Origin of the sequence: Streptosporangium vulgare, from assembly GCF_042428775.1 — a bacterium.
Taxonomy (GTDB): Bacteria; Actinomycetota; Actinomycetes; order Streptosporangiales; family Streptosporangiaceae; genus Streptosporangium; species Streptosporangium vulgare.
Genome location: NZ_JBHMBS010000018.1, coordinates 1 through 57,671, shown reverse-complemented (window position 1 = coordinate 57,671; position 57,671 = coordinate 1). Strand labels below are relative to the sequence as shown.

The window sequence follows — 57,671 nt, the reverse complement described above, 5'->3', positions numbered from 1 at the left end:
GGAGCCCGGCCCCGCCGCCGCGGCCTCGCCGGACGGGCGGGCCGCGGCGGGTGCGGGCCCCTAGCGGAGCTCGCGCTTGAGAATCTTCCCGGTCGCGGTCATCGGCAGCGCGTCACGGAACTCGACGATCCGCGGATACTTGTACCCCGCCATGTTCTCCCTGCCCCAGGCGATGAGCTCCTCCTCGGTGACCGTCGCGCCGGGGGTGCGGATGACGTACGCCTTGACCTCCTCGCCGTGCGAGTCGTGGGCGACCCCGACCACCGCCGCGAGGGAGACCTCGGGGTGGGTGATCAGGACCTCTTCGAGCTCGCGCGGGTAGACGTTGAAGCCACCCCGGATGATCATGTCCTTCGCCCGGTCGATGATGGAGTAGTAGCCGTCGGCGTCACGGGTGGCGATGTCGCCGGTACGGAACCAGCCGTCCCGCATGACCTCGGCGGTCGCCTCGGGCCGGTTGTAGTAGCCCTTCATCACGTTGTGGCCGCGGATCGCGATCTCGCCGGGCCCCTCACCCTCGATCGTCTTCCAGTCGCCGTCGACCAGCTTCATCTCCACCCCCCAGACCGGCGTGCCGATCGTGCCGGGCTTGGTGGGCCTGCCCAGCTGGTTGAAGCTGGCCACCGGGGAGGTCTCCGACAGGCCGTACCCCTCCAGGATCCCGGTCCCGAAGGTCTTCTCGAAGTCCTTGAGCACCTCGACGGGGGAGGAGGCACCGCCGGCGACCGCGATCCTGAGCGAGGTGGGCACCTCGTCGCCGTCGGAGTGGATCTTCGTCAGCATCGCCCAGTACATGGTCGGCACGCCCGCGAACAGCGTGATGTTCTCGGCGCGCATCAGCTCCAGGGCGGGCCCCGGCTCGAAGCGCGGCATGAGCACGACGGTCGCCTGGCGCCGGAACCCGGCGTTCATGACGACGGTCTGCCCGAAGGAGTGGAACAGCGGCAGCACCGCGAGGTAGGCGTCGCCGCCCTCGGTGCGCGGGAACATCTCGTCGGAGACCATGGCGTTGAGCAGCATGTTCTGGTGGCTGAGCTCGGCGCCCTTGGGCTGGCCGGTGGTGCCGCTGGTGTACAGGATCACCGCGGTGTCGTCGGGCGAGGTCTGCACGGTCTCGAACTCGCCGGACACACCGTCCAGCGCCGCCCACAGCGTCTCCCCGTACTCGGACTCGGTGGCGAACGCGGTGGCGGGAAGCACGAAGAAGTGTTCGGCGGAGGCGCCCTCGAAGCCGGCCCTGCCCCGCTCGCCCAGCGGCAGCTCGGGGGTGCCCTCGAAGCAGAACAGCGCCTTGGCCTGGGAGTCGTCCAGGTGGTAGGCGATCTCCCTGGACTGCAGCAACACGTTGAGCGGTACGACCGTGGCGCCGGCCTTGAGGATCCCGTAGTAGACGAACGGGAAGTAGGGCAGGTTGGGGCAGGCCAGCGCCACCTTGTCACCCTTGCCGATCCCGCGGGAGACCAGCAGGTTGGCAACCTGGTTCGCGACGGTGTTGACCAGCGAGTACGGCAGCCGCAGGTCACCGAAGACCAGTGCGGTGCGGTCGGGGGCCACCCGGGCGCTGTCCTCCAGTGCGATCGACAGGTTGAGCATCGTACGTCCTCCTCCGAGCAAGCTCTGACCCGCTCATACTGGCAGCCCGAGATACCGACCGGTAGGTAACGCGAAGACAAATTGACGGGCAAACCATGGGGGAGTAAGCAGATAAGAGCGCGCTTACGGGGAGGCGAGCTGGCCGACTGTGCGATGAAAGGTCAGTGAGCGTGGACTACGACTACGTCATCGTGGGTGCGGGGTCGGCGGGATGTGTGCTGGCCAACCGTCTTTCCGCCGACCCCGGCACGAGGGTCGCCCTCATCGAGGCGGGCGGCTCCGACCGGAAGCTGGAGGTCCGGATGCCCGCCGGCTTCTCCAAGCTGTTCAAGACCGAGCGCGACTGGGACTTCACCACCGTCAGGCAGCCCGAGCTGTCGGGCAGGGAACTCTACTGGCCACGCGGCCGGATGCTCGGCGGATCCTCCTCGATGAACGCCCAGATGTGGGTGCGCGGGCACCGCGCCGACTACGACGGATGGAACGTGCCGGGCTGGTCCTACGAGGAGGTCCTCCCGTACTTCCGCAGGGTCGAGCGCCGCGCCGGCTCCAACCGCGGTGGCGTGTACGGCACGGAGGGGCCGATCCACATCTCGGAGCTGCGCTCCCCGAACCCCGCCACCGCGCTCTTCCTGCGGGCCTGCGAGGAACTGGGCATCGCCCGCCTGGAGGAGCTGAACGGCCCCTCCAACGAGGGCTGCTCGCAGACGCCCGTCACCCAGCGCAGGGGCCGTCGCTGGAGCTCCGCCGACGCCTACCTCACCCCCGCCGCCAGGCGGCCCAACCTCACCGTGCTCACCTCCTCCCGCGTACGCCGGGTGCTCGTCGAGGACGGACGCGCGACCGGGGTGGAGTACGGCGGCGACGGCGATGGCGTCAGCGGCACCGCGGTGGCGCGGGCGCGCGGGGAGGTCATCCTGTCGGCCGGGGCGATCGGCTCACCGCACCTGCTGATGCTGTCGGGCATCGGCCCGGCCGACGAGCTGCGGTCCGCCGGTGTCGAGCCGGTCCACGAGCTGCCCGGGGTCGGCGCGAACCTCCAGGACCATCTCGCGTCGGGCGTCTTCCTGCACTGCCTCAGGCCGATCACCCTCGCCCGCGCCGAGTCGACCGGCAACCTGCTGCGCTTCCTGGCCGGGGGCCGGGGCATGCTCACCTCCAACATCGGCGAGGCCGTCGCGTTCATCCGCACCTCCGAGGAGGAGCCCGCCCCCGACATCGAGCTGATCTTCGCTCCCGGCTCCTTCGTCAACCACGGCCTCACCCCGCCGCCCGGCCACGGCCTGACCATCGCCTCGATCCTGCTCCGGCCGGAGAGCCGCGGCCGCCTCTCGCTGGACGGCCGGGACGTCGTGATCGACCCCGGCTACCTGACGGCGCAGGCCGACGTCCGGCGGCAGGTCGCCGGACTGCGGAAGGCCAGGGAGCTGTTCACCACCGAGGCGCTCCGGCCGCTCGCGGGGCCGCCGATGGACCCGTACTGGGACCCGAGGACCGAGGAGGAGCTCGTCCGCTGGATCCGCGAGCGCAGCGAGACCCTCTACCATCCGGTCGGCACCTGCCGGATGGGCGACGATCCCGGGTCGGTGGTGGACCCCGCCCTGCGGGTCCGGGGGGTCGCCGGCCTGCGGGTGGCCGACGCCTCGGTCATGCCGCTCATCACCCGGGGACACACCCACGCGCCCACCGTCATGATCGCCGAAAGGGCCGCCGACCTCATCGCCGGCGACCGCTGAGCGGCGGGGCCCGTCTCCACCGAGCCGCCGACGGTTGACCGCCGGTCCGCCAAGCGTCGGTCTGCCGAGCGCAGGATCGCTGACCGTCGGGTCCCGGGCGCCGGGTCATTGGTCGCCGGGGCGCTGAGCGTGTGGTCCCCAGGCCGCCGGGGGTCGGTCGCCGGAACCGCCTTCCGGAACGCCTTTCAGGCGCGGACCGCGTGCGCGGACCAGCTTGGCCAGGCGGTGGCCTTCCTTTCGCCGGGTTCCAGGGTGGAGCATGTTCCCAGGCCGGGCGCTTCCCGTATCGGGAGCGCTCCGGGAAGGCCGGCAACCCCGTCCTGGGCTGGTTGCGCCGAGTGTCCTGTGGCAGGATCCGTAAAATAGAATGCGGTTCTAGTGGAGGCTGGCATGACGGTTTCACTCGCGGACATCGATCTGTCGGACATCTCCTTCTGGGAGCGCCCGATGGCCGAGCGGGAGGCCGCCTTCGCGGTGCTCCGCGCGCAGCCCGGCCCCATCCTGTTCGCCGAGCCCGAGATCCCCTTCGCCCCGCCAGGCCCCGGCTACTACGCCCTGGTGCGGCACGCGGACATCATCGAGGCCAGCCGCCATCCCGACATCTTCTCCTCGGGCCGGGGGGCGACGTCCATCCAGGACCTCGGCCCCGAGTTCGGTGAGTACTTCGGTTCGATGATCAATATGGACGATCCCCGGCACGCGAGGCTGCGCAGGATCGTGTCCCGGGCGTTCACGCCGAAGATGATCAAGCAGTTCGAGGCCGACGTCGACGCGGCGGCCGTGCGGATCGTGGACGACCTGATCGCGAAGGGGCCGGGCTGCGACTTCGTGACCGAGGTGGCCGCCAAGCTGCCCCTGAAGATCATCTGCGACATGATGGGCATCGGTCCCGAGCACTACCAGGCGGTCTTCGACGCCACGAGCATCATCCTGTCGGGCGGCGACCCCGAGTTCATCGCCGACGTCAGCCGCGCCGCCGAACTGCTCCTCGGTGCGGGGCAGGGGCTCCAGGACCTCGTCATCTCCCTGGCCGCCGAGGGCGGAGACAACCTCATCACCGCTCTGACCAGTGCCAACATCGACGGCGAGAAGCTGACGATGCAGGAGCTCGGCTCGTTCTTCATCCTGCTGGTGGTGGCGGGCAACGAGACCACCCGCAACGCCATCTCCCACGGGCTGCACCTGTTCACCGAGCATCCCGACCAGCGGGAGCTGCTGCTCCAGGACCTCGACGGGCGCCTGCCCGGTGCGGTCGAGGAGATCGTCCGGCTCGCCTCGCCCGTCGCCTGGATGCGCCGCAGCCTCACCCGTGACCACGAGATGAACGGCCACCTCTACCGCGCGGGCGAGAAGGTCCTGCTGTACTACTGGGCCGCCAACCGCGACGAGAGCGTCTTCACCGACCCGTACCGCTTCGACATCCGGCGTACGGAGGGACCGCACGTCGGCTTCGGCGGCCCGGGGCCGCACTTCTGCCTGGGCGCCCACCTCGCCCGCCGCGAGATCACCGTGATGTTCCGCGAGCTGTTCACCCGCCTGCCCGGAATCCGTTCCGCGGGGGAGCCCGACCGCCTGCGTTCCAGCTTCATCAACGGCATCAAGCATCTCGACTGCGACTTCTGAGGGCGGCGTCGGGTTGTCTCGGCCGCGGTGTCCGAGCGCGGCGTCGAGTATCCCGGCCGCGACTTCCGGGGACGGCGTCGAGCGCCTCGGCCGCGGCTTCCGGGCGCCGCCCGGGGACGTCGCATTGACTCAAGCGTTTGCTTTCCCAAATGATGGGCGCCATGAGCGTGACGCCAGCCGAGCGGAAGCCGATCGTCTCCGCCGACGACTTCGACCTGTCGGACGCCGGCTTCTGGGCCAGGCCCATGCCGGACCGGGAGCACGCCTTCCGGCTCCTGAGGGAGCTGGAGCGTCCGGCCTTCTACCAGGAGATGGAGAACCCGCTGGTCCCGCCAGGGCCCGGCTACCACGCGCTGGTCAAGCACGCCGACATCCTGGAGGCGAGCCGTAACCCCGAGGTGTTCTGCTCGGGGGACGGCGGGGCCACCAACATCCTCGACATGCCCGCCGAGTTCGCCGAGTACTTCGGTTCGATGATCAATATGGACGACCCCCGGCACGCGAGGCTGCGCAGGATCGTGTCCCGGGCGTTCACGCCGAAGATGATCAAGCAGTTCGAGGCCGACGTCGAGACCGCGGCCGTGCGGATCGTGGACGACCTGGTCGCGAAGGGGCCGGGCTGCGACTTCGTGACCGAGGTGGCCGCCAGGCTGCCCCTGAAGATCATCTGCGACATGATGGGGATACCGGAGAAGGACTACCGCACGGTCTTCGACAGGTCCAACGTCATCCTCGGAGGCTTCGACCCCGAGTACGTCGGCCTCGACATGAACACCGTCGCGGAGCGGCTGCTGACCGCGGGGATGGAGCTCCAGCAGCTCGTCCAGGACCTCGCCGCGCACCGGGCGGAACACCCCACGACCGACCTCACCTCATCGCTGGTCAACGCCAACATCGACGGTGAGAAGCTGACGATGCAGGAGCTCGGCTCGTTCTTCATCCTGCTGGTGGTGGCGGGCAACGAGACCACCCGCAACGCCATCTCCCACGGCCTGCGCCTGTTCACCGAGCATCCCGACCAGCGGGAGCTGCTGCTCCAGGACCTCGACGGGCGCCTGCCCGGTGCCGTCGAGGAGATCGTCCGCCTCGCCTCACCGGTCAACTACATGCGCCGCAAGGTCACCCGCGACCACGAGATGAACGGCCACCTCTACCGCGCGGGGGAGAAGGTGGTGTTCTACTACTGGGCCGCCAACCGCGACGAGAGCGTCTTCGCCGACCCGCTCCGCTTCGACATCACCCGCAGCCCCAACCCCCACATCGGCTTCGGCGGCCCGGGGCCGCACTTCTGCCTGGGCGCCCACCTCGCCCGCCGCGAGATCACCGTGATGTTCCGCGAGCTGCTCCGTCGCGTCCCGCGGATCGAGGGCGGCGTCCCCGAGCGGCTCCACTCCAGCTTCATCAACGGGATCAAGCGGATGGAGTGCGCCTTCTAGGTTCTCCGGCGGTTTCCGGGAACCCCTACGGGACGGTCACCGCCGGGATGATCACTGTCCCGCCGCGCGGATCGACTTGAAGACGGTGTTGATGTCGGGGAGCAGCTCCTTCTTGCTGTCCGGCACCGACATGTAGACGATCGAGGGAAGGTCGGCGCCGGTGCTCACCGCCGCCACGACCATGGTCGTCTTCGAGTCGCCCGAGGTGATCTCGTACGCCGCGAGCTGACCGGGCAGGCCGTTCACCGACAGGGTCTGCTGGGCGGTCTTGCGGGCGGTGTTGCCCTCGGGGAAGAACTTGTTGCGCCCGTTGGAGGCCACCGCGTTGATCACCGGTGCGAGGTTCTCCGGCGAGGTGTACTTGCTCTTCAGGCGCGGGGAGAGCGGGCCCGACATCAGCTGCGCGAACTGGGTCTTGCCCGTGGAGTCCGTACCCGCGGGGAGATACTGGCGGGTCGTGAAGCCGTAGGAGGCGGGCATGCCGGGGCGCTGGTCCTGCCGCCAGGGGGCGCCGAGCCGCGCCAGGGTGATCCCCGCCTGCTGGTCGGTGAGCGTGCCGGCCACCGGCGACGCGTCGCCGGTGAAGCGCGGCAGGCGGCCGATGGCGGCGGGCTTGGCCGGCTTCTTGGTGGCCGCCGCCGAGGGCTTGGGATCGGAGGGGATCTCCTCGCCGCCGGCCAGCGGCCCGGCGAGGAACGCCCAGAGCACCGCGCCGAGCAGCGCGATGGCCGCGGACCCGGCCAGCGCGAAGATCCAGACCGGTCGTCCCCGCTCCCCGAGCTCGTCCTCGTCCTCGATGGCCTGGTAGTTGTCGCCGAAGACCGTGTTCCACAGCTCCTGCTGGCGCTCGGGCGGAGGTGTCTTCGGGCCGCTGATCTGGCCCGCGGTGACGAACGGCTTGTTCGGGTCGGAGGGGTCGCGGCTCAGGTGGTGGCCGGGCTGGCCCGGATGCGCGGGCTGGCCGGGGTGACCCGGGTGTCCGGGCTGGCCGGGGTGAGTGGGCTGTCCGGGCTGGCCAGGGTGTCCGGGCCGGCCTGGCTGGGCCTGGGACGGCGGGAGGCCTGCTCCGGGGTGAACGGGGGCTCCCGGGGGTGCGGGCGCGTTGGAGGCCGCCGCGTTCGCCGCGAGGGCCCACATGGCGGGGGTGTCCGGCACGCCGTAGCTGCGCCGCGCGTTTTCGGTGCCGTCACCGTTCGGGGCGCCGTTCGGAGCGCTGTTCGGGGGGCCGCCGTCAGGTGACCCGCCCGGGAAGGGGGGAGTGCCGGGGGCGACACCGGAAGGGGTGCCCTGAGCGTTTCCCTGGGCGGCGCCGGGGTGGGCGCCCCCGAAGGGGGCGGCCGGAGCGTCGCCGCTCGCCCAAGAGGGGGAGAACGCCGAGGTCTGCGCCTCGGCGGGGCCCGCGTTCCCCGAGGAGGGGGCCGGAGGCCAGGCGCCACCGCCCGCCGGGGCCGCGGGCGGCCAGGGGGCGTTCTCCGCCGGGGGCGAGGGCGGCCACCCGCCGTTCTCCGTGGTCTGTGCCGGAGGCCAGGCGGGGGCGTCGTGCCCCGGCGCGGAGGACTGCCACGCCTCGCCCGCCGCCGCACCGGAACCCTGCCGGCGCGCGTCACCCTGCGGGCTGGAGGCCTGTGCCCATCCGTTGTCCTGCGGGCTCTGCGTACGGCCGTCGTTGGAGGGGGTGGTGTCGGGCCAGCCGCCGCCGGACGGCGCGGTGGCCTGTGCCCAGCCGTTGGAGGAGCCGGTCTGGGGGGTGGACGTGTGCTGAGCGTCGCCGTCCTGCGACGGGGTGGACTGCGGCCATCCGTTGTTCGGGGAGGACGGGTGGCCGCCCTCGGCCTGCGGGCCCGAGGCCTGTGCCCAGCCGTCCTGGGAGGGGGTGGGTTGCGGCCATCCGTTGCCGGGGGAGGTCTGGTGCGAACCGCCGGTGTCCTGCGGTCCGGACGCCTGCGCCCAGCCGTCACCCTGCGAGCCTGGTCCCTGCGAGCCGGATGTCTGTGCCCAGCCGTCGTTCTGCGGGCCGGATGGCTGCGTACCGCCTGAGCCTTGCGGGCCGGACGCCTGTGCCCAGCCGTCACCCTGGGGGTTGGAGGCCTGCGCCCAGCCGTCGTTGCGCGGGTTGGACGCCTGTGCCCAGCCGTCGGCCTGGGGGCTCCGCGTGCGACCGTCGTCCGGGGGCGTGGTGCTGGGCCGGCCGTCGTTGGACGGTGTACCGGCCTGTGCCCAGCCGTCCTGGGAGGGGGTGGGTTGCGGCCATCCGTTGCCGGGGGAGGTCTGGTGTGAGTTGTCGGCATCCTGCGAGCCGGACGCCTGTGCCCAGCCATCGCCCTGCGACCCTGCGCCCTGCGGCCCGGACGCCTGCGCCCAGCCGTCTCCCTGCGCCCTTGAGCCCTGCGGCCCGGATGTCTGCGTACCGCCCGAGCCTTGCGGGCCGGACGCCTGTGCCCAGCCGTCACCCTGGGGGGTGGACGCCTGCGCCCAGCCGTCGTTGCGCGGGCTGAAAGCCTCCGACCAGCTGTCGGTCCGGGGGGTCGACGCCTGTGCCCATCCGTTGTTCTGCGGGCTGGTCGCCTGTGCCCAGCCGTCGGCCTGCGGGCTCTGCGTATGACCGTCGCCGTGGGGCGGGGGACTCTGGGGCCGGCCACCGGGGGAGTCCGCCGGGGAGGCGGAGGGGTGCTGCCCCGCACCGGGTGAGGTCTGCCACGAGGAGCCGTTGCCGCTTCGCGGCTCGTCCTGCGGGCGGGGAAGCCGGGGGCCGGTGCCGAGGGGGTCGTTCGTCCACGAGGGCGACGGCTCGGCAGCCTCCGGCCATGCCGAAGGCAGGTGGGACTGGCTGGACTGCTCCGAGGCCATGCTTTCCTTACCTCCCGCGCGGGTGCCCGAATTAGGCGTATTGGGCATGGTCTCACGTGAGACGGGGTGGCTCGCAGGGAAACCGGAGAACGCCCCCCTGAACTGGAGTCCGGTGGGGTCGGTCGGTGGATCCTGCATGGGCAGGCCGACCTCCATCGGATCCGGGCCCTGCCCCGGCTCTGCTGAATATGCCACGGTTAAAAGAGTAAACGTGAGAGACATACGAGGTCACAACAGGCGCATGGCCGTCGAGTCTCGTTGCCCCGCGAGTACGAGAACCCCATTCTGCCGACCTGGCCGGATCCTGTCCCCCGCTTGCCGCGATCGGCCCCGTTTCAGCTGGCCACGAATACGCCTTGCGGGCTGCGATAGTCTTGGTCTATGCGTGCCGCGACCCTGCTTATCGGGCCGCATCGGCCTTCCCGTCCCTGAGCGCCCTGCCGATGCGGCTGCCCTCCGCGTGAGCGGGGGGTTTTTGCATTGGGCCTGACGGGTCAGACCATCCACGCAGACACACCCCGAGGAAACCGACGTGAGCGAGCGAGCCGACATGCAGAGCGACGAGCAGCACTATGACCCGCAGACGCTGCAGGTCAAGTGGCAGCGCAGGTGGGAGGAACTGGACCCCTTCCGGGCCTCCGACGACCCCGCCGACCCGCGTGAGCGGCGCTACATGCTCGACATGTTCTCCTACCCCTCGGGCGACCTGCACATGGGGCACGCCGAGGCGTTCGCCCTGGGCGACGTCATCTCCCGCTACTGGGTCCAGCGCGGCTACAACGTGCTGCACCCCGTCGGCTGGGACTCCTTCGGCCTGCCCGCCGAGAACGCCGCGATCAAGCGCAACGCGCACCCGGCGGAGTGGACCTACGCCAACATCGAGACCCAGGCCGGCTCCTACAAGCGCTACGGGATCTCCTTCGACTGGTCCCGCCGCCTGCACACCAGCGACACCTCGTACTACAAGTGGACCCAGTGGCTGTTCAACCGCTTCTTCGAGCGCGGCCTGGCCTATCGCAAGGGCGGCCTGGTCAACTGGTGCCCGAACGACCAGACCGTGCTGGCCAACGAGCAGGTCAAGGACGGCAGGTGCGAGCGCTGCGGGACCGAGGTCGTCCGCCGGGAGCTGACGCAGTGGTATTTCAAGATCACTGAATACGCCGACCGGCTGCTGAACGACATGGCCCAGCTGGAGGGCAACTGGCCAGAGCGCGTGCTGGCCATGCAGCGCAACTGGATCGGCCGCTCGGAGGGCGCCGACGTCGACTTCGTGATCGAGGGCCGCGACGAGCCGGTCACCGTCTACACCACCCGTCCCGACACCCTGTACGGCGCCACCTTCTTCGTGGTCGCTCCGGACGCGGCGCTGGCCGAGGAGATCGTCACCGACGACCGGCGCGAGGCCTTCGAGGCGTACCGGACCAGCGTGTCGAAGTTGTCGGACATCGACCGGCTGTCCACCGAGAAGGAGAAGACCGGCGTCTTCCTGGGCCGGTACGCCGTCAACCCGGTCAGCGGCGAGCGCATGCCGGTCTGGGCGGCCGACTACGTGCTGTCCGACTACGGCCACGGCGCCATCATGGCCGTGCCCGCGCACGACCAGCGCGACCTGGACTTCGCCCGTGCCTTCGACCTGCCGGTACGGGTGGTCGTGCACACCGGCCTGGCCGATCCGGGCGAGACCGGTGTCGCCACCTCCGGCGACGGCGCGATGGTCAACTCCGGCCCGCTGGACGGCCTGGCCAAGACCGAGGCGATCCGGAAGATCATCGAGGTGCTGAGCGAGCGGGGCACCGGACGGTTCACGGTCAACTTCCGGCTGCGCGACTGGCTGCTGTCGCGCCAGCGCTTCTGGGGCTGCCCGATCCCGATCATCCACTGCGGCGACTGCGGCGAGGTCCCCGTCCCCGACGACCAGCTGCCCGTCACCCTGCCCGACATGCGCGGCGAGGCCCTGGCACCCAAGGGCGTCTCCCCGCTGGCCTCGGCCGAGGACTGGGTCAACGTCTCCTGTCCCAAGTGCGGCGGCCCGGCCAAGCGCGACACCGACACGATGGACACCTTCGTCGACTCCTCGTGGTACTTCCTGCGCTACGTCGACCCGGCGTACGAGAACGGCCCGTTCGACGTCGAGCGCGTCCGCAGGTGGGGCCCGATCGACCAGTACGTCGGCGGCGTGGAGCACGCCGTGCTCCACCTGCTGTACGCCAGGTTCTTCACCAAGGTCCTGCACGACATGGGGATGATCGACTTTGTCGAGCCCTTCACCCGCCTGCTGAACCAGGGGCAGGTCATCAACCAGGGCAAGGCGATGTCCAAGTCGCTGGGCAACGGTGTCGACCTGGGCCAGCAGATCGACGCCTACGGTGTCGACGCGGTCAGGCTGACCGTCGTCTTCGCCGGACCGCCCGAGGACGACATCGACTGGGCCGACGTCTCCCCGGCGGCGTCGCAGAAGTTCCTGGCCCGCGCGTTCCGGGTGATGACCGAGGCCGGCGCGGCCTCGGCACCCGGGGTGGACGTCACCGCCGGAGACCTGAACCTGCGCAAGGTCGTCCACCACACCGTCGACGAGGTCACCAAGCTGGTCGACTCCCACCGCTTCAACGTCGCGGTGGCGCGCATGATGGAGCTGACGAGCGCGGCCCGCAAGGCCATCGACTCCGGGCCCGGCGCGGCCGACCCGGCGGTCAGGGAGGCCGCCGAGACCCTGGCGGTCATGCTGTCCCTGGTCGCGCCGTACGCGGCGGAGGAGGGCTGGGAGCGGCTGGGACACTCCGCCTCGGTCGCCACCGCGGGCTGGCCGGTGGCCGACCCGGCGCTGCTGGTCCAGGAGTCGGTCACCTGTGTCGTCCAGGTCGCGGGCAAGGTGCGCGACCGGCTGGAGGTCTCCCCGGAGATCTCCGAGGCCGACCTGGAGGCGCTGGCCCTGGGATCGGAGAAGGTCAGGTCCTTCCTGTCCGGCACGCCGCGCAAGGTGATCGTCCGCGCGCCCAAGCTGGTCAACATCGTCCCCTAGGGGGCCGGGAGCAGGCGGCCGGGAAGGTCGCCGCGCGGCCGGTGAGGCCGTCGGGCGTGGTCTCGACGGCCGCTGCCGGAACGTGAGCCGGAGGTGCCCGGGAGCCGCCCATCCGATGGGCGGCCCCCCGGCACCCGCGAAAACGCCGGAGGGGCGGGGTCCCGATATCGGGACCCCGCCCCTCCGGCGTGTCGCGCGTCCTCCGGCGTGTCACGGAGGCCGAAGGCGCGTGGTGTGGAACTCGCCGCGGAACGGCGCGTTCCGGCGCTCGCCCGGCGGCCGCGGGGAACGGTGGGGAGCGGTCAGCAGACCGCCGGGAACGCTCCCGTCAGAGCTTGCGGAGGACCGCGACGACCTTGCCGAGCACGGTGGCCTCGTCACCCGGGATCGGGTCGTAGTTGGGGTTGTGCGGGACCAGCCAGACATGGCCGTCTCTGCGCTTGAAGGTCTTGACCGTGGCCTCACCGTCGATCATCGCCGCGACCACGTCGCCGTTGTCGGCGACCGGCTGCTGGCGTACGACCACCCAGTCGCCGTTGGCGATGGCGGCCTCGATCATCGAGTCACCGGTCACCTGGAGGAGGAAGAGCGTGCCCTCGCCGACAAGCTGCTTGGGCAGGGCGAAGACGTCCTCGATGCTCTCCTCGGCGAGGATGGGGCCACCGGCGGCGATCCGGCCGACCAGGGGGACGTAGGCGGCGGTCGGGCGGCTGACCGGAGCCTCGTCATCACCGGAGTCGGGATCCACCCACAGCACGGGCTCGCCGGGAAGGCGGACCTCCAGGGCGCGGGGGCGGTGCGGATCACGCCGCAGGTAGCCCTTGCGCTGCAAAGCCGTCAGCTGGTGCGACACGCTGGAGGTGCTGGTGAGCTGCACCGCCTCACCGATCTCCCGCATGGACGGCGGGTATCCGCGCTGCTGCACGGAATCGCGGATCACCTCAAGGATCTTCCGCTGCCTGGGGGTGAGGCCAAGGGAGTCACGCCTTCGCACCGCCAGGTCGCTGGCGGCCGAACCGTTCTCGTTGTGCTGGCTCATACGAACTCCTCGCCTCCCGGTCTGTATCTGACACGTCGCACACAGCGACCATACCTCGGCCGAAGATCATACTCAAACAATTGTTCGAATGTCCTCGAAATCGGCGACGCCGTGGTGTACAACATCGTACGGGAGTTCGATCGACATCGTGTTCGATTCGCCGATCTTTCTTCGACATGTGTTCGGCCAGGTCGAGGGGATGGGGGTCACCATGAAACCGACCACGACGACACCGCGATCCAGGACCGCGCCGGCATCCCGGACCGCGCGGCGATCACCGGAGGCGCCGCGCCTGCGGCTCGTGCCGCCCCCGCGCCCGGAGCCGGAGCCAGGTCTCGCGCAGCAGGCCGCGCCGAGGCCCGAGGGGTTCGGGGGGAGGGCCGAGGCGGAGCGGGGGGCCGGGCCGGTGCCGGGTCCAGGGTGGGGGCGGGTGCCGGAGCCGCGGTCCGGCAGGGGGGCAGGGCAAAGATCCGGGCAGAGGTCCGGGCGGGCATCCGGGCGGGGGTCCGAGCGGATGCCCGGTCGCGAGTCCGGGCAGGGGTCCGGTCGCGAGCCGGGGCGGCCGTCCGGGCGTGAGCGGAGACAGTGGCCCGGTCGCGAGGCCGACAGGGGGGCCGGGCCCGGATCCGAGTCGAAGGCGGGGCGCGGGTCCGGGCCGAGGGGCGGGCGGGGATCCGGGCGCGGCTCCGGGCAGAGGCGGGTGCCGGGATCGGCGGTGGCGCCCGTGGCGCGGGCCCGCCGCTCCGGCGTCGCCCGTCCCGCGCCCGTCCGGCGGCCGCTCCGGCTCACCAGACGTGGAAGGATCGTGGCGGTGGCGGTGCTCGCGCTGTTCACCCTGGGGGTGCTCTGGATCGGCGGGCGCATCGACATGGCCTCGGCGGGCGGGCGGCCGGATCTTGAGGGTCTTCCCCGGATCACGGTGCACGCGGGCGACACGCTGTGGGAGATCGCGGACGCGTTGACGGAGGAGGCCGACGCCGGTCCGACGGTCCGTCGTGTCATGGACCTCAACGGGCTGTCCGGCCCCGAGGTCCGGCCGGGGACCCGGCTCTACCTCCCCGAGGGCCTCGTCCGCTGAGACCCGAGGGGCTCACTCCCCCGGGTGGGGGGATGGCGGCGTACGCGGGGGAGGGGCCCGAAAGGGCGGTCGGCGGGCGTGGGGGAGGGGCGCGGGGTCTTTCGCCTGACAGATCGCCTGGGACGGATGTGAGGGAAGGGGCGCCCGGGGTGAGAGGGGTCTCGCCCGGGTGGCGACACGCCGGGATGTGACGGCTGATCAGCGACTTCGTCCGGCAAGGTCGTTTCAACTTGCGTTCATGGTCGCGCACTTCTACGGTTGGACCACAACATCTAGTGGCTGCATCGCAACCCTTCACCACAGATTGTGGTTCCATTACCGCATCTCGACTATTCGAAGATGTGTGCGCGAGCGTCTGTGCGTGCGCGACATGGGTAGGTGAGGTGGGTCGGCCGCTTCGTTAGTCAAGGAGGCGACACGCGTGCATTGTCCGTTCTGTCGCCATCTGGACACACGAGTCATCGACAGCCGGGCCACCGAGGACGGCGGGGCCATCCGCCGCAGGCGTACGTGCTCGGAATGCGGGCGCAGGTTCACCACGCAGGAGACCGTCCTGCTCATGGTGAGCAAGCGCAGCGGTGTGACGGAACCGTTCTTCAGGGAGAAGGTGATCGCCGGAGTCCGGCGGGCCTGCCAGGGGCGGTCCGTCAGCGAGGACTCACTGGCGCAGCTGGGCCAGCGGGTCGAGGAGAGCATCCGGGCCACCGGATGCGCCGAGATCGCGGCCCACGAGGTCGGGCTGGCCATCCTGGGCCCGCTCCGCGAGCTGGACGAGGTGGCGTACCTGCGCTTCGCCTCCGTGTACCGGGGATTCGAGACCCTGGCCGACTTCGAGGCGGAGATCGAGCGGCTCCGGGCGGAGCGCTCCACCGAGCAGGACTGATGCAGACCCCGGGCGCCGGGGGTGAGGCGGCGCGTTGGTTTGGTCCGATTCGAGGGTTCTACGGAGCCCCAGGAGGGGGAAGTCATGACGGAGACTGTCGGCGCGGTGACACGTGGGAGCAAGAGGCCGCGCAAGGGCCTGAAGATGAAGCGCATCTTCACCACGCCAGGTGTCCATCCCTATGACGAGCTGACCTGGGAGCGCCGTGACGTCGTCATGACCAACTGGCGCGACGGCTCGATCAACTTCGAGCAGCGCGGCGTGGAGTTCCCCCAGTCGTGGTCGGTCAACGCCGCCAACATCGTGACCACCAAGTACTTCCGCGGCGCGGTCGGCACCCCGCAGCGGGAGTGGAGCCTCAAGCAGCTGGTCGACCGCGTGGTGGGCGTCTACACGCGCACGGCGGTCGAGCACGGCTACTTCGCCACCGACGAGGACGCCGAGATCTTCGACCACGAGCTCAAGCACGCCCTGGTCAACCAGGTCTTCAGCTTCAACTCGCCCGTCTGGTTCAACGTCGGCACCGCGTCGCCACAGCAGGTCAGCGCCTGCTTCATCCTGGCCGTCGACGACCAGATGGAGTCGATCCTCGACTGGTACAAGGAAGAGGGCGTGATCTTCAAGGGAGGTTCGGGCTCCGGCGTGAACCTCTCCCGGATCCGTTCCTCCAAGGAGCTGCTCTCCAGCGGCGGCACCGCGAGCGGCCCGGTCTCCTTCATGCGCGGCGCCGACGCCTCGGCCGGGACGATCAAGTCCGGGGGCGCCACCCGCCGCGCCGCCAAGATGGTCGTCCTCGACGTCGACCACCCCGACATCGAGGAGTTCGTCGAGACCAAGGCGCGTGAGGAGGACAAGATCCGCGCCCTCCGCGACGCCGGGTTCGACATGGACCTGGGCGGCAAGGACATCGTCTCCGTCCAGTACCAGAACGCCAACAACTCCGTGCGCGTCTCCGACGAGTTCATGCGCGCGGTGGAGAACGGCGAGGAGTTCGGCCTGCGCGCCCGCCTCACCGGCGAGGTCATCGAGAAGGTCGACGCCAGAGAGCTGTTCCGCAAGATGGGCAAGGCCGCGTGGGAGTGCGCCGACCCCGGCGTCCAGTACGACGACACGATCAACGACTGGCACACCAGCCCGGAGACGGGCCGCATCACCGCGAGCAACCCCTGCTCCGAATACCTGCACCTGGACAACTCCTCGTGCAACCTGGCGAGCATCAACCTGCTGAAGTTCCTGAAGGACGACGACACCTTCGACATCGCGAACTTCGTGAAGATCACCGAGCTGGTCATCACCGCGATGGACGTCTCCATCACCTTCGCCGACTTCCCGACCGAGAAGATCGACCAGACCACCCGCGCCTACCGCCAGCTGGGCATCGGCTACGCCAACCTCGGCGCGCTGCTCATGGCCACCGGCCACGCCTACGACTCCGACGGCGGCCGGGCGGTCGCCGGGGCCATCACCTCGCTGATGACCGGCGTCTCCTACCGCCGCAGCGCCGAGCTGGCCGCGGTCGTGGGCCCGTACGACGGCTACGCCCGCAACGCCGACGCGCACAAGCGGGTCATGCGCAAGCACAACGACGCGAACGACTCCCTGCGCACGGTCGACGAGATCGACGGGGCCATCCACCGCGAGGCCTCCAGGCAGTGGGCCGAGTGCCTGCGGCTCGGCGACCGGAACGGCTACCGCAACGCCCAGGCCTCGCTCCTCGCCCCGACCGGCACCATCGGCCTGATGATGGACTGCGACACCACCGGCATCGAGCCCGACCTCGCCCTGGTCAAGTTCAAGAAGCTCGTCGGCGGCGGCTCCATGCAGATCGTCAACCAGACGATCCCCCGCGCGCTGCGGCGACTGGGCTACCAGGAGGAGCAGGTCGAGGCGATCGTCGAGTTCATCGCCGAGCACGGCCACGTCGTCGACGCCCCCGGCCTGCGGCGCGAGCACTACGAGGTGTTCGACTGCGCCATGGGCGAGCGCGCGATCGCCCCGATGGGCCACGTCCGGATGATGGCCGCGGCCCAGCCGTTCCTGTCCGGAGCGATCTCCAAGACGGTCAACCTTCCCGAGTCCGCGACGATCGAGGACATCGAGCAGGTCTACATGGAGGGCTGGAAGCTCGGCCTGAAGGCCCTGGCCGTCTACCGCGACAACTGCAAGGTCGGCCAGCCCCTCTCGGCCTCGGGCAAGAAGACCGAGGAGAAGGAGAAGCCCGCCGAGCCGGAGATCCAGGTCGTGGAGATCAGCCGCCCGACCCGGCGCCGGATGCCGAACCAGCGCCCCAGCACCACCACCCGCTTCACCGTGGGAGGCGCCAAGGGCTACATGACCGCCTCGTCCTACCCCGACGACGGCCTCGGTGAGGTCTTCCTGAAGATGTCCAAGCAGGGCTCGACCCTCGCGGGCGTCATGGACGCGTTCTCGGTGGCCATCTCCATCGGCCTGCAGTACGGGGTGCCGCTGGAGACGTACGTCGGCAAGTTCGTCAACATGCGCTTCGACCCGGCGGGCATGACCGACGACCCGGACGTCCGCATCGCCGCCTCGGTGATGGACTACATCTTCCGCCGCCTGGCCCTGGACCACCTGCCCTACGACGACCGTGCCGCGCTCGGGATCTTCTCCGCCTCCGAGCGCGCCGCGCAGCAGCGCGGTGAGGACCCGGCCCCGATCCACACGGACGAGGTCATCGCCGAACTCGCCACCTCGGCACCCATCGAGTCGGCGGCCCCCGTCGAGGAGCCGAAGTCCCGCCCCGAGGCGGTGGCCGTGGAGACCTCGCGCCGCACCGGCTCCCTGGAGTCCCACCAGGGCCGCACCGCCGACGCGCCGCTCTGCATGACCTGCGGCACCAAGATGCGCCCGGCCGGCAGCTGCTACGTCTGCGAGGGCTGCGGCTCCACCAGCGGCTGCAGCTGATTCCGGGCAGAGGAGCAGTGCCGGGAACGGCGGCCGGATCCGCGTAGTGCCCGGTGACGAAAAAGGGGGGACGGAGTCGACTCCGGCCCCCCTTCCGTCGTTCGCGGAAGGTCACGACGGCGAAGTGAACCGCGGTCAGAATGTGGCGATCGGGTTGACCGGGCTGCCGGACGTACCGGCGAAGCGGACCGGCGCGACCGCGAGCTGGAAGTCCCACTGGCCGAGCTCGGCGGCCGTCGTCGCGCACGCCTCCAGGTCGCAGTTGTCGAGCATCCACAGACCCATCGCGACGAGGCTCACGGCGTGAACCGGCATCAACACGTCTTCGTACCCCGATGGCTGAACGTCCTGGGGGGTGTCGGCGCCGATCAGCGCGACCTCCCGTTCGTGCAGCCACGGCAGGCAGGACGCGTGCCAGCCGGCCTGCGTGAAACCGCTGACCGCGCCGCTCTCGTGCCGGGCGCGGCCATGGCCGGTCCGCAGGAGTACCGCATCGCCGGATCGCACCCGCACCCCCTGGCGACGCTCGGCCTCCTCCAGATCGTCGGGAAACACCCCCTGCCCCGGTTCCAGCCACGGCACGTCCCGCACGCTCGCGATGTCCAGCAGGACACCGCGCGTGACGATCCCGTTCGCCGCCGCCGTGACGGACGCCCACGCCGATCCCGTCGCGGCGTCGACCAGCGAGTGCGACCGCCCGTTGTACATCGTGCCGTCCCAGAAGATGTGGCACGGCGAGTCGACGTGGGTGAGGGTGTTGCCGTGGAAGGTGACGCCGAGCCGCTCGGACGAGAAGCCCCAGCGCCGGTCGTTACGGAATCCGGGCGCCGGCATGTTCTCGGCCCCCGGCATGTCGGCGGCGCACGGGCACGTCGTCGTCGACCGATCCATGTCCTCCGGTACGGCAACCTCCCATGCGCACGACACGCTCCTGCCGTGGCGCACGGCCCGCGCCGCCGCCAGCCGGACGTCGTCGGTGATGTGGTTCAGGGTGCCGAGCTCGTCGTCGTCGCCCCACCGCCCCCAGTTCGACAGCGTGCTGAAATACCCGAGCACGTCGTCCTGTGTGGGCATCGGCCGCCCTGCCGTCATCTCAGCATCGACTCCTCCGGTCACGTGGTTCGAGGCACCGCAGGCAGGGTATCCCGCCCTCTCTTTTGACATGACCTCGCCGGGACCGGCCGGACGGCACCCTGACCCACACCGGCAGAACTCCACCCCGGGCCTGTACCGGTCGGGCTGTTCCGACGTCCCCGGCGAAGAGGCAGGGGGGCGCGGAAACCGGATCCGTACGGTGCCGGGGTCAGGGCCGGTCTCGTCCCGAAAGCCGCCCCGGCGGCGTCCGGGGCAGGCCCTCACAGGCCGTAGACCCGGCGGGCGGTGGCGGCGAAGACGTTCTGGACGACCTGGGGGGACCGGCTGGCGAGGACCTCCTGCCAGGTGGAGACGAGAGTGGGAAGGTCGGTCCAGATCTTCTCGATCGGGAAGTTGCTTCCCCACATGCAGCGGTGCGAGCCGAAGACCTCCAGGCAGGTGTCCGCGACCGTCTCGATCAGTGCGCGGTCCACGCGGTGCACGAACGTTCCCTGGCCGGTGAGCTTCACCACGACATTGGGCCGCTCGGCCAGCAGTCTCAGGCCGCGTTTCCACTCCGCCACCCGGGACGTCTCGAAGTCGTCGAGCATCCCCGCGTGGACCAGGACGAACGTGACGTCGGGGAAGTCGTCGACGAAGCTCGCGGCGTCGGCCATCTGGTCGGAGAACACCTGGAGTTCGAACAGCCAGCCGAGGTCGGCGAGCGAGGCGATGTTGCGGCGGAAGACGGGATCCTTCATGCGGTCGGGGCCGGAGGCGAAACGGAACTCCGGCCGCTCGTGCCAGTGCAACTGCAACCGGGTGCCCCGCATGAGCGGGGTGAGCGCGGCCTGGCGGCGCATCACGTCGGCCGCGCCCTCGTCGAAGAGGTCCGCGGAGCCGATCACGGCCGTCGGCCAGCCGGTCTCGGCGTGCGTCTCGCGCAGCCAGCGGACCTCGTCCAGGGAACGGTCGAGCGGCCAGTTGGCCTGCACGTAGACCGCGGAGGTGATGCCGCAGGCGGTGGCCTCCTCGACGTACTCCGACACCGGGTAGTCGCGGCGGATCGGTTCGTAGGGGCCGAAGATGCGCGGGATCATCTCGCCCTGGAGCCAGGGCAGGTCGGCGGCGCGCCAGATGTGGTGGTGCGCGTCGACGATCCCGGTGGGAGCCGGACGGGCGGCGGTGTCGTTCATCGTGTACCTCCGGCGTGGAGACCCCCGGCCTCGGCCCCGCGGAGGGGCCGGTCCGTGGGGGATGTCATGAGCGGGCTCCCGCGGGGCGTGAAGCGGGCTGTTGAGCGGGGCGTGGGGCAGGGCGTGGAACGGGACGTGGAGGCGGCCACCGCCTGGCCGCCGCGCGCCGGGGGCCGGACAGGACCGCCGGGAGGCGGCGGACCTCCGCGAGGGCGGTGGGCAGGTCGCGTACGCCGCCGAGGTGGTCCAGGTGGGGGAGCTGGGCGGCCATGGCGCGCGTGACCGGGCTGTAGCCGGGGGAGCACGCCAGCGGCGACCACCAGACGAGCCGGTGGCTCAGCCGGGACAGGCGGGCGGTCGCGCGGACCATGGGGACGTGGTCGCCGCGTTCGAGCCCGTCGGACAGCACGATCACGAGCGCGCCCCTCGCGAGCGCCACGAACCGCGGGACGCCCAGGAACTCCTGCAGCGCCGCCCCGATCGCGGTGCCGCCGTCGGCGTCCGTCACCCGCTCGGACACCGCTCGCAACGCCCGGCCCGTGTGGGGGTACGACAGCGCGGAGGTGACCCTGGTGAGCCGGGTGCCGAAGGTGAAGACCTCGGTGCGGGCCGGTGCCGCGCGCAGTGCCGTGTGCGCCAGGCGGAGCAGGTCGGGGGTGTGCCGCCGCAGCGAGCCCGAGACGTCGACCAGGATGAGCAGGCGGCGCGGGCGCGGGGGGCGGGCGCGCCGGCGCAGCTCGATGATCTCCCCGTCGTGGCGGTGCGCCCGCCGCCAGGCGTGCCGCACGTCCAGCCGGTCGCCGGTCCGCGCCGGGCGCCGCCGCCTCGACGGGGTGGAGGGCAGCACGGCGGGCCAGGCGGCCTCCAGCGCCCGGACGACCGGGCGCCACCGGTCGCCGGCCGCGTCGAAGTCCCGCCTGCCGTACGTGCTGAGCGTGCTGGCCTCGACGCCGTCACCGGGCAGCACCTCTCGCGGGGCGGGGTCGTCCTCGCCCGGCCCCTGGGGGGAGGGGACGTCGCTCTCCCCGGCGGGGGGCGGCGGTACGGCGTCCGGAAGGCCGCCCTGCCGGAACCACGCGGTGAAGACCCGGTCGAACGCGGGGAGCTCCTCGATGTCGTGCAGCAGGGTGATCCGGGCGTACCAGTACAGGGCGGTCAGGTCGCGCGGCGGCGACTCGCCGACGACCCGCAGCAGGTCGGCCTGTTTCGGCAGCGCGGTGGTCACGCCCGCGGCACGCAGCGAGGACAGGAACCCCCACACGTGACCGGCCGCGAGGGCGACGGGCCCGGCGTCGCCGGACGACCCTCCCGGGAGGGCCGTGGGTCCGGCATCGTGGGACGGCTCTCCCAGGAGGGCCGTCGGTCCGGCGTCGCGGGACGGCTCCCCCGGGAGGGCCGTGGGCCCGGCATCGTGGGACGGCTCCTCCGCGGGGGCGGCGGGTTCGGCGGTGCCGGACGGCTCCCCGGCGAGGGGGGTGGGCTCAGGTGCCGCCGGACCGCTTCCCCGTGAGGGCGGTGGGGGACCTCGGTGACCGGCGGGTTCAGGCATCGCCGAACAGCTCCTCCGCGTGCCCGGCGAGCAACCGGGTGTCCTCCTCGTCCTTGATGAGCAGGCCGAGGGCGCGGCGCAGCGCCACGGGCCAGGGGCTGCCGCCCTCGGCCAGGGCCACCGCGCCCCTGGCCCACTCCACGGACTCGGCGATGCCGGGCCGCTTGAGCAGCGGCAACCCGCGTACCCGCTGGACGGCGCGCACCAGCCCCTCAGCGGCCCGCTCCTCCAGGCCGGGTACGGCCGCGCGCAGGATCGCCCGCTCGCGGTCGACCTCGGGGAAGGCGATCCAGTGGTAGAGGCATCGCCGCTTGAGCGCGTCGTGCAGCTCGCGGGTCCGGTTGGAGGTGAGCACCACGACCGGTGGCGTGCGCGCCCTGATGGTGCCCAGCTCCGGGACGGTGATCTGGAAGTCGCCCAGGAACTCCAGCAGGAACGCCTCGAACTCGCTGTCGGCGCGGTCGATCTCGTCGATCAGCAGGACCGCGCCGCGATCGGCCTCCAGGGCGCGCAGCAGCGGCCGCCGCAGCAGGAACTCCTCGCGGTAGAGGTCACCGACCTCCTGGCCGCGGCTCTCGGCCACCCGGACCTGCAGGAGCTGCTTGGGATAGTCCCACTCGTACAGCGCCTGTCCGGAGTCCAGTCCCTCGAAGCACTGGAGCCGGATGAGCTCCCGGCCGACGACGCGCGAGAGCACCGTGGCGATCTCGGTCTTCCCGACGCCGGGTTCCCCCTCGAGCAGCAGCGGGCGGCCCAGCCGCAGCGCCAGGTGGACGGCGGTGCAGAGTCCCTCGTCGGCGAAGTACCCCTCCCGTTCGAGCGCCGCGGCGAGCGCGCGCTCGTCCAGGAGACGGCCCACCGAGGAGCCCCCACCGGCCCCCGGGGAGCCCCCACCCGCCCTCGGGGACCCTCCACCGGCCCCCGGGGAGCCTCCGTCGCTCACCGAGGAGGTCCCGCCGGACGCCGAGGAGGCCCGGCCGGACGCCGAGGAGTCGCCGGGCACCGAGAAGGATCCGCCGGGCGCCGGGAGGACCTCGCCGGGCACCGGGGAATCCCCGACAGGCGTCACAGTTGCGCGTGCTCGGTCGTGAGCAGGTGGATCCGCTGGGTGGTGTGCGCGGCGGCGTCGGCCGCGGCGGCCTTGCCGTGCTCGGAGCCGAACGCGGCGGCGCGGGCGTCCTCGTCGTCGAAGTAGAGCTCGTTCACCGAGTCGAACGGGGCGTCCTCGCCGTTGCTGACGCTCACCGTGTACTTGCGCAGGCCGGGAAGCTTCCTGGCGAACTCGACGTGGTCCTCCACGACCCACTTCGCGAACTCCTCGTGGGACAGGTTCTCCGCGCGCTTGAGCAGTGAGACGACTTTCAGCATGATTATCGGTTCCTCCGGATCAGGTGGATGTGCGGGTTCTCAGGTGTTCCCGTGCGAGGACATCTCGCGCGGGGCGTCCCGCGCGAGGGCGTCCAGCCCGCGCAGGACACGTTCGGGGGTGAAGGGCATCGCCGTGATGCGCACGCCGCAGGCGTCGTAGATGGCGTTGGCGATGGCCGGGATCGGCGCGTTGGCGGTCATCTCGCCGATGCCCTTGGCGCCGTAGGGGCCGTTGCCCGCCGGGCGTTCCAGGAACAGGCTGTGCTGTACGGGGATGTCGGCCGGTCCCGGCATGAGGTAGTCGGCGAAGTCGCCCGGCCCGTGGTCGCGCCGCGGGTAGTAGGGCTCGGTGGTCTCGAACAGGGCGTGCGACATGCCCATCCAGGCCCCGCCCTCGACCTGCTGGGTCGCCATCGCCGGGTTGAGCGCCCGGCCGATCTCGTAGGCGTTGTACAGCTCCAGCACCTCGACCACCCCGGTCTCGTCGTCCACCTCGACGACGGCGACCGTGCACGCGTGCGCCTGGCACGAGTCGGGGTCCATCTCTCCCGTCTCGGGCACCGGCGTGCTCGGCTCCTTGAGGAAGATGCCGCGCCCGGAGATCGTCCGGCCGTGCTTGAAGTGCGCGGCGAGGGCGAGGTCGGTGATGTGGATGCTCGGCTGGTCCGAGCCCTTGAGCTTGATGACGCCGGTGCCGTCGGTCTCCAGGTCCCCGGCGTCGACCTCCAGCTCCTCGGCGGCGACCTCCAGCATCACGCCGCGCGCCTCGGCCGCCGCCATGATGACGGCGTTGCCGACCCGGTGGGTGCCCCGGCTGGCGAAGGTCCCCATGCAGTGCGGGCCGGTGTCGGTGTCGGCGGTGTTGACCAGGACGTTCTCGATCGGCAGGCCGAGCGTCTCGGCGGCGCACTGCGCGGCGATCGTCTTGATGCCCTGGCCGAGGTCCACCGAGGACAGTGTGATCACGAACGTGCCCGTGGTCGTGGCGTGGATCAGCGCCTGTGACGGGTCGCCGCCGAGGTTCATGCCGGTCGGGTAGTTCACCGACGCGTATCCGCGCCCGCGCAGCCTGGCCATGGCCTACAGCCCCTCTCGTGTCGTCGACGACATCCGGCGGTACGCCTCGGGCAGCTCGTGCCCGGACATCTCCGCGGCCTTCTGGATCACTTCGACCAGGGCGGTGCCCTCGGCGACCTTGCGATGGGCCTTGAGGTCCCCGTCGCGGTAGGCGTTGATGAGACGCAGCTGCAGCGGGTCCATGGACAGGGCCCTCGCGATCCGGTCCATCTGCGACTCCAGCGCGAAGTCGCCGATGGTCACGCCGAACCCGCGCATCGCGCTGGACGGCGTGCGGTTGGTGAACACGCAGTGGCAGTCGGCCCACACGTTCGGGATCGAGTACGGCCCCGGCAGGTGGGCGGCGGCCTTGGTGGTGCCGTACGGGGTGTGCCGGGCGTAGGCGCCGGAGTCGACGTACAGCGTGACCTTGCGGCCGATGATCCGGCCGTCGTCCATCACGGCGTCCTTGATGTAGATGCGCTCGGCCGCGCGCGGCGAGGAGACCTGCATCTCCTCGTACCTGCTGTAGACGAACTTGACCGGGCGGTCGGTCACCATGGCGGCCACGCACGCGACCGGCTCGACGACGACGTCGACCTTGCCGCCGAAGCCCCCGCCGACCGTCCCGCCGACGACGCGCAGCTTGTTGAACGGGGTCTCCAGGATCAGCGCGGTGTTGTCGAGGGTGAAGAAGCACGCCTGGGTGTCGGAGTGGATGCGCAGCCGGCCGTCGGCCTGCGGGACCACCACGCATCCGGTGGTCTCGGTGGGGGCCTGCTCGATGGGCGCGGACTCGTAGCGCCACTCGAAGACGTGGTCGGCCTGCCCGAACGCCTTCTCCACGTCGCCGAACCGGATCCTCCGGCAGTGGTGTCCCTCGTAGGTGAAGAAGTTGCGGCCGTGGTACTCGTTGACCAGCGGTGCCCCCTCCGCCAGGGCCTCCTCGACGTCGAAGACCGCGGGCAGGTCCTCGTACTCGACCCTGATCCTGGCCGCGCCCTCCAGTGCCGCCGCCTCGGACTCGGCGACCACCGCGCAGATCGGCTCGCCGAGGTAGCGGACCTTGTCCACGGCGAGGATCGGCTCGTCGTCCGGCCCGACGCCGATCAGCTTGAGCGGGGTGTAGATGTTGTTCGGGATGTCGGCGTGGGTGAGGACCCGCGTGACGCCCGGCACCTCCAGGGCGCCGGTCAGGTCGACGCTCCTGATCCTGGCGTGGTGGCGGGCCGAGCGGTGCATCTTCAGGTGCAGCATCCCCCGGGGGGCGACGTCCTCGAAGAACTCGGTCCTGCCGGTGACGTGCCCCAGCGCGTCGGAGCGCTGGACGACCGAGCCGATGACGGTGAAGTCGTCCTCGCGCTCGGCGGCGAAGGAGCCCTTGTCGATGGGGGCGAGCCGGTAGGTCATCGCGACACGGTCCCTTCCACCGGCTGTCCCTGTTCGGTGCTCTCCCCGCGCCTGCGTCTGGCCGCGTCCAGGATGGCGATCATGATGGGCTGGTAGCCGGTGCACCGGCAGACGTTGCCCGAGATCGCCTCGGCCACGTCCTCCTTGGTCGGGTCGGGGTTGCGGTCCAGCAGGGCCTCGGCGACCATGATCATGCCCGCCGTGCAGAACCCGCACTGGGTGGCGAAGTTGTCGACGAAGGCGCTCTGCACCTCGTCGAGGTCCCCACCGGCGGCGACCCCCTCGAGGGTGCGGACCGAGCAGCCCGAGACCGTTTCCACGGCGACCAGGCACGCCGTCACGGGCCGGTCGTCGACCAGGACGGTGCAGGTGCCGCAGCTGCCCTGCGCGCAGCCGCGCTTGGCCGCCGTGAGCCCCAGCGAGTCGCGCAGGGTCGCCAGGAGAGTGGTCCCCGGTCTGGCGATGAACTCCCGGGGCTCGCCGTTGACGACGAGCGAGACGATCTGTGACGACATTGTCCGGCCCTTTCTGGGGGTGGGCACGTGGTGGAGAGGCGGGCGAGGGACGGTCAGGGGGTGAAGGCCCGGCGCAGGTGCACGGGCAGGACGCGCGCCCGGTACCACGCGCTGGCGTAGGCGTCGTCGAAGGGCGCCGCGTCGGAACGGGCGGCCTCCCCGGCCTCGGTCAGGACCTCGGGGCTCAGCGGGCGGCCCACCAGCAGCCGCTCGGCCGACACCGCGCGCACCGGGCGCGGGGCGACGCCGCCGAGGGCGATCCTGGTCGAGGTCACCACGCCGTCCTCGACGCGCGTCACGGAGGCGACGGTCACGATGGACGCCGAGTTCAGCCTGCGGCGCATGGCCTTGTGGTAGTACCAGGTCCCCGGTTCCGGCAGGGCCGCCACCACCGCCGTGACGAACTCGCCCGCCGCGACCCCCGAGGCGAGCACCTCGGCCACCGGGGCGTCGCGCCGTCCGCCGGGCCCGGCGATCTCGCACACCGCGTCGAGGGCGAGCAGGCAGACCGCCAGGTCGCCGTACGGCTGCGCGACGAACAGGTTGCCGCCCACGGTCGCCAGGTTGCGGATCGGGGGGGAGGCGATGGTGCGCACCGCCGGGCGCAGGAAGCCGAGTCCGGGGTGCTCCTCGACGGAGGACAGCGGGGCCGCCGCGCCGATCCTGGCGACGCCGTCGCGGACCTCGATCCCGGCGAGCCCGGCCCTTCGCAGGCTGATCAGCTCGCTCCCGGTCGCGGTCCCGCCGCTGACCAGCGGCATCACGACGGTGCCGCCGCCCATGATCTGGCCGCCCCTCGCCGAGTGGACCGCCACGGCCTCGGCGGACTCTGGCACATGGACCGCCTGGATCATCATGTCCGGACCCCCTGCGTTACAAGTGGGTTAACTATCGATAATTGATTATCGGAACCGTAGGCTGAGACCTGTCCTGGAGTCAAGGGCAGGTCAAGAGGAGATCGATGAACGAGAATCGACACTCGGTAGGATGCGCTCCATGACCGAGGAGATGACCGGGGAGCCCTCCATGCTGCCGCGGCTGACGCTGTCGCGGCAGATCCGCGACTCGCTGGTCAGCCGGATCGTCTCCGGCCAGTTCAGGCCCGGTGAGCGACTGGTGGAGACACGTCTCGCGGCGACGTACGGCACGAGCCAGGCACCCGTCCGCGAGGCGCTGCGCGAGCTGGAGGTGATGCGGCTGGTGGAGACCCAGCCGCGCAGGGGCACCTTCGTGCGCCCCTTCGTCCACGAGACGCTCAGGGAGAGCTACGTCGTGCGGGCCGCGCTGGAGGAGACGGCCATCCGGCTGGCCCTCCTCGCCGGGACCGTCCCGCTGGAGGCGCTCGGATCGGACGTGGCGGCGATGCGGGCCGCGGCCGTCGAGGGCGACGGCGAGGCGTCCATGCGGGCGAGCGTGTCCTTCCACCGGCGCATCGTCGAGGCCGCTCGCAACGAGCTGCTCAGGCTCTCCTGGGAGGGGCTGCAGATCGAGGCGCGCACGTCGGTCACGATGCTCGCGACCGGCGTGGACCTCCACGACATCGCCCGCGACCACGCCGAGCTGCTGGCGGTGATCGAGCGCGGCGACCTGGAGACGGCCTGCAAGCACGCCCGCGACCACCAGTGGCACTACGCCGACCTGCCGCACGACGCCCACGGCAGGAGCCGCGACACCGCCGTCGGCTGATTCCCCGTCGAATCACCCCGTATCCGGAGGATTCACGCTTGGAACCCGGCGACCGGGGTAGCCGGGCCGGGCTGTCGTCATCACCGGCCGGAACGGCGGGTGCCCGATCCTTGTGAGGGGCCGGCGCCCGCCGCGGCACGGACGGCGAGATCGCACGCGGCGCGTGAGCCCGCACGACCTCACCGCCGGGGCCGGGAGGCGAGGGACGCGGATACGGTTCGAGGAAAGGTGAGATCGTGACGAGCAACTCCGGACAGACCGGTTCCGAGGCGGCGACGGCCGCGGCCAAGACGCTGGCCGACCCCGACGCGACCGAGGAGGAGAAGTCCGCCGCCGCCAGCGCGCTGTCGCAGGCCCCGGAGAGTCAGGGGGAGACCGGTTCGGAGGCGGCCTCGGCCTCGTCCAGGACGCTGTCGGACCCGGATCAGGGTGACACGGAGAAGTCCGCGGCGGCGAGCGCGCTGTCGCAGACGCCGGAGAACACCGGCGAGAAGTGACGATCGGGACTGCCCGGAGGCCGCCTCCGGGCAGTCCGTCGTTCAGGCCGTCACAACCCGCCAGCGATCCCCCGTCGTGACCGTCGTTCGTCTCGATCGTCATGGTCCGATCCCGCTGGAAGGGGCGTCCCCTCGCGATCGGCCGTCGCGAGCGCACCGCCCTTCCCGTGACGCACGTGCGGCCTGTCCGCGCCCTTCTGGCACCCTGGTCAGGTGATCGAGAGATTCGAGGCGGAGCGGTCGAGGATGTTCGGCCTGGCGTACCGGATGCTCGGGTCGGCCGCGGAGGCCGAGGACGTCGTCCAGGACGCCTACCTGCGCTGGAGCGGTGCCGAGCGTGAGGGCATCGGCTCGCCGGGAGCCTGGCTGGCCAAGGTGGTCACCAACCTCTGCCTCAACCGGCTCACCGCCGCCCGCGCCACCCGCGAGCGCTACGTCGGCTTCTGGCTCCCCGAGCCCGCGCCGACCGGCGCGCTCGGCCCGCTGGAGAGCGCCGAGCGTCGCGACGCGGTGTCCATGGCCTTCATGCTCCTGCTGGAGCGGCTCACCCCGGCCGAACGGGCCGTGTTCGTGCTGCGCGAGGCGTTCTCGTACGGGTACCGCGAGATCGCCGACGTGCTCGACCTGTCCGAGGCCAACTGCCGCCAGCTGTACGGCAGGGCCCGGCGCAGGGTCGGCGAGGCTCCGAGGTTCGACGCCCCCGGCGAGCAGCGGCGAAGGATCGTGGAACGCTTCCTGACGGCCGCCGACAGCGGCGACCTGGCCGGGCTGGAGCGGTTGCTCGCCGACGACGTGGTCGCCTGGGCCGACGGCGGCGGCAAGGTGAACGCCGCGCTGCGGCCGGTCGCGGGCCGGGAGCGGGTCGTCCGCTACCTCGCCGGGCTCGCCGCGAAGTCCGGGCAGGGCGTGGAGTTCGGCCACGCCGACCTCAACGGCCAGGAGGCGGTTCTCGCCAGGCGCGGGGGAGAGCTCGTCGCGGTCTTCGTGTTCGAGGTCTCCGGCGGGATGATCGGCGGGGTACGCACCGTCCTCAACCCGGAAAAACTGTCACATCTGCGGGAGCTCGCCGGTTCTTAGGGACATGAGGGAAAACATCCTTGTAACCGGCGGTACGGGCGCTCTCGGCCGCCACGTCGTGGACCGGCTCGCCGCGGCCGGTCACCCCGCCCGCGTGCTGAGCCGCACGCGCGGGCCCCACATCGGAGACCTGAGGACGGGGGCCGGGCTCGGCCCCGCCCTCGACGGGGCCGGCACGGTCGTCCACCTCGCCAGCGACCCGCGCGACTCCTCGGCGGACGTCGAGGGCACCCGGCGGCTGGTCACCGCGGCGCCCGCGGGCACCTACCTGGTCTACGTCTCCATCGTCGGTGTCGACCGGCACCCCTTACCGTACTACCGGCGCAAGTACGAGGCCGAGAGGATCGTCGAGGACTCGGGGCTGCCGTACACCATCCTGCGCGCGACGCAGTTCCACAACCTGGTCCTGCTCGCGCTGGAGACGCTGGCGAAGGCGCCGGTCCTGTTCGTTCCCGCCGGGACGAGCCTCCAGCCGGTGGAGATCGAGGAGGTCGCGGAGCGGCTGGTGGAGCTGGCGCTGGGCGATCCAGCCGGGAGGGTGCCGGACCTGGGCGGTCCCGAGATCGTGAGCTTCGCCGGGCTCGCCCGGACCTACCTGCGCCTCACCGGCAGGCGCAGGCCCGTCGTGCCGCTTCTCCTGCCGGGCCGGGTGGCCGCCGCCTTCCGGCGGGGCGCGCACCTCGCGCCGGACCACCCCGACGGGCGCGGGACGTTCGCGGACTTCGTGGCGGCCACCTCGGGCCGGAGCGGGGACGGGACACGGGCGCGGTGATCCGGATGGTCTCCGTCGCGTGGGTGATGCCGCGCGGGGCCGCGACCCGTTCCCGTTTCGTGTGGGCCGGCCCCGATCGTCACGCGGGAGATCCCCCGGGCGGGTGACCCCGGGGCCGCTCCGCGCGTCCAGGGATCAGGTGGCCCGGGTGCCCGTCCGGGTGGTGATGTGATCGGGCGGGGCGATTCCGGCCGGAAGCAGGGGGTCGGGGACCGGGTCGAGCCAGGTGGTGGCCAGGGGCAGCCGGCCCGCCCAGATCCCCAGCTCCGCGTCGGGCCCGTCGCCGTCGTCGGGCGGTCCGGCGCTCACCTTGACCGACGCCTCGGCCAGGGAGATCGCGAGGATCGTCGTCGCGGCGAGCTCCTTTCGGCTGGGCTGCCTGGCGTACTCCCACTGGCCGGGGGCGGCCTGCTCGGTCAGGATCCGCAGCGCGGCCAGTTTCTCCTCGCCCTCCAGGGCCCTCGGTACGCCGTAGATCATGGCGGAGCGGTAGTTGACGCCGTGTTCGAACACCGACCTGGCCAGGATGAGGCCGTCCACGTGGGTGACCGTCACACAGACCGTTCCCAGGGCCGTGCCCGCTGTGCCCGTCGCGGCCCCCGATCCGTCCGTGCCCGCACCCGTGTCGGCATCGGTGCCCGTGTCCTCGGGTCCGGACCCGGGTCCGGCGGGCCGCCGCGCGGGCTCCCGGCCGGTGAGGCTCCTGCTGGCCACCGAGCCGTGCACGTAGAGGTGCTCGGTGTCGAAGCCGTAGACCGTGGGGACCACCATGGGCACACCGTCCGAGATCACTCCCAGGTGGCAGACGAATCCGGCGCCCAGCACCTCGTACAGGGCGGCGCGATCGGTGCGGCCCTTCTCTCGCAGGCGCCGGTGCCGGGTGCGCTCGGTCGCGGACAATTCGCTCATGGGGCGATATTCAATCAGGTGACCTCGGGATTCGCGTGTCCCATGGGCCGGGGATCTCATGCTTCGAGATCCCGTGGTTCGGGGGGTTTGTGGTTTGTGTGTCTGTGGGCGCGTTCGTCCCGGGATGCGGGCCGCGCTCCGTCCCGGAGTTCGTCCCGTGGTTCGGGTCGCGGTTCGCCCCCGGAGTTCGCCCCCGGAGTTCGTCCCGGAGTTCGGATCGTGGTTCGGGCCGCGGGGGGATCCGCGACGAGTCCGTGGCCGGAACGGTGACGCCACGGTGGCCCGAACGGAGAAAGACCCGCCGTGGCGGGTCTTTCGCGAGGAGGCCGGAGGGGGATCAGGCGGCGGAGGTGGGGCCGCTCGTCCGTGGAAAGCGGAGGACGTTGCGGCCCCTGTAGGCACTGAGATCGACGACCTTGGTGTCACCTGTCACCCTACGGCGTGTCGCGGAACGAATGTCCCTGATCTTGAGCCGTGCGACATATGGTGGCACGACCACAAGTCTCTTCATTGAGCCCCCCGGCGTGATGGTTCCGTTATAAGAAGTGTCTACAGATCGCCGCATAAGACTGTCGTAAAGGCCAGGTCAACACAGACCGGGTCAACAGGCATCGAGCCAACACGGACCGGGTCAAAAGGGACCGGGTCAGTAGGGGAGCGGGCGCCCCGAGGGGGAGCGCAGATCCAGGCCCGAGGCGTGGCCGGGGCGGCGCGGACTCCGCCGCCGGATGATCTGGGTGCGTCGCCGCATGATCTTCCTCTTTTCCGGGCTCGCCGTGCTCCGCGTCCTGTGACACCGGTTCGCCGGGCGCTCGCGCGTCCGGCTCGCACGGTTGCCCGTGCGAGCCAAACCTAGTCCGCCCGCCCCCTCTCGATCAACCGTTTTGGCTACGCAGGGTTCCCGGAACCTTGCGGGTGGTGACGGCGATCCGGTTCCACGCGTTGATCGTCGAGATTGTCACGACCAGCGCGGCCAGCACCTCCGGCTCGTAGTGCCTGGCGGCCTCGTCCCACACCGCGTCCGGCACCGTCTCGCCGCGGTCGCTGAGCCGGGTGGCCTCCTCGGCCAGGGCGAGCGCCGCCCGCTCGGCGTCACTGAAGAAGGGCGTCTCCCGCCAGGCCGCCACCGCGAACAGCCGCTCGTCGCTCTCCCCGGACGCCTTCGCGTCGTGGGCGTGCATGTCGACGCAGAAGCCGCAGCCGTTGATCTGGCTGACCCGCAGCTTGACGAGTTCCCTCGTGGCGTGCGGAAGGCCGCTCTCCGCCTGGTACCTCTCCAGCTGCCGCATGGCCCGGTAGGCCTCAGGGGCGAGCTCGCCGATGTCCATCCGCTCTTTCATCGAACACTCCTCAGTTTCTCCGGGTTCCTCACGATGTCGATCTCGGTGATCCGGCCCTCGCAGACGGTCAGCCCGTAGACGGAGAGCCCGTCGTTCCGTGCCCACAGCAGCCCGGCCCGGCCGTTGACCGTGGTCACCGTCAACCTCCCGGTGCCGCCGTACTTCCTGGCGACCCCGAGCATGAAGCGGCCCACCCGGTCGGAGCCGTGGACCGGCCTGCGGGCCGCGCCGACCACCCCGCCGCCGTCGCTGCGCACCACCACGTCCGGATCGAGCAGCGTCATCAGCGCGCCGAGGTCGCCGTCGCCGTTCCCGCCTCGGATGATCCGCGCGAAGGCCTCGACGACCCTGCGGTGCTCGGCCTCGTCGACCTCGAAGCGGGGAGCCCGTGCCGCGACGTGCCCGCGGGCGCGGGCCGCGAGCTGCCGGCACGCGGCGGCGGAGCGCCCGACCGCGCGCGCCACCTCCTCGAACGGCAGCCCGAACACGTCGTGCAGGACGAAGGAGGTGCGCTCGGCGGGGCTGAGCGACTCCAGGACCACCAGCATCGCCAGGCTCATCGACTCGTCCAGGGTCACCCTGTCGGCGGGGTCGCCCTCGCCGACCACCGGCTCCGGCAGCCACGGCCCGATGTATTCCTCGCGCCGTACGCGCGCCGAACGCAGTACGTCCAGCGCGAGTCTCGATACTGTGACCACCAGCCAGCCGGTGACGTCCCCGATCTCCGAACGCTCCGCCCTGCCCAGCCTGAACCAGGCATCCTGGACGACGTCCTCGGCCTCGTCGACGCTGCCGAGCAGGCCGTAGGCCACGCCGACCAGGCGCGGCCGGATGGCCCCGAACTCCGCCGCGAGAGCTTCGTCACCGTTCACGTAAGGAGGACGAGACATGTCCCGAGTCTGTGACATCGCCCGAACCTCACCGTCCTCCGGGGCGTCCAATCCACCGGTGAACGGAGTGTGAGTTGAGTACGACACTTATCGACGGTGATCCGCAGAGGCTGGGCGGCTACTGGCTGGCCGGGCGGCTGGGCGCGGGCGGCCAGGGCGTGGTCTACGAGGCGTACGACGCCGAGGGCACGCGCGTCGCGGTGAAGGTCCTGCACGGCGACGCCGGGACCGACCCCGAGCTGCGCGACCGGTTCGGCCGCGAGGCCGCCGCCGCCCGCCGGGTGGCCTCGTTCTGCACGGCGGGGGTGCTGGACGCCGACCTCGACGGGCCCAGGCCGTACATCGTCAGCGAGTACGTGGAGGGTCCCAGCCTGCGCAAAGCCGTCGCGGAGGGGCGCCGCTTCACCGGGGGCGACCTGCACCGCCTCGCGACCGCGATCGCCACCGCGCTGACCGCCGTCCACGAGGCCGGGGTGATCCACCGCGACCTCAAACCGGACAACGTGCTGCTGGGTCCGGACGGCCCGCGGGTGATCGACTTCGGGGTCGCCCGCACGGAGGACATGTCGCTGACCGCGACCGGCATGGTCGCCGGCACCCCGACCTACATGGCCCCGGAGATCTTCATGGGCCAGCGCGCGACCGCGGCCGTCGACGTCTTCGCCTGGGGCGGGATCATGGTCTTCGCCGCGACGGGCGCCGACCCGTTCCGCGCCGAGAGCCTGGGCGGGATCATGCACCGCGTGCTGTCGGTGCAACCCCAGCTGGACATGCTCCCCGAGCACCTGCGGCCCTTCGTCGCCGCCTCGCTCGCCAAGGACCCCAGGTCCAGGCCCACCGCGAGGGATCTGCTGCTCGCCCTGGTCAGCGGTGACAGGAGCATCGACACGCCGAGGCTGCTCGCGGCGGGCAGCGACGCCGGGGCCCAGGTCCGCGCGACCTCGGCCGACCCCGCGCTAGGCACCCTCGCCGAGGACGCCTACGTCGCGCTCGGTCCCGCCGAGCGGGAGCTCGCCCCCGAGATCTTCCTGCGGCTGGTCACCGTGAGCGACGAAGACCAGCTCGTCGTACGCCAGGCGCAGTGGGCCGAGCTCCTCGACGGGCGCCAGGAGGGCGAGGCCGCCGCGGTACGGCGCCTGGTGGAGGTCTTCGCGTACCTGCTCACCCACGACGACCGGGAGGTCTGGCTGTCGCGGCCCGCGCTGCCGCAGGCCTGGCCCAGGCTGCGCGCGTGGATCCAGGCCAACCGGGACGGCCTGGCCGTGCACCGGGGCATCCTCACCGCCGCGCGGCGCTGGCAGCTCCAGGGGCGCAGGGACGGTGACCTGTTCCAGGGCGGCAGCCTGGAGAGCGCGATGCGCTGGGCGGCCACCGGGCGCCGCAACATCACGCTCAGCCCGGTCGAGCGTGACTTCCTGGAGGCGGGAGCCGCCCTCACCCGGCGGCGTGCCCGCAGGGGCAGGGTGCTCTCGGGCACGCTGGCCGTGCTGCTGGTCGCCGCGCTGGCCGCCGGGGCGTTCGCCGTGCAGCAGAGCAGGGTGGCCGACGCGCGCAGCGCCGTCATCGCCTCCCAGCGCGACCAGGCGACGGCCGCCAGGCTCGCCGCGACGGCCGACGCGTTGCGGACCGCCGAGCCGGTCAGGGCGATGCTGCTGAGCGTGGCCGCCTGGCGGCTGGCGCCGGTGGTCGAGGCGAGGGCGAGCCTCGCCGGTTCGCTGACCCAGCGGGAGACGGCCACCTTCCACGACCCGGCCACCGGGATACAGACCTTCAGGGCGCTGAGCGCCGACGGGCGTACCCTCGCCAGCGCGAGCGACGGCGAGGTGCGCCTCTGGGACGTGCGGACCGGCAGGCGCGCCGGCGGCTTCACCGGGATCGGCGGCGAGCTGCGCGGGATCGCGCTGAGCCCGCGAGGCGGCAGGCTCGCCGTGATCAGCGGTGAGAGGCTGAGGATCTGGGACGTGCGGAGCGGGAAGCCGACCGGTGCCGTCATGCGGGTCCAGGGCCGGAACGGGGGCGGCGACACCACCGCGTCCTTCGGGCGGTCGGAGGACTGGCTCATGGTCAGCCAGGGGGAGGGGTTCACCGTCTGGAACGTGGTGACCGGTCAGAAGCACTCCCCGGTCGGCGGGGCCATCGGCAGCGACCTCTCGGCCGACGGGAGCTGGATCGCGACGGGGACCCTCGACGGCGAGGCGGCGGCCTTCGCCCTGGACGGCCTGCGCAGGATCCCGCTGGGGGGCCGCTGCGGTGTCTGCTTCCCGAGGGTGGCCTACAGCCCCGACGGCGCGACCATCGCCGTCGCCAGGGGGAAGACCGTCGAACTGCGTGACGCGTTCACCGGGGCGAAGCTGGACACCTTCTTCGAGGAGGGCGCGACCGGCGAGCTCGCCTTCAGCCCCGACGGGCGCTTCCTGGCCTCGGCGGTCGACACGGCCCTGCGGGTCTGGCGGGTCGAGGACGGCAGGCTGCTGCTCACCCAGAGGATCGACGCGTACGAGCCCGTCGTGGCCTTCGACCCGGACGGGCGCACCCTGCGCTACCTCACCGAGGACTCGGTGACGAGCCTCGACGTCTCCGCGCTGACCAGGCCCGTCACGCTGAAGGGCCCGGGAACCCGCTGGGCGGCCCTCAGCCCCGGCGGGCGGCTGCTCGCCTCCAGGGCGGACGGGGCGAGCGAGATCGTGATCCGCGACCTCGGGCGGCGCGCCCGCCTGGGATCGCTGGACAACGGGCCCGAGGGCGCCGACAACCTCTTCAGGATGGCGTTCAGCGCCGACGGGCGGCGGCTGGTGGCCAACTCCGGCTCGGACAGTCCCCGGCTGACCGTCTGGGACACCTCCACCCTCAAGCGGATCGCCACCCTCACCCTCACCCGTGGCGGCCAGGTGTTCGCCGTGGCGATCAGCGCCGACGGCACCGCCGTGGCCTCGTACACCCTCTACTACGACGCCGAGGTGAAGCCCGAGGGAGAGATCCACGTCTGGGACGTGCCCAGTGGACGACTCCGGTGGTCGCGGCCCCAGGAGATGGTCGAGGGGCTGGTCTTCACCCCGGACGGCGGGGCGCTCGCGGTCGCGGGCGGTGATCACCGGCTGCTGGACGCGGCCACCGGCGAGCCGTCCGGCGAGACCTACGGCTCGCCCGGCCTCGGCATCCCGGCGATCGCGCTGGCCTTCGGCGACGCCGGTGCCCGCTTCGCCGTCGCCGACCGCATCGGGCGGATCTCGGTGTTCGAGACCCGGGGCAGGAAGCGGGTGGGCGGCATGATCCGGGGCGAGGAGGGGACGGGGGCGGGCCTGACGTACTCACCTCGCGGCGACGTCATCGCCGCGGCGGTGACCGGGCGGTCGGTGGGGATCTGGGACGTCGCGACCGGGCGCCGTCTCGGCCAGCCGATCGTCGCCCAGCCCGGAGACCTCCAGGCGCTGACGTTCAGTCCCGACGGTGCCCGGCTGATCGCGGTGGACGGGGCGGGCACCCTGAGCGAGTTCCCGGTCGAGCCGGAGGCGGTGGCGCGGGCGGTCTGCGAGCGCGCGGGCCGGACCCTGTCGCGCGCGGAGTGGCGCACCTACCTGGGGGACCTGCCCTACCGCGACGTCTGCCCCGCCTGAACGACCCTCATGGCGTGCCTCCGTTCCTTCGCGGGTTTTGGGCTTACCCGGGGGAGGCCCTGCACTATGACGCCCCGGCGCCGGGAATCCACGACCGGAAGGATTCTCATCGGAGCCGTCACCTGGCCGGCTGGGGCGATCCGCGCCAGGTGGTCACCGACCCGCACGCGCGCTACTTCGGAGCCGAGCTGGGCGAGGGGTCCCTGGTGCCGGAGGGCGACGACGCGATCCTCGGCGAGATCCGGTACGAGGACTGACCGGGCCGGACCGCCACGGGGAAGCAACGCCTTCCGGCCGGGCGGCGACGTCATCCACTACCAGGACGGCAACGACCGCGACGACGTCCCGCTCCGGTTCACCGTCACGATGCTGTGCGAACCCGGCAGGCCGATGCTCACCCTGGTGGACGAGGAGGAGCTCGCCCGGCGCGGGGAGCGCCGGGCCCCTCGGCGATCCTGACCCTCGAAGCCCGGGGTGAGGCGATTCGACGCCCGTCCCCGCCGGGGGAAACATTCTTTCCGCAAATCGCATCAAACACCGCATGAGAGTGGCGCAGGAGTTGATCGTGGGCGACCCGTGGCGGCTGGGCGGCTACCGTCTCGCCGGGCGGCTGGGGGCGGGCGCCCTGGGCGTGGTCTACGAGGGGTACGACCAGGGCGGGGGACGGGTCGCGGTGACGGTCCTGCACGGTCACCCGGGAGCCGGCGCGCCCACCGAGGCCGCCGCCGCCCGCCGCGTCGCCTCCTCCTGCACGGCGGGGGTGCTGGACGCCGACCTCGACGGGCCCAGGCCGTACATCGTCAGCCGGTACGTGGAGGGGCCCAGCCTGCGCCGGGCCGGGCGGGTCTTCGGCGGCGACGACCTGCACGGCCTCGCGGCCGCGGTCGCCACCGCGCTGACCGCCCTGCACGACGCCGGGGTGGTCCACCGCGACCTCACGCCCGACAACGTGATCCTCGGCGGGGACGGTCCCAGGGTCACCGGATTCGGGATGGCCCCCGGGCGGGTGACGTCGCTGACCGCCACCGGCCTCAGGACGCGCGTGCCGTCGTACACGGCGCCCGAGGTGTTCACCGGCGGCGCGGCGGGCCCGGCCGCCGACGTGTTCGCCTGGGGCGGGATCGTGCTGTACGCCGCGACCGGCGAGGACCCGTTCGCGGCGGGCAGCCTGGGCGGGGTGATGCACCGGATCCTCTCCCTCGATCCCGACCTGGGCTCGCTGCCCCCGCTCCTGCGGCCGCTGGCCGCCGCCGCGCTCGCCAAGGACCCTCGCGCCAGGCCGGCCGCCCGCGACCTGCTGATCGCCCTGCTCTCCGGGACGGCCGCGCCGCGGGCGGGCACCGGTCCCGGGACGGCCGCGTTGCCCCCGATGGGGACCGGTCCCGGGACGGCCTCGTCGCTGGGGGCGGGGAGCGATCCCGGGACGGCCGCGCTGCTGCGGGCGGGGACCGAGGTGGCGGCCAGGGTCCGTACGGCCTGCGACGACCCCGGGCTGGGGGCGCTGGCCGAGTCCGCGTACGCCGCGCTCGGCCCGGCGGACCGGGAGCGCGCGCCCGCGGTGTTCCTGAGACTCGTCGCGATCGCCCCCGACGGGCAGCCGGTCGCCCGCGAGGCCAGGGTGCCCGCCGGGTCCGAGCGCGTCCTGCGCGGCTTCACGGGGCTGGTCGCGCACCGGGGGGACGAGGCGCGTCTGGTCCACCAGGCGCTTCCGTACGCCTGGCCCCGCCTGGGGGAGTGGATCGAGGCCGACCGCGCCCGCCTCGTGGCGCGCGGGAGGCTCGCCCGGCTGCGTCCCCTGCTGCCGGTCGCGCTGGTGGTGCTGGCCCTGGTGCTGCTGGCCGCCGGGATGATCCTGACGGGATGGATTGTCTGACCTGCGGATACCTGGGTACGACTTTCACCGGAAATGCCGTGAGTTTTCGGGGGGAAACATGGCGAGCTGTGAAACGTGCGGTAACGACTACGACATGAGCTTCGAGGTGCACGCCCAGGGCAAGGTGCACGTCTTCGACAGCTTCGAGTGCGCGATCCAGCGGATGGCGCCCATCTGCGAGCACTGCGGGGTCCGGATCGTCGGGCACGGCGTCGAGGCCGGGCAGCACTGGTTCTGCTGCGCCCACTGCGCGAGGAAGGAGGGGGCGACCGCGATCGTGGACCGGGTCGGCGCGCGGGTGTGAGGTCCCGGAGCCGCGCTGTGCCTGTGCTGTGCCGGGCCCGCGCCGGGCCCGCGCCGGTGCGTGGCGCCGTCCGGACACCGGGTCACGTCGCATTCCCATGACGGCGTGAGGCGGTATTAACGAGACTGACACGATCTGGTATTCCGTGAGTCTGGCTGAGACCGCCTCCTGCCTTCACACTGGGGCCTATGTGGGATTTTGATGTCCTTGTTCTTGGTTCCGGGCCAGGTGGTCAGAAGGCCGCGATCGCCGCGGCGAAACTCGAACGGCGTGTCGCGCTCGTCGAGCGGCGCAACATGCTCGGCGGGGTGTGCATCAACACCGGCACCATCCCCTCCAAGACGCTGCGCGAGGCCGTCCTGCACCTGACGGGCCTCAACCAGCGGGGCATGTACGGCCAGAGCTACCGGGTGAAGGACGAGATCACCGCGGCGGACCTGGGGATCCGCACCCAGCACGTGATCGGCCGGGAGATCGACGTGATCCGCAGCCAGCTGTCGCGCAACCACGTGGCGACGCTCAACGGGCACGGCCACTTCGTGGACCCGCACACGGTCGGAGTCGTCGACGAGCACGGCCACGAGACCAAGGTCACCGCCGACAAGATCGTCATCGCCACCGGCACCCGGCCGGCCCGTCCCGACACCGTGGAGTTCGACGGCCACACGATCATCGACTCGGACGGCATCCTGCAGTTGCAGGACATCCCCGACTCGATGGTGGTCGTGGGGGCCGGGGTGATCGGCATCGAGTACGCCTCCATGTTCGCCGCGCTGGGGACCAAGGTGACCGTGGTCGAGCGCCGCGACCGGATGCTCGACTTCTGTGACCTGGAGATCGTCGAGGCGCTCAAGTACCACCTGCGCGATCTGGCGGTGACCTTCCGCTTCGGCGAGACCGTCGCCGCGGTGGAGCGCCGTCCCCGGGGCGCGCTGACCGTGCTGGAGAGCGGCAAGCGGATCCCCGCCGAGACGGTGATGTACTCGGCCGGACGCCACGGCATGACCGACGAGCTCGCCCTGGAGGCCGCGGAGCTGGCCGCCGACGCCCGGGGCCGCATCCAGGTCGACGAGCACTACCGCACCGCCGTGCCGCACATCTACGCCGTCGGCGACGTCATCGGCTTCCCCTCCCTGGCCGCCACCTCCATGGAGCAGGGCCGCATCGCCGCCCACCACGCCTGCGGCGAACCGCTGCGCGGCATCCACCACCTGCAGCCGATCGGCATCTACACCATCCCCGAGATCAGCTTCATCGGTCCCACCGAGGACGAGCTGACCGCCTCCCACGTCCCCTTCGAGGTCGGCATCTCCCGCTACCGCGAGCTGGCCCGGGGCCAGATCATCGGCGACACCTACGGCATGCTGAAGCTCCTGGTCTCCCCGGACACCCGCGCCCTGCTCGGCGTGCACGTCTTCGGCACCGGCGCCACCGAGCTCCTGCACATCGGCCAGGCCGTCATGGGCTGCGGCGGCACCATCGACTATCTGGTCGACGCCGTCTTCAACTACCCCACCCTGGCCGAGTCCTACAAGGTCGCCGCCCTGGACGCCATGAACAAACTCCGCCGGGTGGCCCGCTTCGAGCTCTGATCCGTTCCCGGCCCGGCCGATTCGTCGCCCCTGGCCAGAGCCCGGTGGTCAAACGACCGGGACGATGCTCACACGCGGCGGACCTGAGCTGATCTTTGTGGTGGAATATGCCGAATGGAGAGAGCAAGGCAGCTGGTGGGCGAGATGCTGATCTACTGCTTCGTGATCGTCCTGCTCACCGGGAGCTTCCTGGCGTTCTTCTACACGCCCAGCAGCGAGATCGTGTACTACGACGGCAGCTACACGCCGCTGCACGGCGTTCCCATGAGTGCCGCCTACCGGTCGGCGTTCGAGATCAGCTTCGAGGTGCGCGGCGGCCTGCTCGTGCGGCAGGCGCACCACTCCTCCTCGATCCTGCTCGTCCTGGGAGCCGTCGTCTGGACCTTGCTCGGCGGGTTCCGGTACGTGTTCGCGCTGCTGGGCCTGGGCTTGAGCCTGCTCGCCGGGCTCTCCGGCTACGGGGCCGTCGACGACCTGCTGTCCGGGACCTTCCTGGGAAGGCTGTCCACCCCCTGGTGGTACGGCCTGCACCTGCTGACGGCGCTGGGCCTGGGCGCCGTACTGGTGATCTCCTCGCGGCGAGAGGCCGCCCGGCACCCCAGAACGCCACAATTCGTGGCACTGAGCTTCGGCCTCGTCGTTCTGGTGATCTTCTTTCTCTGACGCGCCCGTGGCGGGGACGGTCGCGTCAGCAGATGTGGTGTAGGAGTATCCGGATCCGGTATGGGGTGTCGCGCCTGGAGCCGGTCGGCGGAAAAGCAGGGGAGTGAGCACGTGCGGGGTCGGCGCTCCTTGATTCTCCTGCTGGTCATGGCGCTGGCGGCACTCCCGTCGGTCGGTGCCGCCGCGTCGCGGAGCCTGGGCTGTCCCTCGCGTCCGACGACCGAGGTCGCCGCGCAGGAGGTGATCGACTTCTGGGAGCGGCAGACCGAACCGACTCAGGCTCCCGTTCCGGACGAGGACCGCTACTCGGACCGCAAGGCGGGGATGATTCCACCCATCGGCATCGAGATCGTGTCTTCGTCGGATTGCCCCGCGCGGCACTGAGGCCGGAACATTCTCACGGCGTTCCGCTTCGACCACGCCGGGGCTGCGCGAGCGTGCCGAAGGTCATGGAACGTGGCCGTCTCTCACACCCCGTCTGCCGAAGCCGCCTGCCCTGTCGCGTGAGTCAGCTCGTCGGCGAGCCCGTTCATGTGGTGGGCACGTGCCTGAGCCCGTATGTGGTGATGGCTCAGCGTGATCACGTCCGGCTGGGGTGGCGAAGGCCGTACCCGGCGCTGGGGCGGGTACGTTCGGTGGCCTGGACCTGTTTCTGCCGGGCCACGGTCTACGAGTTGCGCGAGGGCGCCGGACGGGCGTTCCTGTGGCGGACCGTTCAGCTCGAGGACGGGGACGACGAGGTTCACGAGACCTCCACGTGGCCGGTCGGCGAGGCTCGGGCGATCTGGACGGCGCTGCTGTCCGGTAGGGCCCGGTGGAGACGGGTGCGGTGGCGCGGGATCCGGAGGGACCCGCGCCACCGTGCCTTGAGGGTCGGCGTGTGGAGCACCGCAGCCGGACACGGGTACGCGCGTCATTCCGGCGGGCAGGCGGGAACCTGGTGTTTCCTGCCCCGAAGCCGCGGTGAGGCGGGGCGCGAAGTCGCGAAAACCGTTCGGCCGGTGAGACGGTCACGGCCTACGATGCGGACACGTGAGCAGAAGACTGCGTGGGATCGCGGCCGTCAACGCGCGGATCGCCGCCGAGGGCGAGTACGCGACCGATGACGGCACCGTCGTCGTCGTGGGCCCGGCACTGAAGGCGGCGCTCTCCGGCACCGTGAGTCACCCGGCGGACGGGCACATCGATGTGCCCCGCCCGGAGTCCGATCGCCGCCGGACGTCCTTCCAGGTGACCGCCGAGAGTAGCCTCCAGGCCGCGCGACGGCTGCACCTCGCCGGGGCCGGGCGGATCGCCGTTCTGAACTTCGCCTCGGCCCGCAACCCCGGAGGCGGCTACCTCGGCGGGGCCAAGGCCCAGGAGGAGGATCTCTGCCGCAACGCCCTGCTGTATCCCTGTCTCCTGCGGGCTCCCGACTACTACGCCGCCCACCGCGCCTCCTCCGACCTGCTCTACAGCCATCGCGTCATCTGGTCTCCCGACGTTCCCGTGCACCGCGGCGACGACGGCCGGCTGCTGAACGAGCCGTACCTCGTCTCCTTCCTGACCTCTCCCGCTCCCAACGCCGGGCAGGCGCTACGCCGTGACCCGGGCGCGCGGGACCGAATCCGGCGCGCGCTCCACGAGCGCGCGGAAAGGGTGCTGGCCGTGGCCGCCCATCACGGCGCGCGCGGGCTGGTCCTCGGCGCCTGGGGATGCGGGGTGTTCCGCAACGACCCCCGTGAGGTCGCCGGGGCGTTCCACACCCACCTCACCGAGGGCGGTGCGTTCTCGGCGGTGTTCGAACGGGTGGTGTTCGCGGTCTGGGACCGTTCACCCGACTCCGCCAACCGGGCCGCGTTCGCCGAACGTTTCACCCCTGTGGAGGAACCGGTTCCCGGACCGCGGCCCGGCGCCGTTCCAAGATGATCACCGCGATCACCAGGGCGGTCAGCGCGGTGAGCTGCGCGAGGGCCGACCAGAGGCCGAGCGCGACCGTCAGGAGCGAGACCGCCGCGCCCGCGGCCCGGAGCCCGTTGCCCGCGATGCCGAGGACGCGCCGGAACCAGGCGTCGCCCGCCATGAACAGGGCGACGCCCGCGGCCAGGGTGAGGGCCGCACCGAACTTCAGCGGGTCCACCGGGTGGCCGATCGCCTTCTTGACGCCCGCGGCGACCGCGACGATGCCCAGCAGCATCGGGATGTGCGCGTAGAAGTAGGCGCCGAGGATCAGCCGGGTGCGCCGCACCGGCTCGGCCGCCTCCAGGGTGTGCTCGGCACGTCCCTCGTCGTCGCCGCCGAAGTAGAGCCACCACAGGCAGGCGGCCAGCGCGAGGCCGAGCACCGCCGCCAGGCCGAGGGCGAGGCCGACGTGGAGTCCCTTGGCGCCGATGCCGATCGCCACGATCGACTCGCCGAGTGCCACGATCACCAGCAGGCCGTGCCGCTCGACGATGTGCCCGGCCCGGAGGTTGAAGCCCTTCTGCCCGATGAAGTACGGGCTGCCCCACAGCAGGGCCACCGCGCCGGCCCAGAGCAGGTAGGTGTACGGCGCGGGGACCAGGGCGGCCAGGCCGATGAGCGCGACCCCGCCGAGATTGAACGGGAGCACCCGGGCGAAGGCCGAGGTGACCTGCAGGTACAGCCCGGCGTGCACGAGGATCAGCAGCAGGTACCCGACCGCGAACGCCACGCCGTCGCCGTCGAACACCGAGGGGATCGACAGTGCCACGATCATGAATCCGGCCATGCCCAGCAGGATCAGCACCCTGCGGGCCGGACGTGTCGGGGGGACGGCGTTGGTCAGCCAGGCGTAACCGGCGTACATCCACCAGATGGCGCCGAAGACCAGCAGCGCGCGCAGCGCGCTCTCGGCGGGCCTGCCGTCCTGCAGGCCGTCCACCAGGAGACCGGTGAGCTGGGTGACGGTGAAGACGAAGACCAGGTCGAAGAAGAGTTCGAGGGTGGAGACGCGGAGCTCGGTCTCCGGCGGGGCGGGCTCGACCCGCTCCGCGAACCAGCCGGGGAGGCGCATCCGCTCATTGTGCGGGTACGGCATCTCCCCGCAAATCTCATTAAACGGAGAAGAAAGCCCCTCTGTCCCAAAAGAGGGAAATGTCGTTTTAGATGGTCAGCTCTCCGAGGAGGGCCTGTCCTTCTTCCCGGCCACGAGGGTGTCGCCCGCCTTACCGGGCTTGGGCGCGGGCGTGGGCGACGCGACCGGTGCGGGCGTGGTCGCGGGGGTCGCGGGAGGCACGGAAGAGGCGGCACCGGACGGGGGCTTGCGGGTGCGCGTACGGGGACGGGTGGCGGCGGGGAACTCCGCGGTGTCGGTGGCGCCCTCGGAGGGGGATCCTCCCGAGATGGATCCCCCCGCGGGACGCTCCGAGGCGGGTCCTTCCGGGAGCCGCTGCGAGGCGGGCGGAGCGGACTCGCCGGGCTTCTTCCCCGCGCCGGGCCGGGCGGGCGCGGGGGGAACCTCGGGCTCGCGCAGCGCGGCGATGACGTCGTCGGCCTCGGCCTCGGCGGCGAAGTCCTCGGCGGCCTCGGCCTCGCGGCGCTTGATCACCACCATGTGGTCGACCGACAGGCGGCCCGCGCCGCCGACCGCGAGCAGGATGGAGGCGGCCCCGAGCGCCACGATCAGCTTGGCGTCACCGCCGGTGAGCGGCAGGCCCACCTCGCCGCTGGCCAGGACGAACACGGCGAGGGCCTCGGCGAACAGCAGCAGCCCGCACGCGGGCACCGCGAGACCGGCCACCAGCAGCGCGCCGCCGATGAGTTCCGTCAGCATGGTGGTGGCGGCCCACACGTAGGGGCCGGAGGCACCCAGGCTGGTGAACTGCTCGGCGGTGGCGTTCAGGCCTGCTTCGAGCTTGTGCCAGCCGTTGGCGAAGAAGATCCCGCCCACGCCCAGCCTGGCGGCGAGGGAAGCAAGATCATGGAGGGTTTGTCGCACGGTTCCTCATTCTGGTTAGATTCCCCGTTCCTGCCCACGCTTGACCGATAGATGACCGAGCAGGGGCCTTCCAAACCCGTCACGAGGGGTCGTCCTCCCGCCCGTCGGGGCGGCGGGGCACCAGGAGCGTCACGACCAGCGCGGTCCCGCCGAGCAGGAACACGCTCACCGCCACCGTCGTGTGCAGGCCGGAGACGAACGCGACGCGGGCCGCGCCGAGCAGGGCGTCCCCCACGCCGCCGCCGAGCTCCCGCGCCGTGTGCGCGGCGGAGGCGAGCGACTGGCGGGCCTGGTCCATCATCGCGGGCGCGACACCGGGGACCGAGGCCAGCGAGGGGGCGTACACGACCGCGGTGATCGTGCCGAGCACCGCGACCCCGAGCCCGGCGCCCAGCTCGTAGGCGGTCTCCTCGATCGCGGCGGCGCCGCCCGCCTGGGCCTCCGGGGTGGAGGACATGATCGTGTCGGAGGCCGCCAGCAGGGTGACCTGGATGCCGAAGCCGATGCCGACGAAGCAGAGCGTCAGGGCCATCGGATGCCCCTCGGTGTGCCAGGCCAGGGTGGGGGAGAGGGAGAGGGCGGTCAGCGCCAGCCCGCCGCCCATCGTGGCGCGCAGCCCGAACCGGCGCAGCAGCCGCGCCCCGGCCAGGCCGCCCGCGATCGAGGCGATCATGAGGGGGAGCATCCGTACGGCCGCCTCCAGCGGGCTGTCGCCGAGGACCAGCTGGAGATACTGGGCGAGCATGAGCTCCAGCCCGACCAGGGCGAAGACCGTCAGCAGCACGGCGCCCACCCCGGCGCAGAACGCCCGCCGCCGGAACAGGCTCAGGTCCAGCAGCGGGAAGGCCAGCCGCCGCTGCCTGCGGACGAACCAGACCAGCAGCCAGACCCCGCCCAGGAACGCCGCCAGGCCGCCCGGCTGCCCGGCTCCGGCCTCCTTCAGGCCGAAGGCCACCCCGAGGATGCCCAGCACCGACAGCAGCGCGCTCAGCGCGTCCCACGGCCGGCTGGAGCGCCTGCGGGACTCGGGAAGGAGCCTGGCCGCGACGGGCAGCAGGACCACCAGGATGGGGACGTTGATCAGGAAGACGGCGCCCCACCAGAAGTGCTCGACGAGCACCCCTCCGACGATCGGGCCGACCGCGGCCCCGGCCGCGGCCACCGCGCTCCACACGCCCAGCGCGATCGCCCGCTCGTGCCGGTCGACGAAGACCTGCCGGATGATGGAGAGCGTGGCGGGCATGATCATCGCTCCGCCGAGGCCGAGCAGCGCGCGTGCGGAGATCAGCGCGAGCGGGGTCGGCGCGAACGCCGCCGCGGCCGAGGCGGCACCGAAGACCAGGTACCCGGCCAGCACCAGGCGCTTGCGCCCGTACCGGTCACCGAGGGTGCCGAAGGTCAGCAGCAGCGGCGCGACCATCAGCGAGTAGACGTCGATGATCCACAGCAGCTCCACGGAGGACGGTTCGAGGGCGGCCGTCAGCGCCGGTACCGCGATGTGCAGAACCGTGGCGTCCACCGCGATCAGCAGCAGGCTGAAGCAGAGGACGGCGAGGACCGACCACCGGCCGGCCCCGGATGCCCGCGGGTCGCCGTCCGCGCGTCTGGCGATGACGGTGGTCATGAGCCGCTCAGGATTTGCCGGCCTGGACGAACATGCGTCGCAGCTTAGGCGAAGTCGGGCAGTGCCCGGGGCGGCATTCGGTGATTAATTCACGTGGATATGTCCGTTTTAGGGCGCTCGATTGGTCAATATTCGGGGCCTCACAGGGGTGTCGGCGACCTCTCTAGAGAGATACAGGCATATACCGCCGTCTAGGCAAAAGGTGATCTCGCACGGACCATGGCGATCGTGGAAGGTCAGCGCGAGGCCCGTGAGCCGCCGTGGTGAGCGGGCCCGGCGGAAACGGCTCCGCCCAGGTCCCGCCCCCTCGAGACCCCGTCGACCCCCGGCACGGGAAAGACCCCGGCCAGGCCCCCGTGCGCCCGGGGGGGCCCGCCGATCCCCGGCACGGGAAGGGCTCCGGCCAGATCCCCCCGCCCCCGAGGGACCCCGCCGACTCCCAGCGCGGGAAAGACCCCGGTCAGGCCCCCGCGCCCCCGGGGGATCCCGCCGACCCCCGGCGCGGGAAAGACCCCGGTCAGGCCCCGGCCGACTCCCGTTACGAGCGCGAGCACGGCCCACCGCCGCCGCGAGACCTCACCGACCCCCGGCACGGGTACGACTCCGGTCAGGCCCCCGTGCCGGCGCGGGATCCCGCCGACCCCCGGTACGAGAGCGAGCACGACCCCGCCTCGGTCCCCGTCCCGCAGCCACGGGACCCCGCCGATCCCCGGCAGTGGTGCGCCGTGGCCGCCGCGTGGCTGGGCCGCGACCGGCCCGAGGCCGCGCTGGAGGCGGCCCGCAGGGCGCTGGACCTCGACCCCCGCGCCGAGTCCGGCGCCGACTGGGGGTACCGCCTGGCCAGCCTCGCGTTCGAGCGGCTCGGCCGCGACGCGGAGGCCGTGGCGGCCGCCGAGGAGGCCGTACGCCTCGCACCGGGCTCCTGGGCCGCGCGGATGCGCCTGGGAGCCGCGCTGCGCAGGGTGCCGGGGCGCTGGCGCGAGTCGCGGGCCCAGGCGGCCAGGGCCGTGCGCTACGCGCCGGAGGAGCCGGACCCGCACGTCCTCGCCGGTGACCTCGCGCTGCTGAGAGGCGAGTACGGCCTCGCGGAGACCGCCTACCGCGAGGCGCTGCGCCGCCTGCCGGACCACCCGGGCGCCAGGATCAACCTCGGCCTGACCCGGCTGCGCTGGGAGCGTCCGCGCGCCCACCACGACCCCGCCTGGCCGGTCGACCCGCGCGAGACGGGCCGGGCCAGGCGCGCCCTGGAGAGGTGGTCGCGGCGGACCCGGGTCCTGCTGGCCGTCGCCCTCGTCGCGGTCTGCGTGGCGGAGTTCGGGTTCGGCCTGGCCTCCGTGGCGAGGATCGGCGGCGGGCTGGTGTTGCTCGCCGTCCTGGCGATCACCCTCAGACAGGCGCACCGGGTCAGGCTCTGGTCGTACGTGCCCGGCATGCTCGCCCGCGACCTCTGGCTCGGCATGTCGGTCTCGATCACCCTGGTCGCCGTGGCCGCGTACGTCGCGGCCGTGGCCACCCTCCCCGCGGAGGCCCCGCCGGTCCTCTCCGGCCCGGTGCCGGGTGTGCCGGGGCTGGTCTGGGCGGGTCTCGCCGGGCTGGTCCTCCTCAACGGGACCGTGCTGCTCGTCCTGCGCGTGCTCGTCGAGGCGTGGCGCGGGCGGCCGGTCAGGGCGCTGGCCGAGTTCGCCGCCGCCGGCGACGACCGCACGGCCAGGCGCGACGTGAACGTGACCCTCTGGCTGGTGGCGGGCCGGGTCTGGTCGGTGCCGGTCGCGGTCGTGGCGGCGGTCGTCGTGCTGGACGAGCGGAGCTGGGCGGCGGTCGCGCTCGTCGTGCCGCTCGCGCTCGGCTGGGCCCGCGGCCGGGTCGGCCCGGCCCCCGGCCTCACCCGCCTCACCCGCGCGCTCGCCTCCGACCGGGGGCTGGCGGCGGCGCTGGCCCTGCCCGCCTCGGCGTCGGTCCTGCTGGGCGTGGCCGGAGCGGCACCGGTCCTCGGGCTCGTCACGGTGGGCGAGTGGACCTGGCGGGCCGGGGTCGCGCTGCTGGCCGTACCGGTGGCGATATTCGCCGCGAGGTCGGTACGGGCGTGGTGGCGGGGCGCGCCGGGGCCGTGGCGGGCCTCGCTGGTCATGTGCGACGGCTGCGGGAGCCGCCTTCCCGGCGACGTGGGCCCGCCGGTGGGGCTCAGCGGGGAGGTGCGCGCGGCCTTCACCTACGCGCGGGGGGTGGTGCTCGCGTACGCCGATCCCAGCGGCCCGCGCGCGCTCGCCGTCGGCGCGGTCAGCTCGGTCGGCCCGAGCGGCGAGCTGCGCCTGATCGCCGCCTCCGACGCCTGGGAGGCCGCCGAGCGCGACCCCAGGGTGGCGGTCTTCGTCGCCGATCCGCTCGACCGCCGTTTCTGGGCCGAGGTACGCGGCATCGCCATCGGCGACACCGAGGCCGACCTGCTGAGGATCACCCCCAAGGAGGTCGTGGTCGGCGAGTATCCCGGCCGCCACCAGGGCCGGGCCCACCGAGGCTGAAACGGCCACCGGGATCGCGGGCCGAGGGGCCGGGCGGGGCAGCGGGGGGCCGGGCGGGCAGCGGGGTCGCGGGCCGAGGGGGACTCCGGGGCCGACGGAGGCGAGGGGCCGAGGGGGACTCCAGGGTCGCGGGCCGAGGGGCCGGGCGGTCGCCGCGGCCGGGCCGTGGGCTGCCGCGATCGGGCCGTGGGCCGTCTTGCCGGGCGGTGACATTTTCCTGCCCGTCCCCTGATGTGTCTCCGCGCGTCGTCCCGCGTCACCCCGTGCCTCCTCGCGTCACCCCGTGCCTCCTCGCGTCACCCCGTGCCTCCTCGCGCGTCCCCGCGCGGACGGGCGACGGGCGGCGGCCGGGACCGGGCCGTACCACCCGTGGGGGACGCGGGATCGGGCCGCCGCGCGCGGGGCGCGGCGGCGGCACAGGGAAGTGTGGGACCGGAGGGACGGAGCGGGGCGAGCTTGCTGCCTCGAACGTTGGTTTCATCCGTCCTCATCCGTATATCTGATCGTGCCCGCACGACGGCGTGGCGTGCCCCTCAGGCACGCGCAAACGTCCTCTTGTTGCGGTATAACCGGGGGCGAACCGGGGAGGCGTGATGCGGGAGTCCAGCAGGGCCCGTCCGGCGGGGCGCGCGGCGGCACGGGATCTGTTCGAGCAGGTGCGGCTGGGCTACTTCCGGCTCGCGCCGCCCCTGCGCAGGCTGATCTACGTCGCGGTGCTGGCCGGAGCGGTCGGGCTGGCGCTGGTGACCGGCTGGTCGATCCTCGGCACGATCTTCGTCACGCTGACGCTGCTCGGCTTCGCGGCGCTGACCCTGAGCTTCCCCCGCGCCGCCGCCACCCTGCTCGTGGTCCTCGGCTGGCTGGCGGGAAACCTGATCTTCCAGACCGTCCTCTTCGGCCTGAACTCGCCGATCCCGACGGCACTGATGCTCCTGGGCCCCCTGGTCGCCGGAGCCGCCCACCTCATCCGCTGGGTCCCCCCGTGGGTGACCACGGTCATGGCGCTGGTGCCCGCCGGGCTGACGGCCGTCGTGCTCGGCGTGGCCGTCCCCGGGTTCGGCTCGTACCCGGTCATCTGGGCCGCGTACGCCGTGGCGGCCGGGGTGCTCGTGTACCGGTTCCTGCAGGCCCGCCGGGTGCGGATCGCGCTGCAGACGGGGGAGCGACAGCAGGCCGGGCTCCGGGTCCGCGAGGGCGGCCACCTCCCCCCTGCCCAGGGGACCGGCGAGCGGGACGCGCCGCCGCCCATCTCGGTGGAGGAGGCCCTCGGCGAGCTGGACGCCATGATCGGACTGGCCCCGGTGAAGGAGCAGGTCCGTTCGATCGCCGCCTCGATCGAGGCGGCGAGGCTGCGCAAGGAGGCCGGATACTCCACCGAGCCGCCGATGCGGCACTTCGTGTTCGTCGGCCCGCCGGGCACCGGCAAGACCAGCGTGGCCAGGACCGTCGCGAAGATCTTCTACGCCTTCGGCCTGCTGGAGACCCCCTACGTGGTGGAGGCCCAGCGGGCCGACCTGGTGGGGGAGTTCCTCGGGGCCACCGCGATCAAGACGAACGAGCTGGTCGACCGGGCGCTCGGCGGGGTGCTGTTCGTCGACGAGGCGTACAGCCTGATCAACTCCGGTGACGGCCAGCCCGACAGGTTCGGCGCGGAGGCCGTGCAGACGCTGCTCAAGCGGGCCGAGGACGACCGCGACCGGCTGATCGTCATCCTGGCCGGATACGAGAAGGAGATGGCCACCTTCCTGGCGTCCAACCCCGGCCTGTCCAGCCGGTTCTCCAGCAGGGTCCGCTTTCCCAGCTACGGCCCGGACGAGCTGCTCCAGATCACCGGGCTGCTGCAGGAGCGCCGGGGCGACCGGATGGCACCCGAGGCCGCGCCCGCGCTGCTCGCCCGCTTCGAGGACATCCACCGGCGCGCGATCGTCGACGAGCTGGGCAACGCCCGGTTCGTCCGCAGCCTCGTGGAGGCCGCCGCGCAGGCCAGGGACGTGCGCGTGGTGGGGGCCGGTGGCGCGCCCACCACCGAGGACCTGGTCACCACGGTCGAGAGCGACGTCGTCAAGGCCTTCGACGAGCTCACCGCCCGCTACCGGAGCTACCAGGCCGCCCCCTCCCTCGAGGAGGCGCTGGCCGACCTCGACCGCATGGCGGGCCTGGAGCCCGTCAAGCGACAGGTGCACGCGATCGCCGCGCAGCTCAGGGTGGCGAAGATGCGACAGGAGCGAGGGCTGCCGACCCCGCCGCAGATGCGGCACTTCGTCTTCGCCGGGCCGCCCGGCACCGGCAAGACCACCGTGGCCCGCATCCTGGGCCGCATCTTCGCCGCGCTGGGCCTGCTCGCCCAGCCCGACGTGGTCGAGGCGCAGCGGGCCGACCTGGTCGGCCAGCACCTGGGCGCCACCGCGATCAAGACGAACGAGCTGGTCGACCGGGCGCTCGGCGGGGTGCTGTTCGTCGACGAGGCGTACGGCCTGGTCAACTCCGGCTACAGCGGGGGCGACGCCTTCGGCACCGAGGCCGTGCAGACACTGCTCAAGCGGGCCGAGGACGACCGCGACCGGCTGGTGATCATCCTGGCCGGGTACGAGCGGGAGATGAACACCTTCCTGTCGTCCAACCCGGGCCTGGGCAGCAGGTTCAGCCAGCGGGTGCAGTTTCCCTCGTACTCCCCGGAGGAGCTCACCGAGATCGCGGTGCTGCTCGCCGACGCGTCGGGCGACCGGTTCGACGACGCCGCCCGCCGCGACCTCACCGAGGTCTTCACCTGGGTCTGCGACGAGGGCCTGATCGACGGTCTCGGCAACGGCAGGTTCGCGCGCTCGCTCTTCGAACGCGCCGCGATGCGCAGGGACGTCCGCCTGGCCGCCCTCGGCGGAGGCACCGCGAGCGCCGCCGACCTGACCACCATCACCAGCGCCGACCTGCGCGCCGCCGTGGACGAACTCGCCGGGAAGTGACCCGGCTCTCCGGAAAGTGACCCGGACCTCCGGGAGGTGCCGTCGGTTCTTCGGGAAACGGTCCTGGTTCTCCGGGAGGTGCCGCCTGTTCTCCGGGAAACGGTCCCGACTCTCCGGGAAGTGGCCCTGGCGCGAGGGGAAACGGCCCCGGCCTCCGGAGGGTGACTCCGGCGCTCTGTGAACCGGCCCCGACCGGCCGCGCCCCGGCCCCGACCGGCCGCGCCCCAGGACTCGACCGATCGTGCTCCGGACCCGATCTGGCCCTCCCCGGACCCGACCGGCTGACTCGCGGGCCCTGCGACGTCATCTCTCACCGAGATCCCTCCGATTCGGTACGCTGTGCAGCCCGCCGGTCGCCGAGTGTAGCAAGATGGTCACCGACAGCGGCGGGGCTCCGGAGGAGGAAAGATGGCGGGATTCCTTGCCCGCAGGCTGCTCAACTATCTGGTGCTGATCGTCGTGGCCACCAGTCTGGCCTACATGCTGGCCGCCTCCGCCCTCAACCCGCGATCCAACTACGAGGGCCGCAACCCCCCGATCCCCCCGGCCGTCGTCGACGCGCGCCTCACCGAGCTCAACCTGAACGACCGCACCCCGCTGTTCGAGCGCTACCTGACCTGGGCGGGCGACCTCGCCGGCGGCGACTTCGGCAAGACGGTGGCCGGAGGCTCGGTCGGCGACGACCTCGGGCGCCGGATCGGCGTCACGCTGCGCCTGATCACGATCGGGCTGATCCTCGGCAGCGTCACCGGCGTGCTCATCGGCGCCTACGCCGCGGTCAGGCAGTACGGCCTCTTCGACCGGCTGTCGACCGGTCTGTCCTTCGTCGTCCTCGCGATCCCCACGGTGGTGCTGGCCAACATCCTGATCATCGCCGCGATCCGGCTCAACGAGGCGGCCGGCACCCAGATCCTCCTCGTCAGCGGCGAGGCGACCCCGGGCCTGCCGGGAGGGCTCGCCGCCGCCGCGCTCGACCGGATCCGGCACCTGGTCCTGCCCACGCTGTCGCTGTCGCTCGGGCTGGTCGCCGTCTACAGCCGCTACCAGCGCAACATGATGCTCGACGTGCTCGGCGCCGACTTCATCCGCACGGCGATGGCCAAGGGGCTGAGCCGCCGCGCCGCGCTGACCCGGCACGCGCTGCGCACCGCGCTGATCCCGGCGGTCACCTACTTCGCCTTCACCTTCGGCGCGCTGCTGGTCGGCACCACCTTCACCGAGAAGATCTTCGGCTGGCACGGCATGGGGGAGCAGCTGGTCGACTCGATCTCCACCAACGACGTCAACACCGTCGCGGCGATCAGCTGCTTCGCCGCGCTGGCCGTGCTGCTGGCCTCGCTCGCCTCCGACGTGCTGCACGCCGTCCTCGACCCGCGCGTCCGGGTGGGGTGAGCCGGAGATGACCATCGCCGAGGAGGAGCTCGCCGAACAGCGGGCGTCCGTCGACAGGATCAAGGCGCCCTCGCGGCTGCGGGTGGTCGCGGGCCGCCTCCTCCGCTCGGGCCGGGGCAGGATCGGCTTCGCGCTGCTCACGCTGATCTTCCTGCTCGCCTTCGCCGGGCCCTACCTCACCCGCTGGACGTACGCCTCGAAGGACTACACGGCCTTCCTCGCGCCGCCCTCCGCCGACCACTGGTGGGGAACCCTGCAGACCGGCGCCGACGTGTACGCGGTCACGCTGCGCGGCCTGCAGCGCTCCCTGATCGTCGGCCTGCTCGCCGCGGTGGTCGGCACCGCGCTCGCGGCCGTGGTGGGGGCTTTCGCCGGATACTTCGGAGGCTGGACCGACCGCGCGCTGACCTGGCTGACCGACCTGCTGCTGGTGCTCCCGGCCTTCCTGATCCTCGCCGTCATGTCCCCGCTCTTCGCCGGGAGGCAGTGGCCGGTCTTCGTGCTCGTGCTGGCGCTCTTCCTGTGGATGGTCACCTCGAAGATCGTCCGGAGCATGACCATCTCGCTCAGGGAGCGGGAGTTCATCCACGCGGCCAGGTTCATGGGGGTGCCCCCGACGAGGATCATCTTCCGTCACGTGATCCCCAACATGTCCTCGCTGCTGGTCGTCGACGCCACGCTCAACGTCAGCGCCGCGATCCTCACCGAGACGTCCCTGTCCTACTTCGGGTTCGGCATCCAGCCACCCGACGTCTCGCTGGGCAGCCTCATCGCCGACGGCGCGCGGACGGCCCTCTACGCCCCCTGGACGTTCTGGTTCTGCGCGGGCCTGCTGATCGTCACCGTGCTCGCGGTGAACCTGGTCGGCGACTCGCTGCGCGACGCCTTCGACCCCACGTCGCACCGGGGCGGGTGACCGGTGACGAGCGAGTGGCCCTCGGGCGCGGCATCCCGGACCCGCGGGACCGGCGAGCACGCGGCCGCGCCCGGCCCGGTCGCCCCCGTGCTGGAGGTGCGCGACCTCGACGTCACCTTCGGCTCGGGGCCCGGCGCGGTCCGCGCGGTGAGGGGCGTGGGCTACGCGGTCCGTCCCGGCGAGGTGCTCGGCGTCGTCGGGGAGTCCGGTTCCGGCAAGTCGGTCACCTCGCTGGCCGTGATGGGCCTGCTCCCGGCGCACGCCCGCGTCACCGGTTCGGTGCGGCTGCTCGGGCGGGAGATCCTGGGCGCCCCGGAGAAGACGCTCACCGCGTTCCGCGGCAAGACCGTCTCGATGGTCTTCCAGGACCCGCTCTCCGCGCTCACTCCCGTCTACCGGGTCGGCGACCAGGTCGCCGAGGCGATCCGCGTCCACCAGCGGGTGAGCGCCGGTCAGGCCGCCAGGCGCGCCGTCGAGCTGCTCGACCTGGTCGGCATCCCCAACGCCGCGCAGCGGGCCAGGGCGTTCCCGCACGAGTTCTCCGGCGGCATGCGCCAGCGCGCGGTGATCGCGATGGCGATCGCGAACGACCCCGACGTGATCCTCTGCGACGAGCCGACCACCGCGCTCGACGTGACCATCCAGGCGCAGGTGCTGGAGGTGCTGAAGACGGCGCAGCGCGAGACCGGCGCGGCGATCGTCATCATCACCCACGACCTGGGGGTGGTGGCCGGGTTCGCCGACCGGGTCCTCGTCATGTACGCCGGGCGTCCGGTCGAGGTCGGCTCGGTGGACGAGATCTACTACCGCAGCCGCATGCCGTACACCATGGGCCTGCTCGGCTCGATCCCGCGCCTCGACCGCGGCCGGGAGCAGCCGCTGGTGCCCATCGAGGGCAGCCCGCCGTCACCGGCGGCGCTGCCGCCGGGCTGCCCGTTCGAGCCGCGCTGTCCGATCGCCGTCCCGGAGTGCGCCGAGGCGGAGCCGGAGCCGGAGCCGGTGGGCTCGCCCGGCCACCTGGCGGCGTGCGTGCGCTCCGGCGAGATCGAGGCGGCGGGCTGGTCACCCGCCCAGGTCTACGGCGTGCGCGGCCCCGCGGCCGGTCTCTCCCGGAGCCCCGCCGACCCCGTCGCCTCGGCCGGTTCCGTTACGCCGGTCGGCCCCGTTACGCCGACCGGTCCCGCCCCCCAGGCCGGTCCCGCCGCCCCGACCGGTCCTGTCGCCTCCACGAGGTCCGCCGGGCTCGTCGCTCCCGCTCCTGCTGCCGCTGCCGGGGAGCCGCCGCGCCCGCGTGACGAGCGTGACGTGGTCCTCGCGGTCGAGGACCTGGTCAGGCACTACCCCCTGGTCAAGGGGACGCTCCTGCGGCGGCGGGTGGGCACGGTCCGCGCGGTGGACGGCGTCGGCTTCGACGTCCGCGAGGGCGAGACGCTCGGTCTGGTCGGCGAGTCGGGCTGCGGCAAGACGACCACCCTGATGGAGATCCTGGAACTGGCCGCGCCGCAGAGCGGCAGGATCGTGGTGCTGGGCCGCGACACCTCGCGGATGGACGCCCGCGACCGGATGGCCGTGCGGCGCGACATGCAGGTCGTCTTCCAGGATCCGCTCGCCTCGCTCGACCCGAGGATGACCGTCTACGACATCCTCGCCGAGCCGCTGCGCGCGCACGGCCGCCGGGACCCGGGCCCGAGGATCGGCGAGCTGCTCGGCCTGGTCGGGCTGGAGCCCGGCCACGCCGCCCGCTACCCGCAGGACTTCTCCGGGGGCCAGCGCCAGCGCGTCGGCATCGCCCGCGCCCTCGCGCTGGAGCCCCGGCTGGTCGTGCTGGACGAGCCGGTCTCGGCGCTCGACGTGTCCATCCAGGCGGGGGTCCTCAACCTGCTGCAGGAGCTGAGGACCCGCCTGGGCCTGTCGTACCTGTTCGTGGCGCACGACCTGGCCGTGGTCCGGCACATCGCCGACCGGGTCGCGGTCATGTATCTGGGCAGGATCGCCGAGATCGGCCGGGCCGCCGGGGTCTACGACACGCCGATGCACCCCTACACCCGGGCGCTGCTGTCGGCGGTCCCGCTGCCGGACCCGGTGCTGGAGCGTTCCAGACGGCGCGTCCTGCTGGAGGGAGACCTGCCGAGTCCGGCCGACCCTCCCTCGGGGTGCCGTTTCCGCACGCGCTGCCCCCTGTTCAAGTCGCTCGACGAGACCGTCAGGCTGCGCTGCGTGGACGAGGAGCCCCGGGTGCGGCAACTGGGGGACGACCACGGCGTCGCGTGTCACTTCGCCGAGAGGATCGACGCCGTATGACCCGGTCGCGCGCCCGTTCGAGCACCCGTCCACCACCCGGTCGCGCGCCCGGTCACACCCGGCCGGATGCCCGGCCGCACGCCGGGACCGGATCGGTCGCCCGTCATTCGTACGCGCACCCGCACGCCCGTTCGTATGCCCCGGGAGGAACACCGTGATCTCGTCCATAAAGGCCGCAGGCTCCGCCGTTCGGGGCGGAGATAGGCCGGAACCGGCCAGCACGCTTAACATGATCACGCAGGATCATGTTAGGCATGTCCCAGATCGTGAAGCGGGCCTTCAAGTACCGCTTCCACCCGACCCCCGAGCAAGCGGATCTGCTGGTCCGCACGTTCGGGTGTGTCCGGCTGATCTGGAACAAGGCGCTTGCCGAACGCAACCGCCGCTACACCGACGAGCGTGTCTCGACCTCGTATGTGGAAACCGCCAAATGGCTGACCGTGTGGAAGCAGGATCCG

The 57,671-nt window shown here is 72.1% G+C and carries 43 protein-coding genes; 25 read left to right on the top strand and 18 right to left on the bottom strand.

Annotated elements, in window-relative coordinates; translation table 11 throughout:
• Positions 1-60: 60 nt before the first annotated feature.
• Entirely contained in the window at positions 61-1,593 is a 1,533-nt protein-coding gene (locus ACFFRH_RS30225; protein WP_344750006.1) for a long-chain-fatty-acid--CoA ligase, read from the bottom strand.
• Positions 1,594-1,757: 164 nt separating this feature from the next.
• On the opposite strand from ACFFRH_RS30225, the gene ACFFRH_RS30220 reads away from it, so the two are divergent.
• The 3 genes from ACFFRH_RS30220 (at position 1,758) to ACFFRH_RS30210 (ending at position 6,388) form a co-directional block, all read left to right on the top strand.
• Entirely contained in the window at positions 1,758-3,329 is a 1,572-nt protein-coding gene (locus ACFFRH_RS30220) for a GMC family oxidoreductase (RefSeq protein ID WP_386161086.1), read from the top strand.
• 390 nt (positions 3,330-3,719) lie between these two features.
• A complete protein-coding gene (locus ACFFRH_RS30215; protein ID WP_386161085.1) occupies positions 3,720-4,952 on the top strand; it encodes a cytochrome P450 in 1,233 nt (410 codons plus the stop codon).
• 161 nt (positions 4,953-5,113) lie between these two features.
• Positions 5,114-6,388, top strand: a complete 1,275-nt coding sequence (locus ACFFRH_RS30210) for a cytochrome P450 (RefSeq protein WP_386161084.1) — start codon at positions 5,114-5,116, stop codon at positions 6,386-6,388.
• Between the two features lie 51 nt (positions 6,389-6,439).
• On the opposite strand, the gene ACFFRH_RS30205 is transcribed toward ACFFRH_RS30210, so the two are convergent.
• On the bottom strand, positions 6,440-9,235 hold the full coding sequence (locus ACFFRH_RS30205; protein WP_344750008.1) for a hypothetical protein: 2,796 nt from the start codon (positions 9,233-9,235) through the stop codon (positions 6,440-6,442).
• Between the two features lie 550 nt (positions 9,236-9,785).
• Between ACFFRH_RS30205 and leuS the strand changes: the two genes are divergently transcribed.
• The gene (leuS, locus tag ACFFRH_RS30200; RefSeq protein ID WP_344750021.1) at positions 9,786-12,254 is read left to right on the top strand and encodes a leucine--tRNA ligase; all 2,469 of its coding nucleotides are present in this window, start codon (positions 9,786-9,788) and stop codon (positions 12,252-12,254) included.
• 328 nt (positions 12,255-12,582) lie between these two features.
• Here leuS and lexA read toward each other — a convergent pair whose 3' ends face one another.
• Positions 12,583-13,293, bottom strand: coding sequence for a transcriptional repressor LexA (lexA, locus tag ACFFRH_RS30195; RefSeq protein WP_329084305.1), 711 nt, complete (start codon positions 13,291-13,293; stop codon positions 12,583-12,585).
• A 715-nt stretch (positions 13,294-14,008) separates the two neighbouring features.
• Between lexA and ACFFRH_RS30190 the strand changes: the two genes are divergently transcribed.
• From ACFFRH_RS30190 to ACFFRH_RS30180, 3 genes are all read left to right on the top strand, one after another.
• Complete coding sequence (locus tag ACFFRH_RS30190; protein ID WP_344750009.1) at positions 14,009-14,371, top strand: LysM peptidoglycan-binding domain-containing protein; 363 nt, start codon at positions 14,009-14,011, stop codon at positions 14,369-14,371.
• A gap of 421 nt (positions 14,372-14,792) precedes the next feature.
• Entirely contained in the window at positions 14,793-15,254 is a 462-nt protein-coding gene (nrdR, locus tag ACFFRH_RS30185) for a transcriptional regulator NrdR (RefSeq protein ID WP_344750011.1), read from the top strand.
• An 84-nt stretch (positions 15,255-15,338) separates the two neighbouring features.
• Positions 15,339-18,179, top strand: a complete 2,841-nt coding sequence (locus ACFFRH_RS30180; protein ID WP_386161083.1) for a vitamin B12-dependent ribonucleotide reductase — start codon at positions 15,339-15,341, stop codon at positions 18,177-18,179.
• Positions 18,180-18,314: 135 nt separating this feature from the next.
• Here the strand turns inward: ACFFRH_RS30180 and ACFFRH_RS30175 are convergent, their stop codons facing one another.
• From ACFFRH_RS30175 to ACFFRH_RS30135, 9 genes are all read right to left on the bottom strand, one after another.
• Entirely contained in the window at positions 18,315-19,253 is a 939-nt protein-coding gene (locus tag ACFFRH_RS30175) for a cyclase family protein (RefSeq protein WP_386161082.1), read from the bottom strand.
• Positions 19,254-19,534: 281 nt separating this feature from the next.
• On the bottom strand, positions 19,535-20,449 hold the full coding sequence (locus tag ACFFRH_RS30170; protein ID WP_386161081.1) for an amidohydrolase family protein: 915 nt from the start codon (positions 20,447-20,449) through the stop codon (positions 19,535-19,537).
• A gap of 64 nt (positions 20,450-20,513) precedes the next feature.
• Positions 20,514-21,998 carry a vWA domain-containing protein gene (locus ACFFRH_RS30165; RefSeq protein WP_386161080.1) on the bottom strand — a complete coding sequence of 495 codons (1,485 nt, stop codon included), beginning with the start codon at positions 21,996-21,998 and terminating at the stop codon, positions 20,514-20,516.
• Positions 21,991-23,043, bottom strand: coding sequence for an AAA family ATPase (locus ACFFRH_RS30160; RefSeq protein WP_386161079.1), 1,053 nt, complete (start codon positions 23,041-23,043; stop codon positions 21,991-21,993). Before ACFFRH_RS30160 ends, ACFFRH_RS30165 begins: the two co-directional genes overlap by 8 nt.
• A gap of 20 nt (positions 23,044-23,063) precedes the next feature.
• Positions 23,064-23,366, bottom strand: a complete 303-nt coding sequence (locus tag ACFFRH_RS30155; protein ID WP_386161078.1) for an EthD family reductase — start codon at positions 23,364-23,366, stop codon at positions 23,064-23,066.
• A 39-nt stretch (positions 23,367-23,405) separates the two neighbouring features.
• A complete protein-coding gene (locus ACFFRH_RS30150; protein WP_386161077.1) occupies positions 23,406-24,443 on the bottom strand; it encodes a xanthine dehydrogenase family protein molybdopterin-binding subunit in 1,038 nt (345 codons plus the stop codon).
• Between the two features lie 3 nt (positions 24,444-24,446).
• A complete protein-coding gene (locus tag ACFFRH_RS30145) occupies positions 24,447-25,832 on the bottom strand; it encodes a xanthine dehydrogenase family protein molybdopterin-binding subunit (protein ID WP_386161076.1) in 1,386 nt (461 codons plus the stop codon).
• Positions 25,829-26,347: a (2Fe-2S)-binding protein gene (locus ACFFRH_RS30140; RefSeq protein WP_386161075.1), complete on the bottom strand. Its 519-nt coding sequence runs from the start codon at positions 26,345-26,347 to the stop codon at positions 25,829-25,831. The genes ACFFRH_RS30145 and ACFFRH_RS30140 overlap by 4 nt, the downstream gene beginning before the upstream one ends.
• A 53-nt stretch (positions 26,348-26,400) precedes the next feature.
• Positions 26,401-27,204: an FAD binding domain-containing protein gene (locus ACFFRH_RS30135; RefSeq protein ID WP_386161074.1), complete on the bottom strand. Its 804-nt coding sequence runs from the start codon at positions 27,202-27,204 to the stop codon at positions 26,401-26,403.
• Between the two features lie 139 nt (positions 27,205-27,343).
• On the opposite strand from ACFFRH_RS30135, the gene ACFFRH_RS30130 reads away from it, so the two are divergent.
• The 4 genes from ACFFRH_RS30130 (at position 27,344) to ACFFRH_RS30115 (ending at position 30,379) form a co-directional block, all read left to right on the top strand.
• Positions 27,344-28,033, top strand: a complete 690-nt coding sequence (locus ACFFRH_RS30130; protein ID WP_386161073.1) for a GntR family transcriptional regulator — start codon at positions 27,344-27,346, stop codon at positions 28,031-28,033.
• Positions 28,034-28,269: 236 nt separating this feature from the next.
• Positions 28,270-28,530, top strand: coding sequence for a hypothetical protein (locus ACFFRH_RS30125; RefSeq protein ID WP_386161072.1), 261 nt, complete (start codon positions 28,270-28,272; stop codon positions 28,528-28,530).
• A gap of 213 nt (positions 28,531-28,743) precedes the next feature.
• Positions 28,744-29,607: an RNA polymerase sigma-70 factor gene (locus ACFFRH_RS30120; protein ID WP_386161071.1), complete on the top strand. Its 864-nt coding sequence runs from the start codon at positions 28,744-28,746 to the stop codon at positions 29,605-29,607.
• 4 nt (positions 29,608-29,611) lie between these two features.
• Positions 29,612-30,379 (top strand): SDR family oxidoreductase, encoded by a 768-nt coding sequence (locus ACFFRH_RS30115; RefSeq protein WP_386161070.1) that lies wholly within the window; start codon positions 29,612-29,614, stop codon positions 30,377-30,379.
• Positions 30,380-30,514: 135 nt separating this feature from the next.
• Here the strand turns inward: ACFFRH_RS30115 and ACFFRH_RS30110 are convergent, their stop codons facing one another.
• From ACFFRH_RS30110 to sigJ, 3 genes are all read right to left on the bottom strand, one after another.
• The gene (locus ACFFRH_RS30110) at positions 30,515-31,288 is read right to left on the bottom strand and encodes a pyridoxamine 5'-phosphate oxidase family protein (protein ID WP_386161069.1); all 774 of its coding nucleotides are present in this window, start codon (positions 31,286-31,288) and stop codon (positions 30,515-30,517) included.
• A gap of 875 nt (positions 31,289-32,163) precedes the next feature.
• Entirely contained in the window at positions 32,164-32,628 is a 465-nt protein-coding gene (locus tag ACFFRH_RS30105) for a carboxymuconolactone decarboxylase family protein (RefSeq protein WP_386161068.1), read from the bottom strand.
• Positions 32,625-33,518, bottom strand: coding sequence for an RNA polymerase sigma factor SigJ (sigJ, locus tag ACFFRH_RS30100; RefSeq protein ID WP_386161067.1), 894 nt, complete (start codon positions 33,516-33,518; stop codon positions 32,625-32,627). Before sigJ ends, ACFFRH_RS30105 begins: the two co-directional genes overlap by 4 nt.
• Positions 33,519-33,592: 74 nt before the next feature.
• Here sigJ and ACFFRH_RS30095 point away from each other — a divergent pair, with 74 nt between their 5' ends.
• The 8 genes from ACFFRH_RS30095 to ACFFRH_RS30060 all read left to right on the top strand — a co-directional run bounded on the left by ACFFRH_RS30095 (position 33,593) and on the right by ACFFRH_RS30060 (position 43,472).
• Positions 33,593-37,132, top strand: coding sequence for a protein kinase domain-containing protein (locus ACFFRH_RS30095; RefSeq protein ID WP_386161066.1), 3,540 nt, complete (start codon positions 33,593-33,595; stop codon positions 37,130-37,132).
• 14 nt (positions 37,133-37,146) lie between these two features.
• Positions 37,147-37,389 carry a hypothetical protein gene (locus ACFFRH_RS30090; protein WP_344748891.1) on the top strand — a complete coding sequence of 81 codons (243 nt, stop codon included), beginning with the start codon at positions 37,147-37,149 and terminating at the stop codon, positions 37,387-37,389.
• A gap of 284 nt (positions 37,390-37,673) precedes the next feature.
• On the top strand, positions 37,674-39,005 hold the full coding sequence (locus ACFFRH_RS30085) for a serine/threonine protein kinase (RefSeq protein WP_344748890.1): 1,332 nt from the start codon (positions 37,674-37,676) through the stop codon (positions 39,003-39,005).
• A 58-nt stretch (positions 39,006-39,063) separates the two neighbouring features.
• Complete coding sequence (locus ACFFRH_RS30080) at positions 39,064-39,309, top strand: metallothionein (protein ID WP_344748888.1); 246 nt, start codon at positions 39,064-39,066, stop codon at positions 39,307-39,309.
• Between the two features lie 188 nt (positions 39,310-39,497).
• Positions 39,498-40,901 (top strand): Si-specific NAD(P)(+) transhydrogenase, encoded by a 1,404-nt coding sequence (gene sthA / locus ACFFRH_RS30075; protein ID WP_344748887.1) that lies wholly within the window; start codon positions 39,498-39,500, stop codon positions 40,899-40,901.
• Between the two features lie 114 nt (positions 40,902-41,015).
• Positions 41,016-41,564, top strand: a complete 549-nt coding sequence (locus ACFFRH_RS30070) for a hypothetical protein (RefSeq protein ID WP_344748886.1) — start codon at positions 41,016-41,018, stop codon at positions 41,562-41,564.
• 147 nt (positions 41,565-41,711) lie between these two features.
• Positions 41,712-41,948 (top strand): hypothetical protein, encoded by a 237-nt coding sequence (locus ACFFRH_RS30065; RefSeq protein ID WP_386161065.1) that lies wholly within the window; start codon positions 41,712-41,714, stop codon positions 41,946-41,948.
• 648 nt (positions 41,949-42,596) lie between these two features.
• Complete coding sequence (locus ACFFRH_RS30060; RefSeq protein WP_344748884.1) at positions 42,597-43,472, top strand: TIGR02452 family protein; 876 nt, start codon at positions 42,597-42,599, stop codon at positions 43,470-43,472.
• Here the strand turns inward: ACFFRH_RS30060 and ACFFRH_RS30055 are convergent.
• The 3 genes from ACFFRH_RS30055 to ACFFRH_RS30045 all read right to left on the bottom strand — a co-directional run bounded on the left by ACFFRH_RS30055 (position 43,417) and on the right by ACFFRH_RS30045 (position 47,125).
• Positions 43,417-44,577, bottom strand: coding sequence for a low temperature requirement protein A (locus ACFFRH_RS30055; protein WP_386161064.1), 1,161 nt, complete (start codon positions 44,575-44,577; stop codon positions 43,417-43,419). The genes ACFFRH_RS30060 and ACFFRH_RS30055 overlap by 56 nt on opposite strands.
• A 96-nt stretch (positions 44,578-44,673) precedes the next feature.
• Positions 44,674-45,501, bottom strand: coding sequence for a DoxX family protein (locus ACFFRH_RS30050; protein WP_344748882.1), 828 nt, complete (start codon positions 45,499-45,501; stop codon positions 44,674-44,676).
• Between the two features lie 79 nt (positions 45,502-45,580).
• Complete coding sequence (locus tag ACFFRH_RS30045; protein ID WP_386161063.1) at positions 45,581-47,125, bottom strand: MFS transporter; 1,545 nt, start codon at positions 47,123-47,125, stop codon at positions 45,581-45,583.
• 356 nt (positions 47,126-47,481) lie between these two features.
• Here ACFFRH_RS30045 and ACFFRH_RS30040 point away from each other — a divergent pair, with 356 nt between their 5' ends.
• The 6 genes from ACFFRH_RS30040 to ACFFRH_RS30015 all read left to right on the top strand — a co-directional run.
• On the top strand, positions 47,482-49,644 hold the full coding sequence (locus tag ACFFRH_RS30040; RefSeq protein ID WP_344748880.1) for a tetratricopeptide repeat protein: 2,163 nt from the start codon (positions 47,482-47,484) through the stop codon (positions 49,642-49,644).
• A 593-nt stretch (positions 49,645-50,237) separates the two neighbouring features.
• Positions 50,238-52,604, top strand: a complete 2,367-nt coding sequence (locus ACFFRH_RS30035; RefSeq protein WP_344748879.1) for an AAA family ATPase — start codon at positions 50,238-50,240, stop codon at positions 52,602-52,604.
• Between the two features lie 408 nt (positions 52,605-53,012).
• A complete protein-coding gene (locus tag ACFFRH_RS30030; RefSeq protein WP_344748878.1) occupies positions 53,013-53,996 on the top strand; it encodes an ABC transporter permease in 984 nt (327 codons plus the stop codon).
• 7 nt (positions 53,997-54,003) lie between these two features.
• Complete coding sequence (locus tag ACFFRH_RS30025; protein ID WP_344748877.1) at positions 54,004-54,912, top strand: ABC transporter permease; 909 nt, start codon at positions 54,004-54,006, stop codon at positions 54,910-54,912.
• A gap of 3 nt (positions 54,913-54,915) precedes the next feature.
• Positions 54,916-57,213, top strand: coding sequence for an ABC transporter ATP-binding protein (locus ACFFRH_RS30020; RefSeq protein WP_386161062.1), 2,298 nt, complete (start codon positions 54,916-54,918; stop codon positions 57,211-57,213).
• Between the two features lie 254 nt (positions 57,214-57,467).
• The coding region (locus ACFFRH_RS30015) for a helix-turn-helix domain-containing protein (protein WP_386161061.1) at positions 57,468-57,671 on the top strand (204 nt) is incomplete at its 3' end.

Excerpts from the sequence above, each read along its gene's own strand:
- ACFFRH_RS30225 (WP_344750006.1), bottom strand. The coding sequence starts at position 1,593 with ATGCTCAACCTGTCGATCGCACTGGAGGACAGCGCCCGGGTGGCCCCC.
- ACFFRH_RS30215 (WP_386161085.1), top strand. The coding sequence starts at position 3,720 with ATGACGGTTTCACTCGCGGACATCGATCTGTCGGACATCTCCTTCTGG.
- ACFFRH_RS30210 (WP_386161084.1), top strand. The coding sequence starts at position 5,114 with ATGAGCGTGACGCCAGCCGAGCGGAAGCCGATCGTCTCCGCCGACGAC.
- ACFFRH_RS30205 (WP_344750008.1), bottom strand. The coding sequence starts at position 9,235 with ATGGCCTCGGAGCAGTCCAGCCAGTCCCACCTGCCTTCGGCATGGCCG.
- leuS (WP_344750021.1), top strand. The coding sequence starts at position 9,786 with ATGCAGAGCGACGAGCAGCACTATGACCCGCAGACGCTGCAGGTCAAG.
- lexA (WP_329084305.1), bottom strand. The coding sequence starts at position 13,293 with ATGAGCCAGCACAACGAGAACGGTTCGGCCGCCAGCGACCTGGCGGTG.
- ACFFRH_RS30180 (WP_386161083.1), top strand. The coding sequence starts at position 15,339 with ATGACGGAGACTGTCGGCGCGGTGACACGTGGGAGCAAGAGGCCGCGC.
- ACFFRH_RS30175 (WP_386161082.1), bottom strand. The coding sequence starts at position 19,253 with ATGCCCACACAGGACGACGTGCTCGGGTATTTCAGCACGCTGTCGAAC.
- ACFFRH_RS30170 (WP_386161081.1), bottom strand. The coding sequence starts at position 20,449 with ATGAACGACACCGCCGCCCGTCCGGCTCCCACCGGGATCGTCGACGCG.
- ACFFRH_RS30165 (WP_386161080.1), bottom strand. The coding sequence starts at position 21,998 with ATGCCTGAACCCGCCGGTCACCGAGGTCCCCCACCGCCCTCACGGGGA.
- ACFFRH_RS30155 (WP_386161078.1), bottom strand. The coding sequence starts at position 23,366 with ATGCTGAAAGTCGTCTCACTGCTCAAGCGCGCGGAGAACCTGTCCCAC.
- ACFFRH_RS30150 (WP_386161077.1), bottom strand. The coding sequence starts at position 24,443 with ATGGCCAGGCTGCGCGGGCGCGGATACGCGTCGGTGAACTACCCGACC.
- ACFFRH_RS30145 (WP_386161076.1), bottom strand. The coding sequence starts at position 25,832 with ATGACCTACCGGCTCGCCCCCATCGACAAGGGCTCCTTCGCCGCCGAG.
- ACFFRH_RS30140 (WP_386161075.1), bottom strand. The coding sequence starts at position 26,347 with ATGTCGTCACAGATCGTCTCGCTCGTCGTCAACGGCGAGCCCCGGGAG.
- ACFFRH_RS30135 (WP_386161074.1), bottom strand. The coding sequence starts at position 27,204 with ATGATGATCCAGGCGGTCCATGTGCCAGAGTCCGCCGAGGCCGTGGCG.
- ACFFRH_RS30130 (WP_386161073.1), top strand. The coding sequence starts at position 27,344 with ATGACCGAGGAGATGACCGGGGAGCCCTCCATGCTGCCGCGGCTGACG.
- ACFFRH_RS30115 (WP_386161070.1), top strand. The coding sequence starts at position 29,612 with ATGAGGGAAAACATCCTTGTAACCGGCGGTACGGGCGCTCTCGGCCGC.
- ACFFRH_RS30110 (WP_386161069.1), bottom strand. The coding sequence starts at position 31,288 with ATGAGCGAATTGTCCGCGACCGAGCGCACCCGGCACCGGCGCCTGCGA.
- ACFFRH_RS30105 (WP_386161068.1), bottom strand. The coding sequence starts at position 32,628 with ATGAAAGAGCGGATGGACATCGGCGAGCTCGCCCCTGAGGCCTACCGG.
- sigJ (WP_386161067.1), bottom strand. The coding sequence starts at position 33,518 with ATGTCTCGTCCTCCTTACGTGAACGGTGACGAAGCTCTCGCGGCGGAG.
- ACFFRH_RS30085 (WP_344748890.1), top strand. The coding sequence starts at position 37,674 with ATGAGAGTGGCGCAGGAGTTGATCGTGGGCGACCCGTGGCGGCTGGGC.
- ACFFRH_RS30080 (WP_344748888.1), top strand. The coding sequence starts at position 39,064 with ATGGCGAGCTGTGAAACGTGCGGTAACGACTACGACATGAGCTTCGAG.
- sthA (WP_344748887.1), top strand. The coding sequence starts at position 39,498 with ATGTGGGATTTTGATGTCCTTGTTCTTGGTTCCGGGCCAGGTGGTCAG.
- ACFFRH_RS30070 (WP_344748886.1), top strand. The coding sequence starts at position 41,016 with ATGGAGAGAGCAAGGCAGCTGGTGGGCGAGATGCTGATCTACTGCTTC.
- ACFFRH_RS30065 (WP_386161065.1), top strand. The coding sequence starts at position 41,712 with ATGGCGCTGGCGGCACTCCCGTCGGTCGGTGCCGCCGCGTCGCGGAGC.
- ACFFRH_RS30055 (WP_386161064.1), bottom strand. The coding sequence starts at position 44,577 with ATGCGCCTCCCCGGCTGGTTCGCGGAGCGGGTCGAGCCCGCCCCGCCG.
- ACFFRH_RS30045 (WP_386161063.1), bottom strand. The coding sequence starts at position 47,125 with ATGACCACCGTCATCGCCAGACGCGCGGACGGCGACCCGCGGGCATCC.
- ACFFRH_RS30035 (WP_344748879.1), top strand. The coding sequence starts at position 50,238 with ATGCGGGAGTCCAGCAGGGCCCGTCCGGCGGGGCGCGCGGCGGCACGG.
- ACFFRH_RS30030 (WP_344748878.1), top strand. The coding sequence starts at position 53,013 with ATGGCGGGATTCCTTGCCCGCAGGCTGCTCAACTATCTGGTGCTGATC.
- ACFFRH_RS30025 (WP_344748877.1), top strand. The coding sequence starts at position 54,004 with ATGACCATCGCCGAGGAGGAGCTCGCCGAACAGCGGGCGTCCGTCGAC.